Raw genomic sequence first — 40,978 nt, forward strand, 5'->3', positions numbered from 1 at the left:
CCCGGGGTGATGCGGCGCAGGGCGTCGAAGATCGCGCGGTCGAGCACGTAGCGTCCCGCGGCGGCGAGGTTGGACGGCGCGTCCTCCGCGGCGGGCTTCTCGACCATGCCGAGGACCTTCTTCACGGCGGGGTCATCGGTGTCCTCGACCTTGAAGACGCCGTAGGAGGACACCTCCTCCGGGCTCACCTCGAACGCGCACAGCACGCTGCCGCCCCGCTCCGCCCGGACGGCCGACATCCGTCGCAGGATCCCGAACGGCAGCACCAGGTCGTCCGGCAGGAGCACGGCCACGGCCTGCTCGTCCGCGTCCAGCACCGACTCGACCTGCGCCACGGCGTGCCCCAGCCCCAGCGGCTCGTCCTGCCGCACGTCCACCACCTCGATCAGCCCGGGCGCGCGGCGGACCTTGTGCAGCAGGATGTCCTTCCCGCGGTCCTCGAGCGTGCCCTCGAGGACCGGGTCGTCGGCGAAGTGCGCCATCACGCCGACCTTGCGCTCGGAGGTGACGATCGCGAGTCGGCCGGCCCCCGCCTCGGTCGCCTCCTCGGCGATGAGCTCGATGCCCGGGGTGTCCACCACGGGGAGCAGTTCCTTGGGCACCGTCTTGGTGGCGGGGAGGAAACGGGTCCCGAGGCCGGCGGCCGGGACGACCGCGGTCCGGAACTGCGAGTCGGGCGAGGCGGTGGACGTCATGCGGACCACCCTAGACGGAGGGCGCCCCGGTCAGGGGCAGGACCACGGACGGCACACTGGAGTGATGGAACCCGACAAGACCGCGGTGCGCCGGGCGGTCAGGCTGCGGCGCGCCGCGGTGCCCGCGGCCGTCCGCGCCCGGCGGGACCGGGCGATCCACGACCGCCTGGCGTCCGTGGTCACCGGGGGGATGGTGGTCTGCGCGTACGTCCCCGACGACGACGAGGCCGGCGGACCGGGGCTTCCCGAGGCGCTCTCGCGGTGGGGGGCGCAGGTCCTCCTGCCGGTCTCCCCCGCGGTCGGCCCGCTCGGCTGGGCGGCGTACGCCGGCCCGGAGGACCTGCGTCCGGGCCGGTTCGGCATCCCCGTGCCGTCGGCCCCACCGTCGGGCCCGGAGCGGATCGCCGACGCCGACCTCGTCCTGGTCCCGTCGGTGGCCGTCGACCGGACCGGCAACAGGCTCGGGCGCGGGGGCGGGTACTACGACCGCTCGCTGGCCCTGGCCCGCCCGGGGACCAGGCTGCTCGCGGTCCTGGATCCCGAGGACGTGCTCGACATGGTTCCCGCCGAGCCGCACGATCGGCCGGTCCACGGGGTGGTCACCCCGGACGAGGTTCTCGAGTTCCGAACCTGGCACTCGAGCGAGTAGAGTGCCAGTCGATATCCGACTCTGACCCGGAGGCCCGATGCCCACCTACTCGTACCGGTGCCGCGACTGCGACGTCGCCTTCGACATCCAGCAGTCCTTCGACGAGGACACGCTCACCGCCTGCCCGCAGTGCGACGGGCGTCTGCGCAAGCTCTTCAACACGGTGGGTGTGGTCTTCAAGGGATCGGGCTTCTACCGCACGGACAGCCGCGAGGCGGGCAAGACCTCGACCGCCGCGAGCAGCTCGGGCACGTCCTCCTCAGGGTCCTCGACCAGCGCGTCGGGCTCGGGCTCCTCCGGATCCGGCTCGTCCACCTCGGCGGGTTCGGGCTCGTCGTCGACCCCGTTGTCGTCGAGCCCTTCGTCCTGACGGTCGCCGGCCTGCGGTCCCCCACTCCCCCTCGCCCCCCGGCGCCCTTTCCTCCACAGCCCCCGGCGGCTCCACAGGCCGGGGCGCCGGCACCGCCGGCCGCACGATCCCCCGCCCGAGCGCCGGATACGGTCTGTCCCACGGCGTGACGACCGACGGGGGACCACATGCGCACAGGACCGGCGGCAGCCACAACGCCCCGGCGTCGGCGGCACCTGCGCCTCGCGCGGATCGCCGTGGCCTCCGGGCTGGTCCTCGCGGCCCCGTTCGCCGGCCGGGCGGCCCACGACCCCCCGTCCGATCCGCCGCGGTCCGCCGGGTCCGGACCGTCCGCCGGCACCGCCCCGGCCGGAGGGTCGGACGAGGGCGTCGGGGGTGACGACCGCCCGATCCGGGTGGTCCCCGTCCCGCTCGCCGACCCCGCCCTCGCCGAGCTCCTGCAGCCCGGCGATCTGGTGGACCTCGTCGGCACGGCGGACACCGGTCCCGCCGGGGACCCCGGTGCCGTGCCGGTCCTGGTCGCCCGCGCGGTCCGGGTGAGGAACACCCCCGACACCCGGGGCGGGGGCCGGACGATCCTCGTGGAGGTCCCCGTGGCGGACGCCGCCCGGGTGGCCGCGACCGCCGCGGGGACACCCCTGGCCGTGCTCGTGCACGGTTGACACGCGAGGTCACGGGATGTCTGGAAGCGGCCCCGGCTGGTAACGTCCCTGCGGTTCAGACCAATCATTCGTGAAGACCATGTGGTGGACCGCGCCACGTCAAGAGAGGATGTGCACGATGCTCAAGGGCTTCAAGGACTTCATCATGCAGGGCAACGTGATCGACCTCGCGGTCGCCGTCGTCATCGGTTCCGCGTTCGCCTCGATCGTCGACGCCTTCACCAGCGCGATCATCAACCCGCTCATCGCGATGCTCGGGGGCAACAGCGAGATCGGTTTCGCCGTCCAGCTGCTCGACAACAACCCCGCGACCACGATGGACTTCGGTCTCCTCCTCACCGCGATCATCAACTTCCTGCTGGTCGCCGCGATCATCTACTTCGTCCTGGTGGCGCCGATGAACAAGATGAAGGAGGCCGCCGCCAAGCGCAAGGGCATCGAGGCACCCGCCTCGGACAACGACCTCCTGGTGGAGATCCGCGACATCCTCGCCGGCCGTCCGCTCACCCACCCGTCCGATCCGGACAGCCCGTCCAGCAACTCCTGACGCGCCGCACGAACGCCGAGACCCCGCATCCCGGAAGGGATGCGGGGTCTTTGCTGCACCGTGGTCAGCCGTGGTGCGGCGGACGTTGGTCCTGCCACCACGCGTCGTCGATCCGGCCGTCACGGCCGCGCGCCTCGTCGGAGGTCGTCTCCGGCAGGGTCTCGCCGAACACCTCGTCGATCCTGGCCTTGTCCACCCGGCGTGGGCCGGTGCCCCGCCGGGCGGCCGGGCCGTCGGTCACGGCTCGTCGAAGGCCGAGAGCTGGGCCACCACGTACGAGACGAGCGGACACAGCGTCGCCATGCCGTCCCGGATGGCCGCCCGACTCGGCGCGAGGTTGGCCACGACGGTGCTGCCGGACACCCCCACGTACCCGCGGGAGATGATCGAGTCGACCGCACCCGCGGTCAGGCCCGAGGACCGGATGGCCTCGGCGATGCCGGGCAGTCGCTGGTCCAGGATCTCCTCGGTGGCCTCGGGGGTGATGTCGCGGGGCCCGACCCCGGTGCCGCCGACGGTCACCACGAAGTCGAAGCCGCCGACCACCGCGATCTCGAGGGCTTTGCGGACCTCGGCCTCGTCCGCGGGGACGCCGACGACGCCGCCCACGAGGAAACCCTCCTCCTCGAGAAGCTCGGTCACCAGCGGACCTATCGAGTCCTCCCGCTCGGACAACCGGTCGGTCACCACCACGACCATCGCCCGGCCCGCGATGGGGGTGTCCGCGGGCTCGGCGGCCGCCGGGTCGAACTCCACGTCCGTCGGCAGCGGGCGCCCACCGGGCAGGCTCCTCGGGTCGAATCTGGTGCTCATCTCGCCTCTCCCAGTACCACGTCGACGGTCGTCGGCTGATCGCCCACACGAGCAGCATAGGTGACGGAGACCGTGTCCCCCGGCGCCCGCGACCGGATGGCCGCGACGAGCGCGTCGCCGCCCTCGGTCACGCGATCACCCACCTTGACGATCACGGCACCATCCCGGATGCCCGCGCGTTCCGCGGGCCCGCCCGGCTCGGTCGCACGCACCAGAGCCCCGTCGGTGTCGGGTGCGTCGCTCACCGACACGCCGAGCACGGCGCGGGTGGCGTACCCCTGCTTGATCAGCTGATCCGCGATCCGCCGGGCCTGGTCGACCGGAATCGCGAACCCCAGTCCGATCGAGCCCGAGTTCCCCGAGCCCAGCGAGGCGATGGCCGAGTTGATGCCCACCAGTTCGCCGTTCATGTTGACCAGCGCTCCCCCGGAGTTGCCCGGGTTGACCGCGGCATCGGTCTGGATGGCGTCGATCACCGTGCTCTGGTCCGACTGCTCACCCCCGGCCCGGACCGGTCGGTTGAGCGCGGAGATGATGCCGGTCGTCACGGTGCCCGAGAGCCCGAGCGGGGAACCCACCGCCGCGACCGCCTGCCCCTCGTCGAGGGTCGCCGAGCTCCCCAGCGCGATCGGGGTGAGCGACCGGGTGGTGTCCGCCTTGATCACGGCGATGTCGGTGGCCGGGTCCGTGCCGACGATCGTCGCCGGGGCGGTGGTGCCGTCGTCGAAGCGGACCTGGATCCGGCCGGCGTTGGCCGCCATGGCGATCACGTGGTTGTTGGTGACGATCAGCCCGTCCTGGGTGAGGATCACCCCGGACCCCTCGCCCCGCCCCGCCTGCGCGCGGACATCGACCGAGACGACGCTGGGCAACACCTTGTCCGCCACCGCCTCCACGGTGCCGTCCGGCGCCGTCCCGACGGGCTGTGCGGTGTTGACCGGTGCGGACAACCCGGGCCCGTTGTTCCCGCCCGCCACCGTCGCGCCGATCCAGCCCCCCAGTCCGCCCGAGACGAGCATCGCGGCCACCAGTCCGGCGGCGAGCAGCCCCCGCCCCGACGACCGTGGCGCGACCGGACCCGTCTCGCCCGGTCCGGCACCCGGTTGTGCCGGGTAGGCCGCTGTCGGCCCGTCGGGGCCGCCCCACCCCGCGGTGGGGGCCGCGCCGCCGAACTGCATCGGGCCGGGCTGCGCTGGTCCGGGCTGCGCTGGTCCGGGCTGCGCTGGTCCGGGCTGCGGGGCTCCGTACGGGTTCTGTCCGGTCGGCCGGTGCCAGAACCCACCCGGGCCCGCGCCCGGCCCCTGGGCCCAGTCGTCACCGCGCCGGGGATCGGGCGCGCCGGTATCGTTCTCGTTCTCCATGGGCTCCATGCTTCCTCACCGCGCTGTGCGTTCGCTGAAACGGGGGGCGGGGCGGCGGCACTCAGTTCGGAGGGCTCTCGCTGCCCGGGATGGTCACCCGCACCTCGGTGCCACCGCCCTCGGCGGTGTGGATCTCCACGGTCCCGCCGTGTCTGGTCACCACCTGCCGGACGATCGCCAGGCCGAGCCCCGACCCCGGCATCGCCCGCGCCTCACGCGAGCGGTGGAATCGCTCGAACACGAGCAGCCTGTCCTCCTCGGGGATCCCGGGCCCATGGTCCGCGACCGCGAGTTCGACGACCGACTCCGACACCTGCCGCATGCGGACGGTCACCGTCCCCCCGGCGGGACTCCACTTGGCCGCGTTGTCGCAGATGTTGAGCACCGCGCGCTCGATCCCCGCGGAGTCCCCGAACGAATACCACGGCACCAGCTCGACGTCGAACTCCACGTCGTGCCGCCGGCGACGAACCCGCTCGAGTGCCCGGTCCACCGCCTCCGACACCGCGACGGGTTCAAGCTCCACCTCGCCCGAGTCCTCGCGCGCGAGCTCCACGAGGTCGCCCACCAGCTGACTGAGCTCCGAGATCTGCCCCATCACGTCCACCTCGAGGGAACCCCGGTCGGAATCCGGGATGGTCGGGGCGCCCGGCCTGCTCGCGGCGATGAGCAACTCCACGTTCGTCCGGAGGCTCGTCAACGGCGTCTTGAGCTCGTGCCCGGCGTCCGCCACCAGCCGTGACTGTCTCTCCCGGCTCTCCCCCAGTGCGACGAGCATGTGGTTGAAGCTGGTGGTGAGCCTGGCGATCTCGTCGTCGCCGGCCACGGGGATCGGCCTCAGGTCGTCGGTACGCGCGATGCGCTCCACCGCACGGGTCAGTCGCGCGACGGGTGCCAACCCGGTGCGCCCCACGGCGGTGCCCGCCACCGCGGCCAACGCGATCCCGGCGGCACCCACCAGGGTGAGGACTATGGCGAGGCGGTTCAAGGTCGCCCTGGTGGGCCCCAGGTCCTGGGCCAGGATGAGCGTGGAGCCGTCGAGGACCGCCACCGCGTAGATCTGTTTGCCCCCGGCCGTCCGCAGGCTCGACTCCGCCTCTCCCCGGACCACCGCGATCTCCGGGCCGCCGATGTGGAACGGCTCGCCGGTGGCCGTACGCACTCCCGAGGGGGCGACGATCTGCGCATCCAGGTTGGGGTTGAACGCCCGCAGGGCGATGAGGGTGCTCCGCGACTGGAGGCCGAACTCCGAGGCGAGCTCGCTGTTGACCAACTGGTCCGCCTGCTGCTCGAGCCTGTTGTTGACCTCGCTGTACATGGAACCGGACACGACGAAGTACGCCGCGACCGCCATCAGGGCAACAGCGACGCCCACCGAGCTCGCCGCCAGCAGGGTGACCCGCTGGTGCAGGGAGATCGGCGCGGTGGTCCCGCCCTGGCCCGTCGGCACTATGGCGTCTCGCGCAACACGTATCCCACCCCACGGACGGTGTGGATCAGCCGGGGCTCGCCCTCCCCCTCGGTCTTGCGGCGGAGGTACCCGATGTACACCTCCAGGGCGTTCCCGGAGGTCGGGAAGTCGTATCCCCACACCTCCTCGAGGATGTGGCTCCGGGTGAGCACCCGGCGGGGATGGTGCAGGAGCAGCTCGAGCAGCGAGAACTCGGTGCGGGTCAGCTGGATCCGGCGTTCGCCGCGGGTCACCTCACGGGTGGCGAGGTCCATGGTGAGGTCCGCGAACTCGAGGACCTCCTCGGCGTCCTCCGCCTCCGGTCCGCGACGACGCAACAGGGCCCTGAGCCGGGCGAGCAGCTCCTCCAGGGCGAAGGGCTTGGGGAGGTAGTCGTCGGCGCCGGCGTCCAGGCCCGCCACCCGCTCGGACACGGCGTCCCGGGCGGTGAGCATCATCACGGGCAGGTCGTCGCCCCGGCTGCGCAGGATCCGGCACACCTCGAGGCCGTCCCGGCGGGGCATCATCACGTCGAGGATCACCGCGTCCGGCCGGTTCGCGTCCAGCCGCTCCACCGCCTCGATCCCGTCCCCCGCGAGCTCCACGGTGTACCCGTTGAACGTCAGGGAGCGGCGCAGCGATTCGCGGACCGCCTGGTCGTCGTCGACTACGAGGATCTTCATGCCAGCGAGTCTCGCCTACCCTCCTGAACCAGGGCTGAGGATTGCGGCGAAACGGCCCGAACCGGCCCCGCCGGACGCCGACGAGCCCGGCGGGTCCTGGAGGATCCACCGGGCTCGTGACCGGGCGTGTGCGTGCGGCGCCGGGGCGCCGCCGGGCTCAGGTGCCCCGGCTCAGCGGTCGAGGTCGACCAGGCCGAGCTTGGCGGCCTTGACCAGGCGACGCGGCAGCACCACGGCGCGGCCGTCGATCTTGGTCTCCTGCAGGGCCGGGTTGTCGGCCTTCCACTGCGAGCGGCGGGAATGGGTGTTGGCGCGCGAGAGGCGACGCTTCGGAACTGCCATGACTGTTACGTCCTCGGGGTCTCGGGAGTGGGGCGGGCGGACCGGTGGGTGAGCACCGGCCACCGGCTCACTTCGTGCGGCGGGTGCGGTTGCCGTAGCGGCGCTGGAACTTCTCGACACGGCCGGCCGTGTCCATGACGCGCTGGGCGCCGGTCCAGAACGGGTGCGACTCGCTGGTCACGTCCACCACGATGAGCGGGTAGGAGTTGCCGTCCTCCCACTCGACCGTGCGGGCGCTCGTCGCGGTGGAGCGGGTGAGGAACTTGGTCCCCGTGCCCGAGTCCTGGAAGACCACCGGGTGGTAGTCGGGGTGGATGTCGCTCTTCATACTGGATCCCTCTAGCTCGGTAGAAGTCTTGGGTCTGGCGCGCGCACCCCTTGCGGGGAGCGTGCAGGTGCCAGTGGCCGAACCGGGGATCCCGGTCTCAGCACACGCATCGGTAGATGATACCCGCACCATGGCCGGGCACCCAATTCGTGCCGGTGACCTGCCCCGGATTCCGGCGCTGACGTGCTGATTACCGTTTCACGCGGTCGGGCCGTAAACTAGACCATCGCTGTTGTCTGCACGTTTGCTATCGCCTCCCACGGTGCCTGCGACGTGGTGATCCGCGCCCGTCCGGCCCAGGCCGTTCGCGGTGCATCCCCACCACGCGCCACCGCACGAGGAGTCGGAAGGAGAACCACGCCATGTCGGCGCATTGCCAGGTAACGGGACGGAAGCCGGGTTTCGGCAAGTCCGTCTCGCACTCACACCGCAGGACCAACCGTCGCTGGAATCCGAACATCCAGCGCCGTAGCTACTTCGTGCCCTCCGAGGGTCGTCGCGTCACGCTGACGGTCTCGACCAAGGGCATCAAGACCATCGACCGTGACGGCATCGAGGCCGTCGTGGCTCGCATCCGCGCCCGTGGGGAGAAGATCTGAGATGGCCCGTAACGACGTTCGTCCCATCATCAAGCTCAAGTCCACGGCCGGAACCGGGTACACCTACGTGACCCGCAAGAACCGCCGCAACAACCCGGACCGCATCGTCCTCAAGAAGTTCGACCCGGTCGTCCGTAAGCACGTCGAATTCCGAGAGGAGCGCTGACCCGTGGCCAAGAAGTCAAAGATCGCGCGTAACGAGCAGCGCAAGGCCAAGGTGGCCCGGTTCGCCGAGCGTCGGGCCGAGCTCAAGCGCATCATCAAGAACCCCGAGAGCACGGACGAGGCGCGTATGGACGCCCAGACCGCGCTCAACAAGATGCCGCGTGACGCCTCGCCCGTGCGGGTGCGCAACCGCGACGTCGCCGATGGCCGCCCCCGCGGCTACCTCCGCAAGTTCGGTCTCTCCCGCGTCCGGATGCGCGAGATGGCCCACCGTGGCGAGTTGCCCGGTGTCACGAAGTCGAGTTGGTGAGTAGGTAATCATGGCTAAAGCGCGTAGCACCCCGTCCAAGAAGATCCGTGCCCAGGAGGGCCGTCGGCCGAAGAAGAACCCGTTGAAGGTCGCGGGTATCGAGACGGTCGACTACAAGGACGTCAACACCCTCCGTACGTTCATCTCCGACCGCGGCAAGATCCGTTCGCGTCGCGTCACCGGCCTCACGCCGCAGCAGCAGCGTCAGGTCGCCGTCGCGGTCAAGAACGCCCGCGAGATGGCCCTGCTGCCGTTCACCAGCCGCTGAGCGACTAGCTCGGCGCGGGTCGAACCGCACCACCCGTCCCGACCGCGGCACACCACCGCCGACCGGACAACAGCAACCCGATCGGGGTCGTGTCTCCACCACCGGAGACACGACCCCTTTCGGCGTTACCGCTCCCCCTTCCCCCGAACCCGAGGAGTCCCCCGTGGCCGGCGTCCTCAACGGCTTCGCCGTGATCGTCGCCCTGGTCGCGCTGGGCTGGCTCCTCGCCCGGACCATGGTCCTGGGCTCCGATGCGCGGCTGGTGCTCAACCGGCTCGTGTTCTTCGTGGCCACCCCCGCCCTGCTCTTCGACGCCCTCGCGCGCACCACCTTGGACCAGGTCTTCACCGGCGTCTTTGTGGTCTCCGCCGCCTCGGCCGTCCTCATCGCGGTCGCCTACGTCGCGATCGCCAGGCTGTGGCTGCGGCGTCCGCCCGCCGACCTCGTGGTGGGCGCGCTGTCCGCCGGATACGTCAACTCCGCCAACCTCGGGATCCCCATCGCCCTCTACGTCCTGGGCGACCTCGGCTTTGTCATGCCTCTGCTGTTGTTCCAGGTGGTCGTGCTCCAGCCCATCGCGATCGCGGTGCTCGAACGTGCCGCGCGCGCCGAGGGCGACGATTCCACCGGCGGCGGGGCGCTCGACTCACTCCTCCAGGCGGTGAGGGCCCCGATCGTCCTGGCCGCGCTGGCCGGGGTGCTCGTGGCCGCCCTCCCCTGGACGCCGCCCGACGCCCTGCTCGAGCCCGTCCACCTGGTCGGCCAGATCTCGGTCCCCGGCGCGCTCCTGGTGTTCGGGATGTCCCTCTTCGGCGTGAGGGTGCTCGAGGCGGGCGCCTCGCCGCGCCGCGAGATCGCCGTGGCCAGCGTCCTCAAGCTGGTCGCGCACCCGCTGCTCGCCTACGGCATCGGCGCCGGGCTGATGGGCATGCGGGGTCACGAGCTACTCACCGTGGTGGTGGCCGCGGCCCTGCCCACCGCGCAGAACGTCCTGGTGGTGGCCACGCGCTACGGGCACGGGGTGCTGCTCGCCCGGGACTCCGCGGTCCTCACCACCCTCGGCGCGCTGCCCGTGCTGCTGCTGATCGCCGGGCTCCTGGCCTGAGGCGAGCCCTCACCCCGCCCCCGCGGCGACGAGCCCACCCAATACCACGGCGTTGTTGACCCCGTGCAGGACGATCCCGGGCACGATCGACCGGTACCACTCGGCCATGACGCACAGCGAGACGCCGACCACCAGCAGGTAGGGCAGCGCGGGCGGGACCAGGTGGACGGCCGCGAAGACGGCCCCCGCTGACGCGAGACCGGCCGTCGCGTGCAGGCGGGCCCGCAGCGCCGGCAGGACGATCCCGCGGAAGACCACCTCCTCGGCCACCGGCACCAGCACCGCGACGGTGAGCATCCCGAGGAGCACGAACGCCGGGCCGCCCGTGGCGAGGTCGACGATCGCCGCGTCGGTGGGGTCGGCGGGGCCGCCCAGCGGGGTCAACACGATCGCGGGGGCGACGGCGCCCCCCGCCATCACCCCCGGGATCTGCCACCGCAGGTGTAGAGGCGAGGGTTTTGGCCTGCGCAGGCCCACGTCCCCCCAGGCCAGGCCGCGACGACGCAGCAGGTGGACCCGGACCGCGACGAGCGCGGCCACGGCGGTGCCGGCCAAAACCACCACCGCGAGCAGCGCGGTGTCGGGGCGTGCAGTGCCCGCCGCACGTCCCCCGAGGAGACCGAGGAGGACGACGACGACGAGGCCGACCCCGTAGACCAGGACCCACGCCAACGCCGACAGCGCCACCCGACCCCGGACCGGTGTGGTCCAGAGTCCGGCGGCGCCTGTGCCCGGTGTCACCGCGGCAGGTCCCGCGACCGCGGCCGCGCGGTCACGTCAGTCCGTCGGCCACCCGGTACGGCGCGTCCGTGGCGGCGGCGACCTGCTCGAGGGTGACGCCCTCGACCAGCTCTATCAGGGTCAGCCCCTCGGGGTCGCGGTCGAACACCCCGAGCTCGGTGATGATGCGGTCCACGCACCCGAGTCCGGTCAGCGGCAGGGAGATCTCGGAGACGATCTTGGACGAGCCGTCCTTGGCCACCTGGTCCATCACCACCACGATGCGGCGGGCCCCCACGACGAGGTCCATCGCGCCGCCCATGCCCTTGACCATGGCGCCGGGGACCATCCAGTTGGCGATGTCGCCGGCCGGGTTGACCTCCATCGCGCCGAGGATGGCCACGTCGATCTTGCCGGAGCGGATCATGCCGAAGCTCATGGCAGAGTCGAAGATCGACGAGCCGGGGAGCGTCGTGACGGTCTCCTTGCCGGCGTTGATGAGGTCGGGGTCCACGTCGTCGGGGTGCGGGTACGGGCCGATGCCCAGCAGCCCGTTCTCGGACTGCAGCGTGACGTTGATCCCCTCGGGGACGTAGTTCGGCACCATGGTCGGCAGGCCGATCCCCAGGTTGACGTACTGGCCGTCCTCCAACTCGAGGGCCGCGCGGGCGGCCATGGCCTTGCGGTCGCGTCCGATCCTGCTCATCAGCGCTGTCCTTCCGAGGGCGGGTTGGTGGTGGTCTTCTCGATCCACTTGGTGTTCTCGACCTGCTCGGGGGTGAGCTGCACGAGGCGGTGCACGTAGATGCCCGGCAGGTGGATGTCGTCGGGCGCGAGCTCGCCGACCTCCACGATCTCCTCCGCCTCCACGATGCACACCCGCCCGGCCATGGCGGCCAGGGGCGAGAAGTTGCGGGCGGTGAGGTTGAACCGGAGGTTCCCGCTGCGGTCGGCGACCGCGGCCCGGACCAGCGAGTAGTCGGCCTCGATGGCCTGCTCGAGGACGTAGGTCTCCCCGCGGATCTCCCGGGTCTCCTTGGGCGGCGAGGCCAGGGCGACACCGCCGTCGGAGTCGTACCTCCACGGCATCCCGCCGTCGGCGACGTACGTGCCGACGCCGGTCCGGGTGAAGAACGCGCCGATGCCGGACCCGCCCGCGCGCATCCGCTCGGCGAGCGTGCCCTGCGGGGTGAGCTCCACCTCGAGCTCCCCGGACAGGTACTGGCGGGCGAACTCCTTGTTCTCCCCGACGTACGACGAGACGATCCGGCGCAGCTTGCCGCTCTCCAGCAGCATCCCGAGGCCCTTGCCGTCGACCCCGGCGTTGTTGGAGAACACCTCGAAGTCGCCGACGTCCCGGGACGCGAGGGCGGAGATGACGACCTGCGGGATGCCGCACAGGCCGAACCCGCCGGCCGCGATGGACGCCCCGTGGGGGATGTCCGCGACGGCCTCGGCGGCGGTCATGATCTTGCTGGACATACGCGTACTCCTTGGGTGTGTGGGGCGCTCAGGCGATGCCGAGGATCTCGATGGCCGTCTTGCGCATGTCCACCTTGCGGACCTTGCCGGTGACGGTCATGGGGAACTCGTCCACCACGTGGACGTACCGCGGGATCTTGTGCCGGGCCAGTTTCCCGGTGGCGAAGTCCCGGACCTCGTCGGCGGTGAGATCGTCGCGGCCCGGCTTGAGCCGGATCCACGCCATGAGCTCCTCGCCGTACTTGGCGTCGGGGACGCCTATCACCTGGGCGTCGAGGATGTCGGGGTGCGTGTAGAGGAACTCCTCGACCTCGCGCGGGTAGATGTTCTCGCCGCCGCGGATCACCATGTCCTTGATCCGGCCGGTGATCTTGACGTAGCCGTCGTCGTCCATCTCGCCGATGTCACCGGTGTGCATCCACCCGCCGGCGTCCACGGCCTCGGCGGTCTTGTCCGGCTGGCCCCAGTACCCCAGCATGACGCTGTAGCCCTTGGTGCAGAACTCCCCGGCCTGGCCGCGCGGGAGCGTCTCGCCGGTCGAGGGGTCGACGATCTTGATCTCGAGGTGGCTCCCGACCCTACCGACGGTGGACACCCGCCGCTCCAGCGAGTCGGCCGCCCGGGTCTGGGTAGACACCGGGGAGGTCTCGGTCATGCCGTAGCAGATCGACACCTCCTCCATGTTCATCTGGTCGATCACCTGACGCATCGTCGCCTCCGGGCACGGCGAGCCCGCCATGATCCCGGTCCGCAGGCTCGACAGGTCGTAGGAGTCGACGTCATCCAGGGCGAGCTCGGCGATGAACATCGTCGGGACCCCGTACAGGCTGGTGCACTTCTCCTGCACGACCGCCCTGAGCGTGGCGGCGGGGTCGAACGCCGGCGCCGGGATCACCATGCAGGACCCGTGGGTCGTGCACGCCAGGTTGCCCATCACCATGCCGAAGCAGTGGTAGAACGGCACCGGCAGGCAGACCCGGTCGACCTCCGAGTAGTTGACGGTCTCACCCACGAAGTAGCCGTTGTTGAGGATGTTGGAGTGCGAGAGGGTGGCGCCCTTGGGGAAGCCCGTGGTGCCCGAGGTGTACTGGATGTTGATCGGGTCCCCGGCGTCGAGCCCGGAGCGGATCTGGGCCAGTTCCTCCGAGTGGGTGGGCCCGGACATCATCGACTCCCACTCCTCGTCGCCGAAGAGCACCACCACCTCGAGGTCCGGGCAGCTCGGCTGGACCTGCGCGAGCATCCCCGTGTAGTCGGAGTCCTTGAACTGGGGAGCCGCCACGACGGCCCTGATCGAGGCCTGCTTGAGCACGTACTCCAGCTCGTGGACCCGGTAGGACGGGTTGATGTTGACCAGCACCGCACCGAGCTCGGCGGTGGCGTACTGGATCATCACCCACTCCCAGCGGTTGGGTGACCAGATGCCCACCCGGTCGCCGGTGCGGATCCCCAGCCGGTGCAGCCCGGAGGCCAGGCGCCGGACGTCGGCGAGGAACTCGGTGTAGGTCCAGCGTCGGCCGGCCGGGACGTCGACCAGCGCGTCACGGTCACCGAACCGCTCGACGGTGCCCGCCAGGTTGGCGGGGATCGTCTCGGTCAGCAGCGGGACGTCGGTCTCCCCGCGGGTGTGCGACAGCGAAGGGTCGAGATCGGTGGAATCGAGATCGGTGGTGGTCATCTCGGTGCTCCTCGAGAGTGGGGCCGTGCGGCCCACGGAGTGGGGGTCGGGGTATCAGATGGTGGCGGCCGCCGCGCGACGCAGGGTCGCCTCGGCCTGGCGGAAGACCGGCCCGTCGACCATGCGGCCGTCCAGCCGGAAGACGCCCTGGTTGTTCTCGGCGGCGGCGAGGACCTTCCGGGCCCAGGCCACCTCGTCGTCGTCCGGCGCGTAGGCCCCGCGGACCACGGCGACCTGGGACGGGTGGATGCAGGCGGTGGCCACGAAGCCCAGGGCGACGGCGTCGAGCGCCTCGGCCCGCTGGCCCGCCTCGTCGGCGATGTCCAGGTGGACCGAGTCCACCGCCCAGCGGCCGAACGCGGCCGCGGCGAGCGCGACCTGGGCGCGGGCGTGCCGGGGCACGTCGCGGTACTCCCCCGCGACGCGGGGGCCGCCGACCTCGACGCCGGCGAACCGGCTGGTCGACCCGCCCATGGCGGCGAGCAGGTCCTCGGCGCCCCACATCATCCCGGCGCACCCGGGCGCGGCGGCGATCTCCGCGGCGCGGACCACCCCGAGCGGGGTCTCGACCAGGGCGAGCACCGCGGCGCCGGTGGCGGCGTGGACGTCGGCCACCTGCGCGGCGGACTCGGTCTTGGCGAGCATGACGCACCGGTAGGCGGTGTCCGCGAGGGCCTCGAGGTCGGCGTCGTGGTCGTCGGTGCCCACCGGGTTGACGCGGACGATCGTCCGCTCCGGGTCCAGGTCCGACGCCCGCAGCGCCTCGCGCGCGGCCGGTCGGGCGTCGGGCGCGACCGCGTCCTCCAGGTCCACGATCACCACGTCCGCCCGCTCGGCGGCCTTGCCGTACCGCTCGGGCCGGTCGGCCGGGCAGAACAGCAGGGCCGGGCCGGGCGGGATCCACGCGGGGGTCACGCCCGGGCCTCCGCCGCCTGCTCGGCGGGCCGCTTGCGGACCAGGGTCTTGCGGACCGCCTTGGCCACCACGTCGCCGTGCTGGTTGCGGCCGATGTGCTCGAGGGTCACGATGCCCTCGCCCGGGCGCGACTTCGACTCCCGCTTGTCCGTGCACACCGTCTCGGCGTAGAGGGTGTCCCCGTGCAGGACCGGCTTGGGGAAGGTGACCTCCGAGAAGCCCAGATTCGCCACGATCGTGCCCTGCGTGAGCTGCGCGACGGACAGCCCGACCAGCGTGGACAGCGTGTGCATGGAGTTCATGAGCCGCTCGCCGCCGAAGCCGGGCTGCTCGGCCGACCACGCCGCGTCCAGGTGCAACGCCTGGGTGTTCATGGTGAGCGTGGTGAACAGGACGTTGTCCGTCTCCGTCATGGTGCGGCCCGGGCGGTGGAGGTAGGCGGTGCCGACCTCGTACTCCTCGAACCACAGCCCGCGCTGGACCACTTCCTTCCGCGCCGGGGTGCCGGCGCCGCCGTTGCCGGCGGTCTCGGCGTCGCTCACAGCCCGAGCCCCCGGGCGATCAGCATGAGCTGCACCTCGGTGGTGCCCTCGCCGATCTCGAGGATCTTGGAGTCGCGGTAGTGGCGGGCCACCGGGTACTCGTTCATGAAGCCGTAGCCGCCGTGGATCTGGGTGGCGTCGCGGGCGTTGTCCATGGCCGCCTCGGAGGCGACCATCTTGGCGATGGCGGCCTCCTTCTTGAACGGCTTGCCGGCCAGCATGAGGCGCGCGGCCTCGTAGTAGGCGCAGCGCGCGGTGTGGGCACGAGCCTCCATGCGGGCGATCTTGAACGCGATGGCCTGGAAGGAGCCGATCTTGCTGCCCATGGACTCGCGCTCACGCGCGTACTTGACCGACTCGTCCACGCAGCCCTGCGCGGCGCCGGTGGCCACCGCGGCGATCGCGACGCGGCCCTCGTCGAGGATCGACAGGAAGTTCGCGTAGCCGCGCCCCTCCTCGCCGAGCAGGTTCTCGGCCGGGACGCGCGCGTCGGCGAACGTCAGCGGGTGCGTGTCGGAGGAGTTCCAGCCGACCTTGTCGTAGGCCGGCTCGGCCGTGAATCCGGGGGTGCCGGACGGCACGATGATCGTCGAGATGGCCTTCTTGCCGTTATCCCGGACGCCGGTGACGGCGGTGACGGTGACCAGCGAGGTGATGTCGGTTCCGGAGTTGGTGATGAACTGCTTGTTCCCGTTGACCACCCACTCGTCGCCGTCACGCTTGGCCGTGGTCTTGGTGGCGCCGGCGTCCGAGCCCGCGCCGGGCTCGGTGAGGCCGAATCCCGCGAGCTTGGTGCCGGCGGCCAGGTCCGGCAGCCACGTCGCCTTCTGCTCCTCGTTGCCGAAGTGGTAGATCGGCATCGCGCCGAGCCCGACGCCGGCCTCCAGGGTCATGGCGGTCGACTGGTCGACGCGGCCCAGCTCCTCGAGCGCCAGGGAGAGGGCGAAGTAGTCGCCGCCCATCCCGCCGTACTCCTCCGGGAAGGGCAGGCCGAACAGGCCCATCTCGCCCATCTTGGCCACGACCTCGTACGGGAACGTGTGGTTGCGGTCGTGCTCGACCGAGGCCGGGGCCACGACCTTGTCCGCGAACTCGGCGACGGTCGACTTGAGATCCTGGTAGTGCTCTTCCAACTCAGGCATCGGTTTCTCCTTGGGATTCCTCGGTGGAGGGGTGGGGCTCGACGGTCGCGAGCAGGTGGTCGGCGGGCACCTGCTCGCCGGTGGAGACGTTGAGACGGACCACGCCGTCGATCGGTGCGGGCAGCGCGTGCTCCATCTTCATGGCCTCGACGGCCAGGATGTTCTGCCCCGCGGTCACCTCGTCGCCGTCGGAGACGAAGCAGGCGATGACCGACCCCGGCATGGGGCTGAGGATCTGTCCGTCGGACAGGCCGGCGTCGTGGATCCGGGAGTCGATGAGCGGGAGCAGTCGCAGGTCCCACGTGCCGCCGTCGCCGGCCACCCAGAAGGTGTCCGCGGCCCTGGGGTCGCGGGAGCGGGCCACGGTCCAGCGCTGCTGGGTGCCGTCGACGGTCAGGCGCAGCGACGCGCCGTCCCGCGCGACGCGCGCCCGGTGCCGCGAGGAGACCTCGGGCTCCTCGGTGGAGCCGATCGTGGCGTCGGTGATGCTCACCTCGGCGTCGTCGGGGGTCCCCCGGAGACCGACGGTGACGGGGTCCGAGCCCGGACCGGAGTCCACCCTGGTCCAGACCTCGGCGCGCCCGCCGACCCGCCAGCCGTTGGGCACGTCCCACGGACCGCGGCGGTCCGCAGGAACGCGCGCCCAGCGCTCCTCGGTGCGGTGCATGGCCACCGCGACCAGCGCGCCCTCGGGGGCGGGCGTGGCGGTGTAGGCGTCGAGGGTCCGGTCGAGCAGGCCCGTGTCCAGGTCGCCGGCGACGACCTCCGGCTGCGAGAGCAGGAAGCGGCAGAAGTCGATGTTGGTCCGCAGTCCCAGCACGTGGGTGTCCGCGAGCGCGGCATCGAGGCGGGCCAGCGCCTCCGCGCGGTCGGCGCCGTGGGCGATGACCTTGCCGAGCATCGGGTCGTAGTCGCTGCCGACCACGGTGCCCACGCGCAGCCCGGAGTCGACCCGGATGCCGTCGCCGGACGGCTCCTCGAGCCCGAGCACCGTGCCGCCGGTCGGGAGGAAGCCCTTGGCGGGGTCCTCCGCGTAGACGCGGGCCTCGATCGAGTGGCCGGTGAGCGTGATGTCGGACTGCCGGAGGGTCAACTCCTCGCCCGCGGCGATGCGGACCTGCCAGTCCACGAGGTCCACGCCGGTGACCATCTCTGTGACCGGGTGCTCCACCTGCAGACGGGTGTTCATCTCCATGAAGAAGAACTCGTCGGGGGCGTGCGCGGAGACGATGAACTCCACGGTCCCGGCGCCGACGTAGCCGACCGAGCGGGCGGCGTCGCAGGCGGCCGCGCCGATGCGCTGGCGGGTGGCCTCGTCGAGCAGGGCGCTGGGCGCCTCCTCGATGACCTTCTGGTGCCGGCGCTGCAGCGAGCACTCGCGCTCGCCCAGGTGGATCACGTTGCCGTGGGTGTCCGCGAGGACCTGGACCTCGATGTGGCGTGGGGTGTCGACAAAGCGCTCGAGGAACAGCGTGTCGTCGCCGAACGCGTTGGCCGACTCCCGCCGGGCGGACTCCAGCGCGGCGGGCAGGTCGGCGGCGTCGGTGACGCGCCTCATGCCCTTGCCGCCACCACCGGCGGAGGGCTTGACGAGGACCGGGTACCCGACCTCGGCGGCGCCGGCGATCAGGTCGTCGTCGGTCAGCCCGGGCCGGGAGATGCCCGGAACGGTGGGGACGTCCCGGGCCGACACGGCGGCCTTGGCCGTGATCTTGTCGCCCATCGTCTCGATGGCGACGGCCGGCGGACCCACGAAGATCAGGCCGGCCTCCTCGAGGGCCCGGGCGAACTTCGAGTTCTCCGACAGGAAGCCGTAGCCCGGGTGGACCGCCTGCGCCCCGGTCTCGCGGCACGCCGCGATCACCTTGTCGATGTCGAGGTAGGACTGTGAGGCCTGGGCGGGACCCAGGTGGACGGCGGCGTCGGCCATGCGCACGTGCAGCGCATCGGCGTCGGCGTCGGAGTAGACGGCGACCGAGCGGATGCCCGCTGCCCGCAGCGAGCGGATCACGCGGCACGCGATCTCGCCGCGGTTGGCCACCAGGACGGTGTGGAGTTTCTGAGACATGGGTGCGATCACATCCTGAAGACGCCGTTGTTGACCGGCTCGAGGGGGGCGTTGGCGGCGGCCGCGAGGGCCAGGCCGAGGACGGTGCGGGTGTCGGCGGGGTCGATGATCCCGTCGTCCCAGAGTCGTGCCGTGGAGTAGTACGCGGTGGACTGCTCCTCGAACTGCTCGCGGATCGGGGCGGTGAACTCGGCCTGCTGCTCGTCGGTCCACTCCCCTCCCGCCTTGGTGACCTGGGCGGCGCGGACCGAGGCCAGGGTGTCCGCGGCCTGCGGGCCGCCCATCACGGCGATCTTCGCGTTGGGCCACATCCACAGGAACCGCGGGGAGTAGGCGCGGCCGCACATGGAGTAGTTGCCCGCGCCGAACGACCCGCCCACGACCACGGTGAGCTTGGGCACGCGGGCGCACGCCACCGCCGCGACCATCTTGGCGCCGTTCTTGGCGATGCCGCCGGCCTCGTACTGGCGGCCGACCATGAACCCGGTGATGTTCTGGAGGAAGATCAGCGGGATCTTGCGCCGGTCGCACAGTTCGATGAAGTGGGCGCCCTTGAGCGCGGACTCGGAGAAGATCACGCCGTTGTTGCCGATGATCCCCACCGGGTGGCCGTGGATCCGCGCGAACGCGGTGACCATCGAGGTGCCGTAGTCCTTCTTGAACTCGGTGAACTCGCCGCCGTCGACGATCGTGCCGATCACGTCGCGGACGTCGTAGGGCTGCCGGGAGTCGACGGGGACCAGGTCGTAGAGGTCCGTCTGCGGACGCACGGGCTCGCGGGACTCGAGGACCTCCCAGTCCGGCGCGGGGGCCGGGGGGCAGGTCGCGATGATCTCGCGGACCTTCATCAGGGCGTCGTAGTCGTCGTCGGCCAGGTGGTCCACCACGCCGGAGGTCTTGGCGTGCAGGTCCCCGCCGCCGAGCTCCTCGGCCGTGACCTCCTCGCCGGTGGCGGCCTTCACCAGCGGCGGGCCGGCGAGGAAGATCGTGCCCTGGTTGCGGACGATGATCGCCTCGTCGCTCATCGCCGGGACGTACGCGCCTCCGGCGGTGCAGGAGCCCATGACCGCGGCGATCTGCGGGATGCCCTTGGCGGACATCGTGGCCTGGTTGTAGAAGATCCGGCCGAAGTGGTCGCGGTCGGGGAAGACGTCGTCCTGCTGCAGGAGCATCGCGCCGCCGGAGTCCACCAGGTAGATGCACGGCAGATTGTTGGCCAGCGCCACCTCCTGGCCGCGCAGGTGCTTCTTCACCGTCATCGGGTAGTAGGTGCCCCCGGAGACCGTCGCGTCGTTGGCGATGATCAGGCACTCGCGCCCGGAGACGCGGCCGATGCCGGCCACGACGCCCGCCGCGGGGGCCTTACCCCCGTACATCTCCTCCGCGGCGAGCGGAGAGAGCTCGAGGAACGGGCTGCCCGGGTCGAGCAGGACGTCGACACGCTGGCGAGGGAGGAGTTTTCCCCGCTCGAGGTGACGGGCACGGGCCTTGTCGCCGCCGCCCAGCGCGGCGCGCTCGAGGCGCCCGCGTAGGTCGGCGAGCAGATCCTCGTGCGCCTGGCGATTGGTGGTCGCGGAGGTCATCAGAGCCGCTCCCTTTCAGTTAAGTCGGATTAACTGAAACTGACCATAGTGCTGCGCCTCACAAAAGTAAAGGGGCAATCCCCCGCCACCCCGCCCCGCCGGGGCGGGCGGGCGACCCCGAGCACCCCTACAGTGGGGACGTGACCGAGGCCACCGAGATGACCGCATCCACCGCCGGGACGCGCCGCGTCCACGCCTTCCGCGACGACGCGCTGGGGTACGACGACGCCACCGCCCTGGCCGAGCGGGTCCGCAGGCGCGAGGTCTCGCCGACCGAGCTCCTCGAGTCCGCGATCGCCCGCTGCGCGGAGGTGGATCCCGTGCTCGGCGCGCTGGTCCACACCGACTTCGACCGCGCCCGCCACCGCGCCACCCGGCTCGACCGGTCCGCCCTCGCCGGCCCCCTCGCGGGCGTGCCGTCGGCGTTCAAGGACGCGGTGCAGGTGGAGGGCGCACCGATGCGCCTCGGTTCCCCCGCCGTCCCCGACACCCCGGCCCTGACCGACGGCCCCTACGCGCAGGCCTTCCGCGCCACCGGCCTCAACCCGCTCGGCATCACCGCCATGCCGCCGTTCGGCTGGACCGCGGCCACCGAGCGCCAGGGCGGCCTGGTCACCCGCAACCCCTGGGACACCGGCCGCACCAGCGGCGGGTCCTCGGGGGGCTCGTCCGCGCTCGTCGCCGCCGGCGCCCTCCCGATCGCCCACGCCAACGACGGCGGCGGGTCGATCCGCATCCCCGCGGCCGTGACCGGCCTGGTCGGATTCAAGCCGAGCCGCGGCAGACACCCGGACGAGACGTTCTCGCAGCGGATGCCGATCCCGATCGTCTCCCAGTCCGTCGTCTCCCGCTCCGTGCGCGACACCTCCACGTTCCTCACCGCCTTCGAAGCCGGCCACCGCCCGGTCGGGGTGCCGCCGATCGGGCCCGTCGCCCCGGCCCCCGCCCGGCGCCTGCGCATCGGACTGGTGGAGGAGAGCCCCGCGGGCGGGCCGACCGACGCCGCCACCCTCGCGGTCCTGCGTGCGACCGCCGAACGCCTGTCCTCGCTGGGGCACGAGGTGGTGCCCGTGCCGGCGCCCGTCCCGCCCACGTTCCGGCAGGACTTCATCGCCTACTGGGCCCTGCTCGCGCTGAGCACGTCGTCATCCGGGCGCAGCCTCTTCGGTCCGGGCTTCGACCCCGACCTGCTCGACCCCTTCACCGTGGGCCTGGCACGTCTGGCCCGTCGCAACCTCCCCCGGATCCCCGTCCACCTGGCCCGGCTCGCGCGCGTCCGACTCCGGTTCGACGCCGCGTTCGGCGACGTCGACGTGTTCCTCAACCCGGTGGTGGCCCACGAGACCCCGGAGGTCGGCTACCTCGACGCGGACCTGCCGTTCGAGACCCACCTCGAGCGCGTCTCCACTTGGGTGACGTTCACCCCGTTGCAGAACATCGCGGGCTCTCCCGCCGTGTCCCTGCCCACCGGACAGGCCCCGGACGGGATGCCGATCGGCGTGCATTTCTCGGCGAGGAGGGGGCAGGACCGCCTCCTGCTGGAACTCGCCTCGGAGTACGAGGCCGCCCACCCGTTCGCGCGGATCTGGGCGTAGCCCTCACCCGTCCAGCAGCTGGGTGACGCGGGGCCCGACCCGCTGCCGCAGGATCACCTCGGTGCGGGTGCGCAGGACGCCGGGCGTGGCGATGATCGCGCTGAACACCTCCTCGAGGTGCGCGTGGTCCCGCGCGACGACCCGGCAGACGATGTCGAACTCCCCGGCCACGCTCATCACCTCGAGCACCTCGCGCACGCGCGCCAGCCCGTCGCAGGTCTCCTCCAGCCTGGCCTGGGCCAGCTGGATGTGGACGAGCGCGCCGAGGGGGTAGCCGAGGGCGGCGGCGTCGAGCCGGGGGGCCCACGTCGCGAGCACACCGCGGGCCTCGAGCTTGTCGAGCCGGGCCTGCGCGGTGCCGCGCGCCACCCCGAGGCGGCGCGAGAACTCGCGCACGCCGACCCGGGGGTCGTCCATGACGATCGCGAGGAGCCGTCGGTCGGTGTCGTCCAGTGCGGTCGGGGAATCCATGTGTCCACGCTAGCCGACGGCGAGGTGGACACATGGCCCAGGATGAGCCCCGGAACATCGGTCAGGGTGTACACGGTGACCGGCCCGGCGCTGGCCACGTGACGCGGCTCACGTCTGCTCCTAGCCTGGGGGCCCAGCCCACATGCGACTAAGGCCAGGTGTTGATCATGACCTCCCTCTCCGACCGCTACACCCGCGAGAGCGGGACGGTCTTCCTCACCGGCATCCAGGCTCTGGTCCGGACGGTCCGTGACCGGGCCCGCCTGGACCGGCGGCAGAACCTGCTCACCGCGAGCCTGGTGAGCGGCTACGAGGGCTCCCCGCTGGCGGGCTACGACCTCGAACTCGCCAGGCGCGCGGCGTTCCTCGATCCGTTCGACGTCGTGCACCGCCCCGCCCTCAACGAGGAGGCGGGCGCGACGGCGGTCATGGGCTCCCAGCTCGCCCGCCGCACGGGCACGCTCCGCGCCACCGCCCACACCGCGGGCGCCGCGCTGCAGGGCGTGGTGGGCTACTGGTACGGCAAGGCGCCGGGCCTGGACCGGGCGACCGACGCCCTCCGTCACGCCAACCTGATCGGCACGGACCCCCACGGCGGGGCGGTGGCGCTCGTCGGCGACGACCCGGGGGCCAAGTCCTCCACCGTCCCGTGCGCCTCCGAGCTCGCCCTGGCCGACCTCTACATGCCGACGCTCTATCCGGCGGACTCGCAGGACGTCCTGGACTTCGGCGTCCACGCGGCGATCCTGTCACGCGTGTCCGGCCTGTGGTCGGCCATGAAGATCTCCTCGCACGTGGCGGACGCGTCCTCGACCGCGCTGGTCGACCCGGACCGCATCCTCCCGGTCTACGGCGACCTCGGCACCAGCCCCCACGTGCCCTCCGGGCAACTGCTGGGCGCCAGCCTGATGGAGCTCGAGCAGAACCAGCTGACCGTCCGCGTTCCCCGCGCACTCGAGTACGCCCGGCTCAACGGGATCAACCGGATCGTGCAGCGCACCGCCGACGACAGGATCGGGATCGTCGCCGCCGGCAAGACCTACCTCGACGTCCGCGAGTCGCTGCGCCGGCTGGGCCTGGACGACGCGGAGCTCTCCCGCCGCGGGATCCGGATCCTCAAGCTGGGCATGGTGTACCCGCTGGAGCGGACGGTGCTCGACGAGTTCATGTCCGGACTGGAGGAGGTGATCGTGGTGGAGGAGAAGCGCGACTTCATCGAGACGATGATCCGGGAGATCCACTTCCGTCGCCCCGACGTGGCCAACGTGGTGGGCAAGAGCCACGAGGACGGTTCGACGCTGTTCAGCCGCTTCGGCGAGCTGGACGTGGACGCCGTCACCCGCGGCCTGGCCCAGCGGCTGGGGCGGGTCCACGGCATCCCCTCCGCGCTGGCGTGGCTCGAGGGCCCGGCCCGGCCCCGCACGCGCATCACGCTGCCCCTGGCCACCACCCGGACCCCGTACTTCTGCTCCGGCTGCCCCCACAACAGCTCCACCAAGGTCGCCGACGGCACGCTCGTCGGCGGCGGCATCGGCTGCCACGCGATGGTGCTGATGATGGACGAGAAGCAGGTCGGCACCATTACCGGCGTCACCCAGATGGGCGGCGAGGGCGTCCAGTGGACGGGCATGTCGCCGTTCCTCGAGGAGCGCCACCTGGTGCAGAACATCGGCGACGGCACGTTCATGCACTCCGGCTCCCTGGCCGTGCGGGCGGCGGTGGCCTCGGGCGACAACATCACCTACAAGCTGCTCTACAACGGCACCGTCGCCATGACGGGCGGCCAGGACCCGGTGGGCGCGATGACGCTGCCCGAGATCCTGCGCCTCCTCCGGGCGGAGAGGGTCGCGAAGATCGTCGTGACGACGGACAACGTCAAGGCGACACGGGCCCAGGGCCTGCCCCGCGGGATCGAGGTCCGCGACCGCGCGGACACCCTCGAGGTCCAGCGCGAGCTCGCCGCCGTCCCCGGGGTGACCGTCCTGGTGCACGACCAGTTCTGTGCCGCCGAGAAGCGCCGCCACCGCAAGCGCGGCACCTACCCCACGCCCGACGAGCGCGTGGTGATCAACGAGCGCATCTGCGAGGGCTGCGGCGACTGCGGCGCGAAGTCCAACTGCCTGTCCGTCCACCCGGTGCAGACGGAGTTCGGCCGCAAGACCCGGATCGACCAGTCCACCTGCAACTTCGACTTCTCGTGCGTGCAGGGCGACTGCCCGGCGTTCGTCACGGTGGTGCCCGGCCGGACGTCCGAGCGGGTGGCCACCGCGCCCCCGCTCGGGTCGGCGGACGTGCCCGAACCCGCCCGGGCCGACGTCGATCCCGATCGGGGCTTCTCCCTGAGGCTGACCGGCATCGGCGGGACGGGCATCGTCACCGTCTCCGCGGTGCTCGCCACCGCGGCCGTGCTCGACGGCAACTCGGCCCGCACCCTCGACATGACCGGACTGGCACAGAAGGGCGGCGCCGTGGTCTCCGACGTCCGGGTCGCCCGTACCCCCACGGAGCAACCGCCCAAGATCGGCGCCGGAGACTGCGACCTCTACCTCTGTTGTGACGGGCTGGTCGGCGCGGACAGCACCAACCTCAGGGTGGCGAACCCCGACCGCACCACCTCGGTCGTGTCCACCACGCAGATCCCCACCGGCACGATGGTGATCGACACGACGGTCCCCCACCCCGCGACCCCGGACATCCGGACCGCGATCGACCGCGCGTCCGCCCGGGGCGTGTACCTGGACGCGGGAGAACTCACCGAGAGCCTCTTCGGCTCCACCCAGACCTCGAACATGCTCATGGTGGGCGCGGCGTACCAGAGCGGCGCCCTGGCGATCTCGGCCGAGGCGATCGAGCAGGCGATCGAGCTCAACGGCGTCGCGGTGGACGCCAACCTGCAGGCGTTCCGTCGGGGCCGGCAGGCCGTCGCGGATCCGCGGGCCCTGGCCGCCCTGGTTTCCGGGCTGCACCGCCCGGTGTCCACCGCCACCCCGGACCTCCACGTGCCCTCCCCCGCCTGCGAGCGCCTGCTCGCCGGCCTGTCCGGGCAGGCCTCCGCCGGACTGCGCGCCGCGGTGGCCCTCCGGGTGGACGAGCTGATCGGCTACCAGGACGAGGCGTACGCGGCCGACTACGTGGGCCGGGTCGAGGCCCTGCGCGCGGCGGAGGCCCTGCAGGACCCCGCCGACGGTGGCGCCTCCGAGCGGCTCACCCTGGCGGTGGCCCGGAACCTCCACAAGCTCATGGCCTACAAGGACGAGTACGAGGTGGCCCGCCTGGCCGTGGACCCGGAGTTCGCGGCGCAGCTGACCGAGGACTGGGGCGAGGGCGCGGTGGCGAACCTCAAGCTCCACCCGCCGGCCCTGCGGGCGATGGGCATGAAGAAGAAGATCTCGATCGGCCCCGGGGCGATGCCCGCGATGAGGGCGCTGGCCAGGATGAAGCGACTGCGCGGCACCCGGCTCGACCCGTTCGGATACGCCGGCGTCCGCAGGGTCGAGCGCGAGCTGCTCGCCGAGTACCGCGACGTCGTCGAGAGCCTCACCGCGGAACTCCGGCGCGTGGGCCCCGTGGGCAAGGACGCCGCGTGGCGGGGCACCGCCGTCGCCCTTGCCGAGCTGCCGGACATGGTCCGCGGCTACGAGGAGGTCAAGCTCGGCACCGTGGCGCGCTACCGCGCGGAGCTCGCCGCGCTCGCGGCGGCGCTGGAGGGGTCGGTCAGGCCCGCAGGGCCGCCGACGCCATCCCCGTGAGCACCCGCCGCAGCTCGGCCTCCGCCATCGCCGGAAGCCTCGGGCTGGAGTTGAGCAGACCGAACACGGCGTGGACGTGCGCGCGGGCGTCGATGGTCGTCAGGTCCGGGCGCAACCGCACCAGCGCGTCCACCCACAACTCGGCGTACTCGCGCTGGAGGGTGCGCACCTCGTGCCGCGGTGCGGCCGGCAGAGAACCGAGATCACGGAACTGGACGCTGATGAGATCCGGCTCGGTCGCCACGAAGTCCATGTGCACCGCGAGCAGCGCGTCCACCACCTCGGCGGGGGCGCCGCCCCGCCAGACCGCCGCGCGCCCGCCGTCACGGAGCCGGCGGGAGATGTCGAGCAGCATCTCCGCGAGCACGTCCTCCTTCGAGGAGAAGTAGCGGTACATCCCGGGACCCGAGATGCCCACCTCGGCGCCGATGTCGTCCAGGCGGACCGCGTGGAACCCGCGCCGGGCCATGAGCCGAGCCGCCGCGACCAGGATCTCGTCGCGCCGTCGGGCCTTGGCCAGGGCACGGGGGGTCAGCGCGGCGGCGTCCTCCCCCTGCGGCCCCATCTCAGTGGAAGAAGTGCCGCGCACCGGTGAAGTACATGGTGATCCCGGCCTTCTCCGCGGCGTCGATCACCTCGGCGTCGCGGACCGACCCCCCGGGCTGGACCACCGCGCGCACGCCGGCCTCGGCCAGCACCTCGAGTCCGTCGGCAAAGGGGAAGAACGCGTCGGAGGCGGCGACCGCGCCGGCGACCCGCTCCCCCGCCCGCTGCACCGCGAGCCGGGCGGAGTCGACCCGGTTGACCTGGCCCATGCCCACGCCGACCGTCGCGCCGCCGGTGGCCAGCAGGATCGCGTTGGACTTGACCGCCCGGCACGCGCGCCAGGCAAAGAGAAGGTCGCGCAGCGTCTGCTCGTCCGCATCGGGTCCGCAGGCCTTGGTCCAGCCGGCCACCACGTCACCGGGGGCGTCGAGCGAGTCGCGCTGCTGCACCAGCACCCCGCCGGAGATCTGCCTGCGCTCGTGCTCACCGGCGGCGGGCGCCTGCGCCTGCAGGATGCGGATGTTCTTCTTGCGCTGGAGGATCTCCACGGCGCCGTCGGCGTAGGACGGCGCGATGATCACCTCGGTGAAGATCTCGGCGACCTGCTCGGCCATCTCCACGCTCACCTCGCGGTTGGCGGCGATCACGCCACCGAACGCGCTGACCGGGTCGCACTCGTGGGCGGCGCGGTGGGCGGCGGCGATGTCGGCGTCGATCGCGATCCCGCACGGGTTGGCGTGCTTGATGATCGCCACGCAGGGTTCGGCGTGGTCGAAGGCCGAGCGCCACGCGGCGTCGCCGTCGACGTAGTTGTTGTAGCTCATCTCCTTGCCGTGCAGCTGGCGCGCCTGCGCGAGGCCGGGCGCGGCGGCGGGGTCGGTGTAGAGGGCGGCGCTCTGGTGCGGGTTCTCGCCGTAGCGCAGGGTGGCGGCCAGGTCCAGGCTCTGCCCCTGCCACACGGGGTAACCCTCCTCGTCACCGGCGGTCTGCTCGGTCATCCAGGTGGCCACCGCGACGTCGTAGGCGCCGGTGTGACGGAACGCGGCCGCGGCGAGCCGGCGCCGCTGCTCGAGCGGGAACCCGCCCGCGGCCACGGCCTCCAGCGCCTCGCCGTACCCGGCCGGGTCGACGAGCACGGCGACCGACGGATGGTTCTTGGCGGCCGCGCGGACCATGGACGGTCCGCCGATGTCGATCTGCTCGACGCAGGCGTCGTAGTCCGCGCCGGAGGCGACGGTGGCGGTGAAGGGATAGAGGTTGACGACGACGAGCTCGAACGTCTCCACGCCCAGGCCCGCGATCTGCTCGAGGTGCTCGGGCTTGCGGGTGTCCGCCAGGATGCCGGCGTGGACCCGCGGGTGCAGGGTCTTGACCCGACCCTCGAGGCACTCCGGGAACCCGGTCAGCGCGTCGACCGGCGTCACGGCGACCCCGGCGTCGGCGATCCGCTGCGCGGTGGACCCGGTGGAGACGATCTCGACCCCGGCGTCGGCCAGGCCACGGGCGAGGTCCTCCAGGCCGGTCTTGTCGTAGACGCTGATGAGGGCGCGGCGTACGGGCCTGCGGGAGTTGTCCGGCTGGGAGGTCACGATCGGTGCACCTTTCGACCTTCGATGTGGAGTCGGCCACTGGCGGCGGCCGAGAGGACGTCGACGAGCAGCTCGCGCTCGACGATCTTGATTCGTTCGTGGAGGGTGGCCTCGGAGTCGTCGGCGAGCACGTCGACGGCGCGCTGGGCGATCACCGGGCCGGTGTCCACCCCGGAGTCGACCAGGTGCACCGTGCAGCCAGTCACCGTGACGCCGTACGCGAGCGCGTCCCGCACCGCGTGGGCGCCGGGGAAGGCCGGCAGCAGGGCGGGGTGGGTGTTGATGACGCGGCCGGGGAACTCGCCGAGGAAGGTTCCGCCGAGGATCCGCATGAATCCGGCCGAGACCACCCAGTCGGGAGCGAACTCGCGGACGACTCGGGTCAGCTCGCGGTCCCAGGCCGCCCGGTCCGGGTGATCGGCGGGCCGGACCACGACCGTCGGCAGGCCGACCCGCCCGGCGTGGGCGACGGCCTCGCACTCTCGGTCCGAGACCAGGGCGATGATGCGGTACGGGCTGTCCGACTCCCCGGCCGCGTCGATCACGCTCTGGGCGAGCGTCCCGGCGCCGGAGGCCAGGAGCACGACGGGGCAGGGGTCCACGGACTCGGCACTGACCACGGACTCGGCATTGACCACGTCCTCTGCTCCTGCCCGTCGACCCCCGTGTCCGGGGATGCCCGGGACACTGTGGGGAGTCTAGTCGGCGGCCCCGGGGGCCTCGTCAGGGTCCTCGTCAGGGTCCTCGTCGGCGCGGTCGGAGGGCGCCTCGTCGGGCTCCCGTCCGGGCACCGCGTCACCCGGCACCGGCTCCTCGGGCGGGGCGTCGGACGACCCGCCGTCGACGTCGATCGCGTGGTCCTCGACCGCCTCCCCCGCCCCCGCATCGACGGGCTCGGGCCGATCAGCGGCGGCCTCGTCGTCGTCGGGCTCGCGGTCGTCCGGCTCGTCATGACCCGGCTCGTCATGACCCGGCTCGTCACGATCGGGCTCGGACAGGGACTCCTCCACGGGCGCGGGGCCCTCCCCGACCTCGTCGGGCTCCCCACCGCCGGCGGTCCCGGCCCTGCGCCGTCGGCGCTCCAGGTCGCTGGCCGCCTTCTCGCGCCGACGCGTGAGGCCGGCCAGCGACAGCGCGATGGTCGCCGATCCGATCACGCCGAACAACGCCAGCGCGGTCCCGGCCGCGATGAGCGAGCCGGTGCCGACGGTGCCGAGGACGCCGAGCTCGCCGCCCGCGACGACCGGGCTCACCGAGATGACCACGGCGACGATCACGGCGCCCAACCAGGAGGCCTTGACGGCGTCGGCCGTGGTCCGGAACCAGTGCGCGACCGACCGGGCGAGCGCCGCCGCGACGAGCACGGTCACCAGCAGCAGACCCTGGACCACCCAGTGCGGATCGGTGGTGGGCAGCGCGGCGGCGAGGGGCACCTCGGGCATCGGCCCGCGCGAGACCGCGAACACGCTGTAGGACGCCTCGCCCAGATGCGCCTCCCCACCCACGGCGAGGGTCGCGGCGGCCACCACCACGTTGGGCAGGTACGCGACCGAGATCGCGGTCAGCGCCCCGGTCCCCACGACGCCCTTGCCGATCTCCATCACGGCCCCGACCGGCTCCCAGGCCCCCACCAGGCCGACCAGCACGAGGAGCGTGCCGATCGCCCAGGTGGCCGCGACGAAGGCCGTGCCGAGGTGGATTCCACCCCGCACCCACAGGGGCAGGATCTCGCGGAGGTCCCGTCGGAAGTACAGCCACACGCCCAGACCGGAACCGACGACGGCGACCGTCGCGGTCCAGAGCAGGGCCACCGGCAGGGACGCCTCACGCACGGCGAAATCGGACGCCGCCGAGCCCACGAGCAGGGAGGCGAGCGCCGTGAGGAGCAACCCCGCCGCGGTCACGCCGGCCACCGCGGCCCCGGCCTCCCGTGGACCCGGCTGCTCGATGTCGGACAGCACCGCCCTGGTCTGGCGCGCGAGCACCGCCATGTAGAGCAGCGGGGGCAGCAGCGGGAGGAACCCGAGGGGCACCGCGTCCACCGTCAGCGGAACCCTGTTGACGACGAGCCATTCCACGGCGACCACCGCGAAGAGGGAATCGAACCCGCGCGCGCTGAACACCAGGAGCGCGAGGGTGAGCGCGACGAGGACCAGCACCGTGACGATGACCGGAAGGGCCGCGGCGGCCGCCGTCCACAGCAACGACCGGGCCCCCGCGGGCGCACGGTTCGCGGCGGGCCGGATCACACGGGGAGGACTCACCCTGCCACCGTAGATACCCGGCCGGTCCGGGCACCCCCGGCACGCCGCGACCCCCCGCCATCCGGGGATGACGGGGGGTCGCGAACCGCGTGCGGTGACCGGGTGGGTCACATGGCGTCGAGGATCTCCTTGGCGAGCGCGGCGGTCGCGGACGGCGTCTTGCCGACCTTGACGCCGGCGGCCTCGAGGGCCTCCTGCTTGGCCTGCGCGGTGCCCGCGGAGCCGGAGACGATGGCGCCGGCGTGGCCCATGGTCTTGCCCTCGGGAGCCGTGAAGCCGGCCACGTAGCCGACGACCGGCTTGGTGACGTTGGCCTTGATGTAGTCGGCGGCACGCTCCTCGGCGTCGCCGCCGATCTCGCCGATCATCACGATGACCTTGGTCTCCGGGTCGTTCTCGAAGGCCTCGATGCAGTCGATGTGCGTGGTGCCGATGATCGGGTCGCCGCCGATGCCGATGGCGGTCGAGAAGCCGTAGTCGGCGAGCTCGTACATCATCTGGTAGGTCAGGGTGCCCGACTTGGACACCAGGCCGATCGGGCCCTTGCCCGCGATGTTGGCCGGCGTGATCCCGACCAGCGCCTCACCCGGGGTGATGATGCCCGGGCAGTTGGGGCCGATGATGCGGGTCTTGTTGCCCTTGGCGAGGTTGTAGTTCCACGCGGTGGCGGTGTCCAGGACCGGGGCACCCTCGGTGATGACCACGGCGAGCGGGATCTCCGCGTCCACGGCCTCGATGATGGCGTCCTTGGTGAACGGCGGCGGGACGAAGAGGATCGTCACGTCGGCACCGGTGGCCTCCATGGCCTCCTTCACCGAACCGAAGACGGGCAGCTCGACGCTGTTGCCGTCGGCGTCCTTGTGGGCCACGGTCGTGCCCGCCTTGCGCGCGTTGACGCCGCCGACGACCTGGGTGCCGGCCGCGAGCATGCGGGCGGTGTGCTTGGTGCCCTCGCCGCCGGTGATGCCCTGGACGATGACCTTGCTGTCCTTATTGAGGAAGATCGACATATCTTGTGGTTCCTTCTCTTCCTACTTGGAGGCCAGCTCGGCGGCCTTGTCGGCGCCGGAGTCCATGTTGTCTGCCAGGGTCACGAGCGGGTGGTTCGCGTCGGCGAGGATCTTGCGACCCTCCTCGACGTTGTTGCCGTCCAGTCGGACGACGAGCGGCTTGTTGGCCTCGTCACCCAGGATCTCGAGGGCCTTGACGATGCCGTTGGCCACCGCGTCACACGCGGTGATGCCGCCGAACACGTTGACGAACACGCTCTTGACCTGCTCGTCACCCAGGATGACGTCGAGGCCGGCGGCCATGACCTCGGCCGAGGCGCCGCCGCCGATGTCGAGGAAGTTGGCGGGCTTGACCCCGCCGTGGTTCTCGCCCGCGTAGGCGACCACGTCGAGGGTCGACATCACCAGGCCGGCGCCGTTGCCGATGATCCCGACCTCGCCGTCGAGCTTGACGTAGTTGAGGTCGTTCTCCGCGGCCTTCTGCTCGAGCGGGTCTGTGGTGCCCGCGTCGGCGAAGTCGGCGAACACGTCCGCGTGGCGGAACTCGGCGTTCTCGTCCAGGGTGACCTTGCCGTCGAGCGCGAGGATCTCACCGTTCGGGGTCCGGACGAGCGGGTTGACCTCGACGAGCGTGGCGTCCTCCTTGACAAAGACCTCGTACAGCTTGGCGATCGTCACGGCGGCGGTGTCCAGCACCTCCTCGGGGAGATGACCGGCGGCCGCGATCTCGCGCGCCGTGGCCACGTCGACGCCGACCGTGGGGTCGATGTTGATGCGGGCGAGGCGATCCGGCGACTCCTCGGCGACCTGCTCGATCTCCACGCCGCCCTCGACCGAGCACATGGCCAGGTAGTTGCGGTTGGCACGGTCGACCAGGAAGGAGATGTAGTACTCCTCCGCGATGTCGCTGGCCTCGGCCACGAGGAGCTTCTTGACGATGTGGCCCTTGATGTCCAGGCCCAGGATGTCCTCGGCCCGCGCGCGCGCCTCGGTGGCGTCCTCCGCCAGCTTCACGCCGCCGGCCTTGCCGCGGCCTCCGACCTTGACCTGCGCCTTGACGACGACAGGCTTGCCGATCTCGGCCGCGACCTTCTCGGCCTCTTCCGCAGTGTCCGCGACGCGCCCCGGGGTGGTGGGAACGTCATGCTTAGCGAAAAGAGCCTTTGCCTGGTATTCAAAGAGATCCATCAGCTCACCATCTTGACGTGGATAGATTAGCCCGGCCCTGTTGAAAGCCGAGTCATCCCTCATCCTAAGCGTGGAGTGTGTCGCCCGTCGCACAGTGGGGGTAACCCTGTGCGTCGGATCACAGGGGATTCGGCGCGCCGGACCCCGATCGGGGCAACTCGTGCCCCACATGCCACGGGCGAGTTCTCGAACCACTGGAGTCACACGTGTGTGACCCACCCCTCCCTGCCGCTCCGCCGAGCACCTTGCGGCGCTGTTGCCGATCCGTTACTTTGGACGAGTCTTAGTCACGAAACGATCACAGCACGACTTCAGAGGGGAAACGCCACCGGTGAACTACGAGTCGCATCACGTGCCACCAGCGGCTCCTGTCGTCATTCCCCCCTCCGGCGCGCACCGGCCCGGCCGCCATCGGCTGCCCGCCCCCCCGCAGGCCCTCCGCGGCCGCGCGGCCGTACTGGCCGTGGCCGCGGGCGCCGCGGTGTCCGCCGCGTCCGCCGGGTCCATCCTGGACGTCTCGGGCATCCACTCGACCGACGCCGGCGACATCGCCCTCCTCGCCAACGGCGAGTCCGTGCCCGCGAGCCCCGCGCCGGGGGCCTCGGCCACCGCCACGGCCACCCCCTCGCAGCCCGAGCCCGTCGTGGTACCGACCGTCGCCGCGGTGTCCGAGAACCCGCAGTCGGCCATGCTCTACGCGGGCACCGAGATCAACACCCAGCGCGAGATCGCCGAGGAGCAGGCCCGTCGGCCCAAGGTGGCCATCCCCGCCGTGGGTGCCTTCACCTCCGGGTTCGGGATGCGCTGGGGCGCGATGCACGCCGGCATCGACATCGCCAACGCCAACGGCACCCCGATCCTCGCGGCCACCGACGGGGTCGTGATCGACGCGGGCCCGGCCCAGGGCTACGGGAACTGGGTGCGGATCATGTCGGACGACGGCACCATGACCGTCTACGGCCACATGGAGACCGTCGACGTGCAGAAGGGCGAGCGCGTCTACGCGGGCCAGAAGATCGCCGGCATGGGCAACCTGGGCTTCTCCACCGGAACCCACCTGCACTTCGAGGTCCTGGTCAACGGGGGCACCCAGCACGTCGACCCCCTGATCTGGCTGGCCCAGAACGGCCTCGCGCTGGCCGGCGCCGCCAGCTCCGAGGCCTTCGGCTCCCTCGGCGGCTGACACTCCCCGGCGGCCGTCACAGCGCCGCGCGGAGCCGCTCCTCGAGAGTGACCCGGCACGCCGGCCACTCCTCCACGGTGATCGAGTAGATGGCGGTGTCCCGCCACGTCCCGTCCTCCCGGAGGACATCGCGCCTGGCCACCCCTTCGAACCGGGCTCCCAGGCGGATGATCGCGGCCCGGGAACGCACGTTCCTGATGTCCGCCTGGAGCTTGACCCGTCCGAAGCCCAGGTCGTCGAAGACGTGGGACAGCACGAGCAGCTTGGTCTCCACGTTGACCCCGGTCGCCCAGTAGTCCCGCCCGTAGAACGTCCAGCCCAGGTGGAGCTTCTCGTTCCGCGGATCGATCTCGACCAGCGACATGGTCCCGGCGATCGCCCCGACCGGACCGAGCGACGGCGAGGCCACTCGGACCGTATAGGGGACCGCCCCGGGCACGAGACGGTCCGCGACGAACTCCCTCGTCCGGGCGAGATCGGCGTGCGCGGTCTCGAACGGGTACCCCGACCCGAACGCGCGGGGATCAGCCATGAGTGGGAACAGCCCCTCGGCGTCGTCGGCGGTCATGGGATCGAGCCGGACCAGGCGCCCCGGCAGCGAGACGCCTTCGGGCATGCGTGCGGGCACGGCCGCTCCTAGAGTTTCTGCATGGGGACGCCGCCGATGAGCATGAGGCGGACCTTGCCGGACGCGCCGAAGTCGATCGTGGCCGTGGCCCTGGGGCCGGTCCCGTCGCACGCGAGCACCTTGCCCAGCCCGTACTTGTCATGGGTCACGCGGTCCCCCGGCACCAGGTCGAGCACGGGGGCGGAGGCCCGGGCGCGGGGGATGCCGGACGACCGCCCAGCTCCACCCCCGGAGCCGACGCCACCGCCGGATCCCGACCCGAACCGACGCCGTGGCGCGTCGTAGGCCACGTCACCGAAGCCTCCCCCGCCCGCGGGCTCCTCGCGCTGCCACTCGATCGCCTCCGAGGGGATCTCCTCGAGAAAGCGCGACCCCGGATTGGTCATGGGCTGCCCCCACGACGAGCGCATCATGGCGCGGGTCAGGTACAGCCGCTTCCTGGCGCGAGTGATGCCCACGTAGGCCAGCCGTCGCTCCTCGGACAGCTCCGCCGGGTCCCCCAGGGCGCGCATATGCGGGAAGAGCCCGTCCTCCATGCCGATGAGGAAGACCACCGGGAACTCGAGCCCCTTGGCGGTGTGCAGCGTCATGAGCGTGACCTGCCCCTGGTCATGGGCGGGGATCTGGTCGGCGTCCGCCACGAGGGACACGCGCTCGAGGAAGGCGGCGAGCGACCCGGGCTGCGCGAGGCCCTCGTCGAGCTGGGCCTCCGCCTGGTCGGCGACCGCTCCCGCGGCGTCCCCGACGGGCTCCCCCCCGAAGCCCTGCTCCCGGGCGGAGCGCTGCAGCGCCGCCTCGGAGGAGAACTCCCGGCCGACCCCGACGAGCTCGTTGAGGTTGTCCAGGCGCGCGGCGTCCTGCGGGTCGTTGGAGGCCTCCAACTCGGCCCGGTAGCCGGTCCGCTCGAGCACCGCCTCGACGAGCGCGCCGACATCGGGGTCCGATTCCTCGCCCCCGGCGTGGTCGCTGCCGTCCAGCAGCGCGCGGAGCCCGTCGAGCATCTGCACGAACCCGGCGATCGCCTTGACCGACCGCGTCGGCAGCAGCGCGACCCGTCCACCGGCCGCGTCGCGGAGCGCCTGCCCGAACCCGATCGCCCGTTGCTCGGCGTGGACCACCACGCACGCCTCGGCCCGGTCCCCGATCCCCCGCTTCGGGGTGTTGAGGATCCGGCGCAGCGCCACCGTGTCGTCGGGATTGGCGAGCACCTTGAGGTAGGCCACCACGTCGCGCACCTCCTTGCGCTCGTAGAACCGTGTCCCGCCGACGACCTTGTACGGCAGGCCGAGGCGCACGAACACGTCCTCGACGACGCGGGAGGAGTTATTGGTCCGGTAGAACACGGCCACGTCGGAGTAGGCGGCGTCGCCGGAATCCACCAGGCGGTCGATCTCGCCGGCGATGAACCTCGCCTCGTCGTGCTCGTTGTCCGCCACGTAGCCCACCAGCAGATCGCCCGCGCCCTCGTCGGTCCACAGGTTCTTCTCCCGGCGCCCCGGGTTCCGCGAGATCACGGCGTTGGCGGCGGAGAGGATGGTCTGCGTGGAGCGGTAGTTCTGCTCGAGCAGGATCGACCGGGCGTCGGGGTAGTCGTGCTCGAAGTCCTCGATGTTCCGGATGGTGGCACCGCGGAAAGCGTAGATCGACTGATCGGCGTCACCCACCACGCAGAGTTCGGCCGGGGGGACGCCCACCTCGTCGTCGTCCCCCGCCACCCCGCCGACGAGGGTCCGCACCAGGACGTACTGCGCGTGGTTGGTGTCCTGGTACTCGTCCACCATGACGTGCCGGAACCTGCGCCGGTAGTACGCGGCCACCTCCGGGTGCGCGCGGAGCAGGCCGACGGTCTCCCCGATGAGGTCGTCGAAGTCGAACGCGTTGGCCGCCTGGAGACGTGACTGGTACTCGGTGTAGACCGCCGCCACCGTCTGCCCGGTCCGGTCCGAGTCCTCGAGCGCCCGGTCCATGGCGTCCGACGGCTCGCGCAGTTCGTTCTTGTGGTTGGAGATGGCCGTGGCCAGCATGCGCGGCGTGAACTTCTTGACCTCGAGCTGCTGTTCCTTGGCGATCATCCCCAGCAACCGCCGGGAATCGTCCGAGTCGTAGATCGTGAAGTTGGAGTTGCGGGTGCCCAGAAGCGCGGACTGCGCCCGCAGGATCCGCACGCAGATCGAGTGGAACGTGGCCACCCACATCCGCTCCGCGTGGGGTCCGACGAGGGCCGAGACCCGCTCGCGCATCTCGGCGGCGGCCTTGTTGGTGAAGGTGATCGCGAGGATCTGGCCCGGGTGGGCACCGCCCTCGGCCAGCAGATAGGCGATGCGCCGGGTGAGCACGCTCGTCTTGCCCGAGCCCGCCCCGGCCACGATCAGCAGCGGGCCGCCGCGGTGCGTGACCGCGGCGGCCTGCTGCGGGTTGAGCCCGTCCAACAGGGGCGAGGCGGGGCGGGTGGGGGCGTGTGCGGTGTCGGTCATCGTGGGTCCAATCTACCCACTGGGTCCGACACCCCGGACTCAGCGTTGACCGGCCCCCATGAACTCCTTCACCTGTGCGGCGGACGCGTTCAGCCCCGGGTCGTTGTCCAGGTAGTGACGCGTCTCCCGGACGATGAGGCCGGACAGGACGAGCAGCCCGATGAGGTTGGGGATGGCCATGAGTCCGTTCATCACGTCGGCGAAGTTCCACACCACCTCGAGCTCGGTGACCGCGCCCACGAACACCACGCAGGTGAAGACCATGCGGTACGGGATGACGCCGCGCGCGCCGACGAGCCGCTCCGTGCACCGCTCGCCGTAGTACGACCATCCGAGGATGGTCGAGAACGCGAAGAACGCGATCGACACCGCGACGAGCTTGTCGCCCTCCGGAATCGCTTGCGCAAACGCGGTCGCGGTCATCGTCCCGGCGCTCCCCCGACCCTCCTGCCACACCCCGGAGGTGACCAGCACCAGGCCGGTGAAGGTGACGACGATGATGGTGTCGATGAACGTCTGGGTCATGGACACCAGACCCTGCCGCGTGGGGTGGGTGGTCTTGGCCGCGGCGGCCGCGATGGCCGCCGAGCCCATGCCCGACTCGTTGGAGAAGATGCCGCGGGCGACACCCATCTGGATGGCGTAGAGGATCGCCGACCCGGCGAAGCCGCCGACCGCGGACGTCCCGGTGAACGCCTCCGAGAAGACCTGCACGAACGCCGACGGGATCGCCTCGGCGTTGACGACGAGCACGACCAGCCCGCCGAGGATGTAGAGCAGGATCATCAGCGGCACGAACCCGGCCGTGACCCTGCCGATGGACTTGATGCCGCCGAGCAGCACCGCCCCGGTGAGGACGAACATGACGATGCCGGTGGCCACGGGCGTGATCCCGAACGAGTTCTCCAACTGGGTGGCCACCGCGTTGCCCTGGGTCATGTTGCCGATGCCGAAGCTGGCCAGCACGGCGAAGACGGCGAACACGATCGACAGGACCAGGCCGATCCTGCCGCCGGTCCGGCCGTAGACCTCGGCCAGCCCGCGGTGCAGGTAGTACTGCGGGCCACCGGACTGCTCGCCGCGGGCGTCGGTGACGCGGTATCGCACCCCGAGGAACGCCTCGGAGTACTTGGAGGCCATGCCGACGAGCGCGGTGACCCACATCCAGAACAGCGCGCCGGGGCCGCCCAGCGCGATGGCCGTGGCCACACCCACGATGTTGCCCACGCCCACGGTGGCGGCCAGGGCCGTGGTGAGCGCCTGGTACTGCGAGATGTCGCCCACGCCGCCGTCGTCCTGGCGCTGGAACAACCCCAGCCGGAGGGCGGGGCCGAGCTTGCGGAACTGCAGCATCCGCAGGCGGATCGTCAGGAACAGGCCGGTGCCCAGGAGCAGCGGGATGAGGACGAAGGGCCCCCAGATCACGGATCCGATGTCCGCCAGGGTCGAATTTAGGTTCTCCACGGGCGCACACATTAGACGGTCCCGCCGAGGTATCCGACCGCAGTGGGATAATCACCGCATGACCACCGACCCCGCCGGCACGGACGACCCGCTGTCCGAGGCCCAGATCCAGGAACTCCGCCTGGAGATCGACCGGCTCGACGCCGAGATCCTCAACGCCATCGTCCGTCGCAGCGAGATCTCCAAACGCATCGGCCGCACCCGCATGCAGTCCGGCGGGACGAAGCTCGTCCACACCCGCGAACTCAAGGTCTACGAGCGCTTCTCCTCCCTCGGCCAGGAGGGCCAGACGCTCGCGGGGATGCTCCTGCGCCTCGGCCGGGGCCGGCTGGGCTGACCCAGCCGGGGCCAGGGACCCGGACGTCGTCGGTGGGGGTGAAATCGGCCAGGTCGGACGTGTCGACGACGACGAAGCCCGCCTTCCCCTCCCTATTCCCGGCTAGCCTCGCTGACAGGCGAGTACCTCTGGGCAGGAGCGGTGATGACCGACATCAGCACGACGGAGCAGTGGGCAGCGGTGGAGGACCTGGTCCCCGCGATCGGCGAGGTGTCGCTGCGGGAGCTGTTCGAGGCCGACCCCGAACGCGGACGCCGGATGTCGATCACCGCCGGAGACCTCCACGTGGACCTGTCCAAGAACCTCGTCACCGACGAGATCCTGGCCGCCCTCATCGAGGTCGCCCGCGCCGCCCACCTGCCGGCGCAGCGGGCCGCCATGTTCCGGGGCGACCGCATCAACACGACCGAGGACCGGTCCGTCCTCCACACCGCGCTCCGCCTCCCCGCGGATGCGGAGCTCGTCGTCGACGGGCGCGACGTGGTGGCCGACGTCCACGCGGTCCTGGCGGGCATGACCGACTTCGCCCACCGCGTCCGCTCGGGCGAGTGGACCGGGCACACGGGCGAGCGGATCGACACGGTGGTCAACATCGGCATCGGCGGCTCCGACCTCGGACCCGTGATGGTCGACAAGGCCCTGCGTCACCTTCAGACCGCCGGCATCCGCGCGCGCTACGTCTCCAACGTCGACCCCGCGGACCTCTCCGCCGTGCTCGCGGAGATCGCCCCCGCCACGACCCTGGTCGTGGTGGCCTCCAAGACGTTCACCACCCAGGAGACCATGGCCAACGCGCACGCGGCCCGGCGCCACTTCGTCGAGGCCCTGGGCTCCGAGGACGCCATCGCCTCGCACTTCGTCGCGGTGTCCACCGCGGCGGAGAAGGTCGCCGAGTTCGGCATCTCCGCGGACAACATGTTCGAGTTCTGGGACTGGGTCGGCGGGCGGTACTCGGTGTCCTCCGCCATCGGGCTGTCGGTCATGGTCACGGTCGGCCCCGCGGCGTTCGTCGAGCTGCTCGAGGGCTTCCACACGATGGACCTGCACTTCGCCACCGAGGACCCGGAGCACAACGCGCCGGTCCTCATGGCGCTGCTGGGGATCTGGTACACGTGCTTCCTCGGCGCCCAGTCCAAGGCCGTGATCCCCTACGCCCAGGACCTCCTGCGGTTCCCCGCCTACCTCCAGCAGCTCACCATGGAGTCGCTCGGCAAGTCGGTGCGCCTCGACGGCGCCGACGTCTCCTACCCCACCGGCGAGGTCTACTGGGGCGAGCCCGGCACGAACGGTCAGCACGCCTTCTTCCAGCTCCTGCACCAGGGCACCCAGCTCGTCCCGGTGGACTTCATCGGCGTCGCGCGGCCGATCACGGACCTGCCCATCGCCGATGGCACCGGGTCCATGCACGACCTGCTCATGGCCAACCTGTTCGCACAGTCGCGGGTGTTGGCGTTCGGCAAGACCGAGGAGGAGGTGCTCGCCGACGGCGTGGACCCCGCGCTCGCCCCGCACAAGGTCATGCCCGGCAACCGGCCGTCCACCACGATCCTCGCCCCGTCGCTCTCCCCGGGCGTGGTCGGGCAGCTCATCGCGCTCTACGAGCACGTGGTGTTCGTCCAGGCAGCCGTCCTGGGCATCAACGCGTTCGACCAGTGGGGCGTCGAGCTGGGCAAGGCCCAGGCCGGCGAGCTGTTGTCCGCCCTCACCGCCGAGAAGCACCCGGGCGACGGCTTCGACTCCTCCACCGATTCGCTCGTCGAGATCTACCGCGAGGCGCGCGGTCGGCGCTGAGGACCTGCGCCGCCACCAGCCCGGACGGGTTCATCGCCGACCGCGAGCTCGCAAGACGGTTCGCCGACCTGAGGTCGACGGGCGGTTCACGCCCATGCTGCTCGGCGTCGCCGGACCCGGACCGCGCGAGGATGCTCGGCCCGCCGAACGCACGGATTGACCCTTGCATGTTCGAATGTGTGTACGTATCATAGAACACAGGTTCGAGATCG

The 40,978-nt window shown here is 71.5% G+C and carries 41 protein-coding genes; 14 read left to right on the forward strand and 27 right to left on the reverse strand.

The genetic code is table 11. The annotated features are described in order from the left end of the window. A partial coding sequence (locus Q0444_RS03315) for a UTP--glucose-1-phosphate uridylyltransferase (protein WP_299021384.1) occupies positions 1-695 on the reverse strand: 695 nt, incomplete at its 3' end. Between the two features lie 64 nt (positions 696-759). On the opposite strand from Q0444_RS03315, the gene Q0444_RS03320 reads away from it, so the two are divergent. The 4 genes from Q0444_RS03320 (at position 760) to mscL (ending at position 2,923) form a co-directional block, all read left to right on the forward strand. Beyond that, the gene (locus tag Q0444_RS03320; RefSeq protein ID WP_291079661.1) at positions 760-1,344 is read left to right on the forward strand and encodes a 5-formyltetrahydrofolate cyclo-ligase; all 585 of its coding nucleotides are present in this window, start codon (positions 760-762) and stop codon (positions 1,342-1,344) included. A gap of 37 nt (positions 1,345-1,381) precedes the next feature. Next, positions 1,382-1,714 (forward strand): FmdB family zinc ribbon protein, encoded by a 333-nt coding sequence (locus tag Q0444_RS03325; protein ID WP_291079663.1) that lies wholly within the window; start codon positions 1,382-1,384, stop codon positions 1,712-1,714. 167 nt (positions 1,715-1,881) lie between these two features. After that, positions 1,882-2,376 (forward strand): hypothetical protein, encoded by a 495-nt coding sequence (locus tag Q0444_RS03330; RefSeq protein WP_291079665.1) that lies wholly within the window; start codon positions 1,882-1,884, stop codon positions 2,374-2,376. Positions 2,377-2,494: 118 nt separating this feature from the next. After that, positions 2,495-2,923, forward strand: coding sequence for a large conductance mechanosensitive channel protein MscL (gene mscL / locus Q0444_RS03335; protein ID WP_291079667.1), 429 nt, complete (start codon positions 2,495-2,497; stop codon positions 2,921-2,923). Between the two features lie 64 nt (positions 2,924-2,987). On the opposite strand, the gene Q0444_RS03340 is transcribed toward mscL, so the two are convergent. The 7 genes from Q0444_RS03340 to Q0444_RS03370 all read right to left on the reverse strand — a co-directional run bounded on the left by Q0444_RS03340 (position 2,988) and on the right by Q0444_RS03370 (position 7,900). Beyond that, on the reverse strand, positions 2,988-3,164 hold the full coding sequence (locus Q0444_RS03340) for a hypothetical protein (protein ID WP_291079669.1): 177 nt from the start codon (positions 3,162-3,164) through the stop codon (positions 2,988-2,990). Then, on the reverse strand, positions 3,161-3,736 hold the full coding sequence (locus Q0444_RS03345; RefSeq protein ID WP_291079671.1) for a molybdenum cofactor biosynthesis protein B: 576 nt from the start codon (positions 3,734-3,736) through the stop codon (positions 3,161-3,163). The genes Q0444_RS03340 and Q0444_RS03345 overlap by 4 nt, the downstream gene beginning before the upstream one ends. Next, entirely contained in the window at positions 3,733-4,914 is a 1,182-nt protein-coding gene (locus Q0444_RS03350; RefSeq protein WP_291079732.1) for a S1C family serine protease, read from the reverse strand. The genes Q0444_RS03345 and Q0444_RS03350 overlap by 4 nt, the downstream gene beginning before the upstream one ends. Before the next feature lie 244 nt (positions 4,915-5,158). Beyond that, the gene (locus tag Q0444_RS03355; RefSeq protein ID WP_299021393.1) at positions 5,159-6,547 is read right to left on the reverse strand and encodes a cell wall metabolism sensor histidine kinase WalK; all 1,389 of its coding nucleotides are present in this window, start codon (positions 6,545-6,547) and stop codon (positions 5,159-5,161) included. Then, positions 6,547-7,230 carry a response regulator transcription factor gene (locus Q0444_RS03360; RefSeq protein ID WP_299021395.1) on the reverse strand — a complete coding sequence of 228 codons (684 nt, stop codon included), beginning with the start codon at positions 7,228-7,230 and terminating at the stop codon, positions 6,547-6,549. The genes Q0444_RS03355 and Q0444_RS03360 overlap by 1 nt, the downstream gene beginning before the upstream one ends. 171 nt (positions 7,231-7,401) lie before the next feature. Then, the gene (gene rpmF, locus Q0444_RS03365) at positions 7,402-7,572 is read right to left on the reverse strand and encodes a 50S ribosomal protein L32 (protein WP_107746461.1); all 171 of its coding nucleotides are present in this window, start codon (positions 7,570-7,572) and stop codon (positions 7,402-7,404) included. A 67-nt stretch (positions 7,573-7,639) separates the two neighbouring features. After that, the gene (locus Q0444_RS03370; protein WP_291079679.1) at positions 7,640-7,900 is read right to left on the reverse strand and encodes a type B 50S ribosomal protein L31; all 261 of its coding nucleotides are present in this window, start codon (positions 7,898-7,900) and stop codon (positions 7,640-7,642) included. Positions 7,901-8,262: 362 nt separating this feature from the next. Between Q0444_RS03370 and rpmB the strand changes: the two genes are divergently transcribed. The 5 genes from rpmB to Q0444_RS03395 all read left to right on the forward strand — a co-directional run bounded on the left by rpmB (position 8,263) and on the right by Q0444_RS03395 (position 10,347). Next, positions 8,263-8,499 (forward strand): 50S ribosomal protein L28, encoded by a 237-nt coding sequence (rpmB, locus tag Q0444_RS03375; RefSeq protein ID WP_010542299.1) that lies wholly within the window; start codon positions 8,263-8,265, stop codon positions 8,497-8,499. Position 8,500: 1 nt separating this feature from the next. Beyond that, on the forward strand, positions 8,501-8,665 hold the full coding sequence (gene rpmG, locus Q0444_RS03380; protein WP_291079685.1) for a 50S ribosomal protein L33: 165 nt from the start codon (positions 8,501-8,503) through the stop codon (positions 8,663-8,665). Between the two features lie 3 nt (positions 8,666-8,668). Then, entirely contained in the window at positions 8,669-8,974 is a 306-nt protein-coding gene (rpsN, locus tag Q0444_RS03385; protein WP_291079688.1) for a 30S ribosomal protein S14, read from the forward strand. Between the two features lie 10 nt (positions 8,975-8,984). Continuing rightward, entirely contained in the window at positions 8,985-9,242 is a 258-nt protein-coding gene (rpsR, locus tag Q0444_RS03390; protein WP_007632792.1) for a 30S ribosomal protein S18, read from the forward strand. Positions 9,243-9,405: 163 nt separating this feature from the next. Then, positions 9,406-10,347: an AEC family transporter gene (locus Q0444_RS03395; RefSeq protein WP_291079695.1), complete on the forward strand. Its 942-nt coding sequence runs from the start codon at positions 9,406-9,408 to the stop codon at positions 10,345-10,347. 9 nt (positions 10,348-10,356) lie between these two features. Here Q0444_RS03395 and Q0444_RS03400 read toward each other — a convergent pair whose 3' ends face one another. From Q0444_RS03400 to Q0444_RS03440, 9 genes are read right to left on the reverse strand one after another with little or no spacing between them, the layout of a single operon-like run. After that, on the reverse strand, positions 10,357-11,088 hold the full coding sequence (locus Q0444_RS03400) for a CPBP family intramembrane glutamic endopeptidase (RefSeq protein WP_299021432.1): 732 nt from the start codon (positions 11,086-11,088) through the stop codon (positions 10,357-10,359). 31 nt (positions 11,089-11,119) lie between these two features. Then, the gene (locus Q0444_RS03405; RefSeq protein WP_291079699.1) at positions 11,120-11,773 is read right to left on the reverse strand and encodes a 3-oxoacid CoA-transferase subunit B; all 654 of its coding nucleotides are present in this window, start codon (positions 11,771-11,773) and stop codon (positions 11,120-11,122) included. Further along, entirely contained in the window at positions 11,773-12,549 is a 777-nt protein-coding gene (locus Q0444_RS03410) for a CoA transferase subunit A (RefSeq protein WP_291079701.1), read from the reverse strand. The genes Q0444_RS03405 and Q0444_RS03410 overlap by 1 nt, the downstream gene beginning before the upstream one ends. Positions 12,550-12,577: 28 nt before the next feature. Next, positions 12,578-14,227 (reverse strand): AMP-binding protein, encoded by a 1,650-nt coding sequence (locus Q0444_RS03415; RefSeq protein WP_291079703.1) that lies wholly within the window; start codon positions 14,225-14,227, stop codon positions 12,578-12,580. Between the two features lie 54 nt (positions 14,228-14,281). Then, positions 14,282-15,142: a CoA ester lyase gene (locus Q0444_RS03420; RefSeq protein ID WP_299021437.1), complete on the reverse strand. Its 861-nt coding sequence runs from the start codon at positions 15,140-15,142 to the stop codon at positions 14,282-14,284. Next, entirely contained in the window at positions 15,139-15,684 is a 546-nt protein-coding gene (locus Q0444_RS03425; RefSeq protein ID WP_291079707.1) for a MaoC family dehydratase, read from the reverse strand. The genes Q0444_RS03420 and Q0444_RS03425 overlap by 4 nt, the downstream gene beginning before the upstream one ends. After that, positions 15,681-16,826 carry an acyl-CoA dehydrogenase family protein gene (locus tag Q0444_RS03430; protein ID WP_291079709.1) on the reverse strand — a complete coding sequence of 382 codons (1,146 nt, stop codon included), beginning with the start codon at positions 16,824-16,826 and terminating at the stop codon, positions 15,681-15,683. Before Q0444_RS03430 ends, Q0444_RS03425 begins: the two co-directional genes overlap by 4 nt. Then, positions 16,819-18,894, reverse strand: coding sequence for an acetyl/propionyl/methylcrotonyl-CoA carboxylase subunit alpha (locus Q0444_RS03435; protein ID WP_291079711.1), 2,076 nt, complete (start codon positions 18,892-18,894; stop codon positions 16,819-16,821). Before Q0444_RS03435 ends, Q0444_RS03430 begins: the two co-directional genes overlap by 8 nt. Before the next feature lie 8 nt (positions 18,895-18,902). Next, on the reverse strand, positions 18,903-20,477 hold the full coding sequence (locus tag Q0444_RS03440; protein WP_299021442.1) for a carboxyl transferase domain-containing protein: 1,575 nt from the start codon (positions 20,475-20,477) through the stop codon (positions 18,903-18,905). A 140-nt stretch (positions 20,478-20,617) separates the two neighbouring features. Here Q0444_RS03440 and Q0444_RS03445 point away from each other — a divergent pair, with 140 nt between their 5' ends. Then, on the forward strand, positions 20,618-22,072 hold the full coding sequence (locus Q0444_RS03445) for an amidase (protein ID WP_291079717.1): 1,455 nt from the start codon (positions 20,618-20,620) through the stop codon (positions 22,070-22,072). A 3-nt stretch (positions 22,073-22,075) separates the two neighbouring features. Here the strand turns inward: Q0444_RS03445 and Q0444_RS03450 are convergent, their stop codons facing one another. After that, a complete protein-coding gene (locus Q0444_RS03450; protein WP_291079719.1) occupies positions 22,076-22,543 on the reverse strand; it encodes an Lrp/AsnC family transcriptional regulator in 468 nt (155 codons plus the stop codon). A 167-nt stretch (positions 22,544-22,710) separates the two neighbouring features. Here Q0444_RS03450 and Q0444_RS03455 point away from each other — a divergent pair, with 167 nt between their 5' ends. Beyond that, positions 22,711-26,292 (forward strand): indolepyruvate ferredoxin oxidoreductase family protein, encoded by a 3,582-nt coding sequence (locus tag Q0444_RS03455; protein WP_299021451.1) that lies wholly within the window; start codon positions 22,711-22,713, stop codon positions 26,290-26,292. Here the strand turns inward: Q0444_RS03455 and Q0444_RS03460 are convergent. The 6 genes from Q0444_RS03460 to sucC all read right to left on the reverse strand — a co-directional run bounded on the left by Q0444_RS03460 (position 26,258) and on the right by sucC (position 32,889). After that, complete coding sequence (locus Q0444_RS03460) at positions 26,258-26,857, reverse strand: TetR/AcrR family transcriptional regulator (protein ID WP_299021454.1); 600 nt, start codon at positions 26,855-26,857, stop codon at positions 26,258-26,260. The genes Q0444_RS03455 and Q0444_RS03460 overlap by 35 nt on opposite strands. Before the next feature lies 1 nt (position 26,858). Next, a complete protein-coding gene (gene purH / locus Q0444_RS03465) occupies positions 26,859-28,427 on the reverse strand; it encodes a bifunctional phosphoribosylaminoimidazolecarboxamide formyltransferase/IMP cyclohydrolase (protein ID WP_299021457.1) in 1,569 nt (522 codons plus the stop codon). After that, the gene (gene purN / locus Q0444_RS03470; RefSeq protein WP_299021459.1) at positions 28,424-29,065 is read right to left on the reverse strand and encodes a phosphoribosylglycinamide formyltransferase; all 642 of its coding nucleotides are present in this window, start codon (positions 29,063-29,065) and stop codon (positions 28,424-28,426) included. Before purN ends, purH begins: the two co-directional genes overlap by 4 nt. 60 nt (positions 29,066-29,125) lie before the next feature. Further along, positions 29,126-30,691 (reverse strand): DUF6350 family protein, encoded by a 1,566-nt coding sequence (locus Q0444_RS03475; RefSeq protein WP_291079731.1) that lies wholly within the window; start codon positions 30,689-30,691, stop codon positions 29,126-29,128. A 107-nt stretch (positions 30,692-30,798) separates the two neighbouring features. Next, positions 30,799-31,701, reverse strand: coding sequence for a succinate--CoA ligase subunit alpha (gene sucD, locus Q0444_RS03480; RefSeq protein WP_299021462.1), 903 nt, complete (start codon positions 31,699-31,701; stop codon positions 30,799-30,801). Positions 31,702-31,722: 21 nt separating this feature from the next. Next, positions 31,723-32,889, reverse strand: coding sequence for an ADP-forming succinate--CoA ligase subunit beta (gene sucC / locus Q0444_RS03485; protein WP_291080493.1), 1,167 nt, complete (start codon positions 32,887-32,889; stop codon positions 31,723-31,725). A gap of 481 nt (positions 32,890-33,370) precedes the next feature. Here sucC and Q0444_RS03490 point away from each other — a divergent pair, with 481 nt between their 5' ends. Beyond that, entirely contained in the window at positions 33,371-34,072 is a 702-nt protein-coding gene (locus Q0444_RS03490; RefSeq protein WP_299021465.1) for a M23 family metallopeptidase, read from the forward strand. A 16-nt stretch (positions 34,073-34,088) separates the two neighbouring features. On the opposite strand, the gene Q0444_RS03495 is transcribed toward Q0444_RS03490, so the two are convergent. The 3 genes from Q0444_RS03495 to Q0444_RS03505 are packed head-to-tail and all read right to left on the reverse strand — an operon-like array spanning position 34,089 to position 38,638. Next, the gene (locus Q0444_RS03495; RefSeq protein WP_291080489.1) at positions 34,089-34,700 is read right to left on the reverse strand and encodes a GNAT family N-acetyltransferase; all 612 of its coding nucleotides are present in this window, start codon (positions 34,698-34,700) and stop codon (positions 34,089-34,091) included. A gap of 8 nt (positions 34,701-34,708) precedes the next feature. After that, positions 34,709-37,174: a UvrD-helicase domain-containing protein gene (locus Q0444_RS03500; RefSeq protein WP_291080487.1), complete on the reverse strand. Its 2,466-nt coding sequence runs from the start codon at positions 37,172-37,174 to the stop codon at positions 34,709-34,711. Between the two features lie 39 nt (positions 37,175-37,213). Next, positions 37,214-38,638, reverse strand: a complete 1,425-nt coding sequence (locus Q0444_RS03505; protein ID WP_291080485.1) for a sodium:alanine symporter family protein — start codon at positions 38,636-38,638, stop codon at positions 37,214-37,216. A 58-nt stretch (positions 38,639-38,696) separates the two neighbouring features. Here Q0444_RS03505 and Q0444_RS03510 point away from each other — a divergent pair, with 58 nt between their 5' ends. Beyond that, a complete protein-coding gene (locus tag Q0444_RS03510; protein WP_291080483.1) occupies positions 38,697-38,975 on the forward strand; it encodes a chorismate mutase in 279 nt (92 codons plus the stop codon). A gap of 141 nt (positions 38,976-39,116) precedes the next feature. After that, positions 39,117-40,766, forward strand: coding sequence for a glucose-6-phosphate isomerase (pgi, locus tag Q0444_RS03515; protein WP_299021470.1), 1,650 nt, complete (start codon positions 39,117-39,119; stop codon positions 40,764-40,766). Positions 40,767-40,978: the final 212 nt, after the last annotated feature.

It is taken from the genome of uncultured Dietzia sp. (genome assembly GCF_937873725.1).
Classification (GTDB): Bacteria; Actinomycetota; Actinomycetes; order Mycobacteriales; family Mycobacteriaceae; genus Dietzia.

Coding starts and splice junctions, on each gene's coding strand:
- Q0444_RS03320 (WP_291079661.1), top strand. CDS start 760: ATGGAACCCGACAAGACCGCGGTGCGCCGGGCGGTCAGGCTGCGGCGC.
- Q0444_RS03325 (WP_291079663.1), top strand. CDS start 1,382: ATGCCCACCTACTCGTACCGGTGCCGCGACTGCGACGTCGCCTTCGAC.
- Q0444_RS03330 (WP_291079665.1), top strand. CDS start 1,882: ATGCGCACAGGACCGGCGGCAGCCACAACGCCCCGGCGTCGGCGGCAC.
- mscL (WP_291079667.1), top strand. CDS start 2,495: ATGCTCAAGGGCTTCAAGGACTTCATCATGCAGGGCAACGTGATCGAC.
- Q0444_RS03345 (WP_291079671.1), bottom strand. CDS start 3,736: ATGAGCACCAGATTCGACCCGAGGAGCCTGCCCGGTGGGCGCCCGCTG.
- Q0444_RS03350 (WP_291079732.1), bottom strand. CDS start 4,914: ATGCAGTTCGGCGGCGCGGCCCCCACCGCGGGGTGGGGCGGCCCCGAC.
- Q0444_RS03360 (WP_299021395.1), bottom strand. CDS start 7,230: ATGAAGATCCTCGTAGTCGACGACGACCAGGCGGTCCGCGAATCGCTG.
- rpmF (WP_107746461.1), bottom strand. CDS start 7,572: ATGGCAGTTCCGAAGCGTCGCCTCTCGCGCGCCAACACCCATTCCCGC.
- Q0444_RS03370 (WP_291079679.1), bottom strand. CDS start 7,900: ATGAAGAGCGACATCCACCCCGACTACCACCCGGTGGTCTTCCAGGAC.
- rpmB (WP_010542299.1), top strand. CDS start 8,263: ATGTCGGCGCATTGCCAGGTAACGGGACGGAAGCCGGGTTTCGGCAAG.
- rpmG (WP_291079685.1), top strand. CDS start 8,501: ATGGCCCGTAACGACGTTCGTCCCATCATCAAGCTCAAGTCCACGGCC.
- rpsR (WP_007632792.1), top strand. CDS start 8,985: ATGGCTAAAGCGCGTAGCACCCCGTCCAAGAAGATCCGTGCCCAGGAG.
- Q0444_RS03405 (WP_291079699.1), bottom strand. CDS start 11,773: ATGAGCAGGATCGGACGCGACCGCAAGGCCATGGCCGCCCGCGCGGCC.
- Q0444_RS03410 (WP_291079701.1), bottom strand. CDS start 12,549: ATGTCCAGCAAGATCATGACCGCCGCCGAGGCCGTCGCGGACATCCCC.
- Q0444_RS03415 (WP_291079703.1), bottom strand. CDS start 14,227: ATGACCACCACCGATCTCGATTCCACCGATCTCGACCCTTCGCTGTCG.
- Q0444_RS03430 (WP_291079709.1), bottom strand. CDS start 16,826: ATGCCTGAGTTGGAAGAGCACTACCAGGATCTCAAGTCGACCGTCGCC.
- Q0444_RS03435 (WP_291079711.1), bottom strand. CDS start 18,894: ATGTCTCAGAAACTCCACACCGTCCTGGTGGCCAACCGCGGCGAGATC.
- Q0444_RS03440 (WP_299021442.1), bottom strand. CDS start 20,477: ATGACCTCCGCGACCACCAATCGCCAGGCGCACGAGGATCTGCTCGCC.
- Q0444_RS03450 (WP_291079719.1), bottom strand. CDS start 22,543: ATGGATTCCCCGACCGCACTGGACGACACCGACCGACGGCTCCTCGCG.
- Q0444_RS03455 (WP_299021451.1), top strand. CDS start 22,711: ATGACCTCCCTCTCCGACCGCTACACCCGCGAGAGCGGGACGGTCTTC.
- Q0444_RS03460 (WP_299021454.1), bottom strand. CDS start 26,857: ATGGGGCCGCAGGGGGAGGACGCCGCCGCGCTGACCCCCCGTGCCCTG.
- sucD (WP_299021462.1), bottom strand. CDS start 31,701: ATGTCGATCTTCCTCAATAAGGACAGCAAGGTCATCGTCCAGGGCATC.
- sucC (WP_291080493.1), bottom strand. CDS start 32,889: ATGGATCTCTTTGAATACCAGGCAAAGGCTCTTTTCGCTAAGCATGAC.
- Q0444_RS03500 (WP_291080487.1), bottom strand. CDS start 37,174: ATGACCGACACCGCACACGCCCCCACCCGCCCCGCCTCGCCCCTGTTG.
- Q0444_RS03510 (WP_291080483.1), top strand. CDS start 38,697: ATGACCACCGACCCCGCCGGCACGGACGACCCGCTGTCCGAGGCCCAG.